The sequence below is a fragment of the Sphingobacterium chuzhouense genome (assembly GCF_014692525.1).
In the GTDB taxonomy this organism is placed as follows: Bacteria; Bacteroidota; Bacteroidia; order Sphingobacteriales; family Sphingobacteriaceae; genus Sphingobacterium; species Sphingobacterium chuzhouense.
The window spans coordinates 173014-230684 of record NZ_JACNYL010000003.1; the positions used below are offsets into that span (position 1 = coordinate 173014).

48 protein-coding genes (2 of these 48 only partly in view) are annotated in these 57671 nt (G+C 40.3%); 24 read left to right on the forward strand and 24 right to left on the reverse strand.

Annotated elements, in window-relative coordinates; translation table 11 throughout:
- The 4 genes from H8B21_RS12790 to H8B21_RS12805 all read left to right on the forward strand — a co-directional run.
- Window positions 1-370: the 3' portion of a YggS family pyridoxal phosphate-dependent enzyme gene (locus tag H8B21_RS12790; protein ID WP_190314172.1), read on the forward strand. It extends 323 nt beyond the left edge of the window; only the last 370 of its 693 coding nucleotides appear in the window; the start codon falls outside the window, past its left edge; the stop codon is at window positions 368-370.
- A 40-nt stretch (window positions 371-410) separates the two neighbouring features.
- Window positions 411-1235: a DUF3298 and DUF4163 domain-containing protein gene (locus tag H8B21_RS12795; RefSeq protein ID WP_190314173.1), complete on the forward strand. Its 825-nt coding sequence runs from the start codon at window positions 411-413 to the stop codon at window positions 1233-1235.
- A gap of 88 nt (window positions 1236-1323) precedes the next feature.
- Entirely contained in the window at window positions 1324-2586 is a 1263-nt protein-coding gene (locus H8B21_RS12800) for an aspartate kinase (protein WP_190314174.1), read from the forward strand.
- A gap of 12 nt (window positions 2587-2598) precedes the next feature.
- Window positions 2599-3783 carry a class I SAM-dependent methyltransferase gene (locus H8B21_RS12805; RefSeq protein ID WP_190314175.1) on the forward strand — a complete coding sequence of 395 codons (1185 nt, stop codon included), beginning with the start codon at window positions 2599-2601 and terminating at the stop codon, window positions 3781-3783.
- Window positions 3784-3794: 11 nt separating this feature from the next.
- Here the strand turns inward: H8B21_RS12805 and H8B21_RS12810 are convergent, their stop codons facing one another.
- The 5 genes from H8B21_RS12810 to H8B21_RS12830 form a co-directional block, all read right to left on the reverse strand.
- Window positions 3795-4838 carry a ferredoxin--NADP reductase gene (locus H8B21_RS12810; RefSeq protein ID WP_190314176.1) on the reverse strand — a complete coding sequence of 348 codons (1044 nt, stop codon included), beginning with the start codon at window positions 4836-4838 and terminating at the stop codon, window positions 3795-3797.
- 115 nt (window positions 4839-4953) lie between these two features.
- Window positions 4954-8016 (reverse strand): translation initiation factor IF-2, encoded by a 3063-nt coding sequence (gene infB, locus H8B21_RS12815; protein WP_190314177.1) that lies wholly within the window; start codon window positions 8014-8016, stop codon window positions 4954-4956.
- 107 nt (window positions 8017-8123) lie between these two features.
- Entirely contained in the window at window positions 8124-9362 is a 1239-nt protein-coding gene (nusA, locus tag H8B21_RS12820; protein WP_190314178.1) for a transcription termination factor NusA, read from the reverse strand.
- A 2-nt stretch (window positions 9363-9364) separates the two neighbouring features.
- Window positions 9365-9829 carry a ribosome assembly cofactor RimP gene (rimP, locus tag H8B21_RS12825; protein ID WP_190314179.1) on the reverse strand — a complete coding sequence of 155 codons (465 nt, stop codon included), beginning with the start codon at window positions 9827-9829 and terminating at the stop codon, window positions 9365-9367.
- A 122-nt stretch (window positions 9830-9951) separates the two neighbouring features.
- The gene (locus H8B21_RS12830) at window positions 9952-10725 is read right to left on the reverse strand and encodes an XRE family transcriptional regulator (protein WP_190314180.1); all 774 of its coding nucleotides are present in this window, start codon (window positions 10723-10725) and stop codon (window positions 9952-9954) included.
- Window positions 10726-10836: 111 nt separating this feature from the next.
- On the opposite strand from H8B21_RS12830, the gene H8B21_RS12835 reads away from it, so the two are divergent.
- Window positions 10837-11166 carry a GIY-YIG nuclease family protein gene (locus tag H8B21_RS12835; protein WP_190314181.1) on the forward strand — a complete coding sequence of 110 codons (330 nt, stop codon included), beginning with the start codon at window positions 10837-10839 and terminating at the stop codon, window positions 11164-11166.
- Between the two features lie 66 nt (window positions 11167-11232).
- On the opposite strand, the gene H8B21_RS12840 is transcribed toward H8B21_RS12835, so the two are convergent.
- Together H8B21_RS12840 and H8B21_RS12845 are read right to left on the reverse strand one after the other, a co-directional pair.
- Entirely contained in the window at window positions 11233-14382 is a 3150-nt protein-coding gene (locus H8B21_RS12840) for a basic secretory protein-like protein (protein WP_223815016.1), read from the reverse strand.
- A gap of 32 nt (window positions 14383-14414) precedes the next feature.
- A complete protein-coding gene (locus H8B21_RS12845) occupies window positions 14415-16754 on the reverse strand; it encodes a transglycosylase domain-containing protein (protein WP_190314182.1) in 2340 nt (779 codons plus the stop codon).
- 226 nt (window positions 16755-16980) lie between these two features.
- On the opposite strand from H8B21_RS12845, the gene rpoN reads away from it, so the two are divergent.
- Both rpoN and H8B21_RS12855 read left to right on the forward strand, forming a co-directional pair.
- Window positions 16981-18444: an RNA polymerase factor sigma-54 gene (gene rpoN, locus H8B21_RS12850; RefSeq protein ID WP_190314183.1), complete on the forward strand. Its 1464-nt coding sequence runs from the start codon at window positions 16981-16983 to the stop codon at window positions 18442-18444.
- Between the two features lie 68 nt (window positions 18445-18512).
- The gene (locus tag H8B21_RS12855) at window positions 18513-19187 is read left to right on the forward strand and encodes a hypothetical protein (RefSeq protein WP_190314184.1); all 675 of its coding nucleotides are present in this window, start codon (window positions 18513-18515) and stop codon (window positions 19185-19187) included.
- A 14-nt stretch (window positions 19188-19201) separates the two neighbouring features.
- Here H8B21_RS12855 and H8B21_RS12860 read toward each other — a convergent pair whose 3' ends face one another.
- The gene (locus H8B21_RS12860; protein ID WP_190314185.1) at window positions 19202-20722 is read right to left on the reverse strand and encodes a GH3 family domain-containing protein; all 1521 of its coding nucleotides are present in this window, start codon (window positions 20720-20722) and stop codon (window positions 19202-19204) included.
- A 141-nt stretch (window positions 20723-20863) separates the two neighbouring features.
- Between H8B21_RS12860 and H8B21_RS12865 the strand changes: the two genes are divergently transcribed.
- A complete protein-coding gene (locus H8B21_RS12865) occupies window positions 20864-22051 on the forward strand; it encodes a YbfB/YjiJ family MFS transporter (protein ID WP_317170395.1) in 1188 nt (395 codons plus the stop codon).
- Between the two features lie 2 nt (window positions 22052-22053).
- Here H8B21_RS12865 and H8B21_RS12870 read toward each other — a convergent pair whose 3' ends face one another.
- The gene (locus H8B21_RS12870; protein WP_223815017.1) at window positions 22054-23172 is read right to left on the reverse strand and encodes a hypothetical protein; all 1119 of its coding nucleotides are present in this window, start codon (window positions 23170-23172) and stop codon (window positions 22054-22056) included.
- A gap of 159 nt (window positions 23173-23331) precedes the next feature.
- Here H8B21_RS12870 and H8B21_RS12875 point away from each other — a divergent pair, with 159 nt between their 5' ends.
- Window positions 23332-24150, forward strand: coding sequence for a siderophore-interacting protein (locus tag H8B21_RS12875; protein ID WP_190314186.1), 819 nt, complete (start codon window positions 23332-23334; stop codon window positions 24148-24150).
- A 56-nt stretch (window positions 24151-24206) separates the two neighbouring features.
- Window positions 24207-24962, forward strand: coding sequence for a non-homologous end joining protein Ku (ku, locus tag H8B21_RS12880; RefSeq protein WP_190314187.1), 756 nt, complete (start codon window positions 24207-24209; stop codon window positions 24960-24962).
- Here ku and ligD read toward each other — a convergent pair.
- From ligD to H8B21_RS12895, 3 genes are read right to left on the reverse strand one after another with little or no spacing between them, the layout of a single operon-like run.
- Entirely contained in the window at window positions 24959-27436 is a 2478-nt protein-coding gene (gene ligD, locus H8B21_RS12885) for a DNA ligase D (protein ID WP_190314188.1), read from the reverse strand. The genes ku and ligD overlap by 4 nt on opposite strands.
- 53 nt (window positions 27437-27489) lie before the next feature.
- Window positions 27490-28194, reverse strand: a complete 705-nt coding sequence (locus H8B21_RS12890; RefSeq protein ID WP_223815018.1) for a type 1 glutamine amidotransferase domain-containing protein — start codon at window positions 28192-28194, stop codon at window positions 27490-27492.
- Between the two features lie 8 nt (window positions 28195-28202).
- Window positions 28203-28409, reverse strand: a complete 207-nt coding sequence (locus tag H8B21_RS12895; protein WP_190314189.1) for a hypothetical protein — start codon at window positions 28407-28409, stop codon at window positions 28203-28205.
- A 250-nt stretch (window positions 28410-28659) separates the two neighbouring features.
- On the opposite strand from H8B21_RS12895, the gene H8B21_RS12900 reads away from it, so the two are divergent.
- Both H8B21_RS12900 and H8B21_RS12905 read left to right on the forward strand, forming a co-directional pair.
- Window positions 28660-29352, forward strand: coding sequence for a DinB family protein (locus tag H8B21_RS12900; protein WP_190314190.1), 693 nt, complete (start codon window positions 28660-28662; stop codon window positions 29350-29352).
- 215 nt (window positions 29353-29567) lie between these two features.
- Window positions 29568-30689 carry a baeRF3 domain-containing protein gene (locus tag H8B21_RS12905; protein ID WP_190314191.1) on the forward strand — a complete coding sequence of 374 codons (1122 nt, stop codon included), beginning with the start codon at window positions 29568-29570 and terminating at the stop codon, window positions 30687-30689.
- 170 nt (window positions 30690-30859) lie between these two features.
- Here H8B21_RS12905 and mnmE read toward each other — a convergent pair whose 3' ends face one another.
- The 5 genes from mnmE to H8B21_RS12930 form a co-directional block, all read right to left on the reverse strand.
- Complete coding sequence (mnmE, locus tag H8B21_RS12910) at window positions 30860-32269, reverse strand: tRNA uridine-5-carboxymethylaminomethyl(34) synthesis GTPase MnmE (RefSeq protein WP_190314192.1); 1410 nt, start codon at window positions 32267-32269, stop codon at window positions 30860-30862.
- A 32-nt stretch (window positions 32270-32301) separates the two neighbouring features.
- Window positions 32302-32694, reverse strand: coding sequence for an SMU1112c/YaeR family gloxylase I-like metalloprotein (gene gloA2, locus H8B21_RS12915; protein WP_190314193.1), 393 nt, complete (start codon window positions 32692-32694; stop codon window positions 32302-32304).
- A gap of 4 nt (window positions 32695-32698) precedes the next feature.
- A complete protein-coding gene (gene bshB1, locus H8B21_RS12920) occupies window positions 32699-33418 on the reverse strand; it encodes a bacillithiol biosynthesis deacetylase BshB1 (RefSeq protein ID WP_190314194.1) in 720 nt (239 codons plus the stop codon).
- A 78-nt stretch (window positions 33419-33496) separates the two neighbouring features.
- Complete coding sequence (locus tag H8B21_RS12925) at window positions 33497-33988, reverse strand: glutathione peroxidase (RefSeq protein WP_190314195.1); 492 nt, start codon at window positions 33986-33988, stop codon at window positions 33497-33499.
- Window positions 33989-34007: 19 nt separating this feature from the next.
- A complete protein-coding gene (locus tag H8B21_RS12930) occupies window positions 34008-34649 on the reverse strand; it encodes a DUF4294 domain-containing protein (protein ID WP_190314196.1) in 642 nt (213 codons plus the stop codon).
- Window positions 34650-34796: 147 nt separating this feature from the next.
- Between H8B21_RS12930 and H8B21_RS12935 the strand changes: the two genes are divergently transcribed.
- From H8B21_RS12935 to H8B21_RS20825, 7 genes are all read left to right on the forward strand, one after another.
- Window positions 34797-37004 carry a RelA/SpoT family protein gene (locus tag H8B21_RS12935; RefSeq protein WP_190314197.1) on the forward strand — a complete coding sequence of 736 codons (2208 nt, stop codon included), beginning with the start codon at window positions 34797-34799 and terminating at the stop codon, window positions 37002-37004.
- An 80-nt stretch (window positions 37005-37084) separates the two neighbouring features.
- Window positions 37085-37591 carry a Fur family transcriptional regulator gene (locus tag H8B21_RS12940; protein WP_190314198.1) on the forward strand — a complete coding sequence of 169 codons (507 nt, stop codon included), beginning with the start codon at window positions 37085-37087 and terminating at the stop codon, window positions 37589-37591.
- Window positions 37592-37696: 105 nt separating this feature from the next.
- Window positions 37697-38968 carry an adenylosuccinate synthase gene (locus tag H8B21_RS12945; protein WP_190314199.1) on the forward strand — a complete coding sequence of 424 codons (1272 nt, stop codon included), beginning with the start codon at window positions 37697-37699 and terminating at the stop codon, window positions 38966-38968.
- A 12-nt stretch (window positions 38969-38980) separates the two neighbouring features.
- A complete protein-coding gene (locus H8B21_RS12950; RefSeq protein WP_190314200.1) occupies window positions 38981-40273 on the forward strand; it encodes an anthranilate synthase component I family protein in 1293 nt (430 codons plus the stop codon).
- 17 nt (window positions 40274-40290) lie between these two features.
- On the forward strand, window positions 40291-40953 hold the full coding sequence (locus tag H8B21_RS12955; RefSeq protein ID WP_190314201.1) for a TatD family hydrolase: 663 nt from the start codon (window positions 40291-40293) through the stop codon (window positions 40951-40953).
- Window positions 40950-41681, forward strand: a complete 732-nt coding sequence (locus tag H8B21_RS12960) for a tRNA threonylcarbamoyladenosine dehydratase (RefSeq protein ID WP_190314202.1) — start codon at window positions 40950-40952, stop codon at window positions 41679-41681. The genes H8B21_RS12955 and H8B21_RS12960 overlap by 4 nt, the downstream gene beginning before the upstream one ends.
- Before the next feature lie 45 nt (window positions 41682-41726).
- The gene (locus H8B21_RS20825; protein ID WP_190314203.1) at window positions 41727-43115 is read left to right on the forward strand and encodes an exonuclease domain-containing protein; all 1389 of its coding nucleotides are present in this window, start codon (window positions 41727-41729) and stop codon (window positions 43113-43115) included.
- Here the strand turns inward: H8B21_RS20825 and fbp are convergent.
- Window positions 43112-44113, reverse strand: a complete 1002-nt coding sequence (gene fbp, locus H8B21_RS12970; protein WP_190314204.1) for a class 1 fructose-bisphosphatase — start codon at window positions 44111-44113, stop codon at window positions 43112-43114. The genes H8B21_RS20825 and fbp overlap by 4 nt on opposite strands.
- A 269-nt stretch (window positions 44114-44382) precedes the next feature.
- On the opposite strand from fbp, the gene ppk1 reads away from it, so the two are divergent.
- Complete coding sequence (ppk1, locus tag H8B21_RS12975; RefSeq protein ID WP_223815019.1) at window positions 44383-46446, forward strand: polyphosphate kinase 1; 2064 nt, start codon at window positions 44383-44385, stop codon at window positions 46444-46446.
- A gap of 3 nt (window positions 46447-46449) precedes the next feature.
- Here the strand turns inward: ppk1 and H8B21_RS12980 are convergent, their stop codons facing one another.
- Together H8B21_RS12980 and H8B21_RS12985 are read right to left on the reverse strand one after the other, a co-directional pair.
- Window positions 46450-47049 carry a DUF502 domain-containing protein gene (locus H8B21_RS12980; RefSeq protein ID WP_380907432.1) on the reverse strand — a complete coding sequence of 200 codons (600 nt, stop codon included), beginning with the start codon at window positions 47047-47049 and terminating at the stop codon, window positions 46450-46452.
- Window positions 47050-47062: 13 nt separating this feature from the next.
- The gene (locus tag H8B21_RS12985; protein WP_190314205.1) at window positions 47063-49492 is read right to left on the reverse strand and encodes a bifunctional UDP-N-acetylmuramoyl-tripeptide:D-alanyl-D-alanine ligase/alanine racemase; all 2430 of its coding nucleotides are present in this window, start codon (window positions 49490-49492) and stop codon (window positions 47063-47065) included.
- A gap of 86 nt (window positions 49493-49578) precedes the next feature.
- On the opposite strand from H8B21_RS12985, the gene H8B21_RS12990 reads away from it, so the two are divergent.
- From H8B21_RS12990 to H8B21_RS13000, 3 genes are all read left to right on the forward strand, one after another.
- A complete protein-coding gene (locus H8B21_RS12990) occupies window positions 49579-50061 on the forward strand; it encodes a regulatory protein RecX (RefSeq protein WP_190314206.1) in 483 nt (160 codons plus the stop codon).
- Window positions 50062-50180: 119 nt separating this feature from the next.
- Entirely contained in the window at window positions 50181-50477 is a 297-nt protein-coding gene (locus tag H8B21_RS12995; RefSeq protein WP_190314207.1) for a hypothetical protein, read from the forward strand.
- A gap of 110 nt (window positions 50478-50587) precedes the next feature.
- On the forward strand, window positions 50588-51019 hold the full coding sequence (locus H8B21_RS13000; protein ID WP_190314208.1) for a tail fiber domain-containing protein: 432 nt from the start codon (window positions 50588-50590) through the stop codon (window positions 51017-51019).
- Window positions 51020-51083: 64 nt separating this feature from the next.
- Here H8B21_RS13000 and H8B21_RS13005 read toward each other — a convergent pair whose 3' ends face one another.
- A complete protein-coding gene (locus tag H8B21_RS13005; RefSeq protein WP_190314209.1) occupies window positions 51084-52121 on the reverse strand; it encodes an outer membrane beta-barrel protein in 1038 nt (345 codons plus the stop codon).
- A gap of 353 nt (window positions 52122-52474) precedes the next feature.
- Here H8B21_RS13005 and H8B21_RS13010 point away from each other — a divergent pair, with 353 nt between their 5' ends.
- Complete coding sequence (locus H8B21_RS13010) at window positions 52475-53779, forward strand: ammonium transporter (RefSeq protein ID WP_190314210.1); 1305 nt, start codon at window positions 52475-52477, stop codon at window positions 53777-53779.
- Between the two features lie 91 nt (window positions 53780-53870).
- Here H8B21_RS13010 and H8B21_RS13015 read toward each other — a convergent pair whose 3' ends face one another.
- The 3 genes in view from H8B21_RS13015 to H8B21_RS13025 are tightly spaced (at most 10 nt apart) and all read right to left on the reverse strand, a layout consistent with a single transcriptional unit that may run on beyond the window.
- Window positions 53871-56258: a GumC family protein gene (locus H8B21_RS13015; protein WP_190314211.1), complete on the reverse strand. Its 2388-nt coding sequence runs from the start codon at window positions 56256-56258 to the stop codon at window positions 53871-53873.
- A gap of 10 nt (window positions 56259-56268) precedes the next feature.
- On the reverse strand, window positions 56269-57069 hold the full coding sequence (locus tag H8B21_RS13020) for a polysaccharide biosynthesis/export family protein (RefSeq protein WP_223815020.1): 801 nt from the start codon (window positions 57067-57069) through the stop codon (window positions 56269-56271).
- Window positions 57056-57671, reverse strand: partial view of a glycosyltransferase gene (locus H8B21_RS13025; RefSeq protein WP_223815021.1) — the 3' portion only. It continues 536 nt past the right edge of the window; only the last 616 of its 1152 coding nucleotides appear in the window; its start codon lies off the right edge, out of view — the gene reads right to left on this strand; it ends in the stop codon at window positions 57056-57058. Before H8B21_RS13025 ends, H8B21_RS13020 begins: the two co-directional genes overlap by 14 nt.

Sequence of the window (57671 nt, forward strand, 5' to 3'; positions counted from 1 at the left end):
CATCGATTGTCTTCTACAAGTGTACATTGCAGATGAAGCAAACAAATTCGGCTTCGATCATGCGGAGCTTATCGAAATGCTGCGTAGTGATGACTTTCAAAGTTTAGAGCATATACGTGTCCGTGGACTCATGGGAATCGCAACGAACACAGAAAACGAAAAGGTTATCAAGGAAGAGTTTTATGAACTAAAAATGTTGTTTGACGGCATAAAGGCAAGCTTCTTTCGTAAGGAAGACACTTTTAGCACACTGTCCATGGGTATGTCATCAGACTATAGTCTGGCTATAGAAAAAGGTGCAAATATGGTTCGTTTGGGAAGTACTATATTCGGCAAACGTGTTATTAAGCATTACAAAAACAAAGATTGAAAAATAAGAGGTATAGGGAACGAACTGCATTTAGCGATTGATGAAAAGAAAGTTAATATATAGCGTTGGATTGGGTATCTTATTGTTTACCTTGAGCTGCGTCAATGGGAATAAACAAACGGGAAATACATCTGTACAAGAAGATACGCATCCATCGTCAAACGATACGTTGGGTTATCACATGGAGGTTTTCAAAGAAATAAGTCCTTATTTCTCCGGAGACGAAACAACCATAGATACGACATTTTATGCAGCACGTTATCCTGTGTTTTCTCCGGAAATTGATTCCTTGGTTCGAGATGCGATCTTTGTCGATGGAGAGTATAATGCAAGCCAAGTAGCAGAAAGCTTTCTAGGTGGGTTTAATGAATATGCAGAAGAGCAAATAGAAAGTGAGAATCAGGCTTTTCATGCTTGGTTTAGAGACCAAGCTTGTGAAGTTGTTTTGAATGTATCCGGTTTTCTTACCTTAAAGAACATCATCAGTGAATATACCGGAGGTGCACATGGAATAGAAATTGAAATCTGGTCCAGCTACGACATACAAAATAAAAGAAAGCTTTACTTGAACGATCTTTTTCAAGATACGCTTGCTTTGCGGCAAATTGCAGAAGACTATTTCAGAAAACAGGAACAATTGAGCGATACCAGTTCTTATGGGAGTGCTTATTTTTTTGAAGACGAAACCTTTAAACTTGCAGACAACTTTGGTATGACACCGACGGGTCTTTTATTTCACTACAACCCGTACGAAATAAAATCATACGCGGAGGGACCTACAACGCTCATTATTCCATATAGCGCATTGGAAGATGTGATGACGACAAAGGGCAAGAGATTGTTGGCAGTAATCAATAAACAGTAATCAATTAACGGCAATCAGTAGGCAGTTAAGAGTAATTTATGACGGGGCACGAATCACGAGTCACGAACTATGAATAAAAAACGTTTTAATGCAAGTATTTAAATTTGGCGGAGCATCGGTAAAAGATGCGGACAGCATACGAAATGTAGCACATATTATTACAAAATATAAGAGGGGGGAATTACTCGTTGTAGTTTCTGCACTTGGCAAAACTACTAATGCGCTAACCGAAGTTACCCAACATTTTATTGACGAAACAGGACAAGCTTTTGGCCTGTTGGAAAAAATAAAAAATGCACACCAACAGATTTTAACGGATCTTTTTGGAACATCGCGTCATCCTATATTTGATGAAATTGCAAATTGCTTCGTAGAAATTGAATGGATATTGGAAGAAGAACCGCAAGATTCATATGACTACCTACATGACCAGATAGTCTCTACCGGCGAAATTGTTTCTTCCAAAATACTTGCGGCCTACTGTGTCCATACGGGGCTACCCATCAAATGGATAGATGCCCGTGACTACATTTTTACGGACAATACCTATCGGGAAGCGGAAGTAGACTGGCAAAAAACGGAAGATAAAATCCGCAGGGAGCTGCCTACGATACTCGATGAGCAAATTATTATCACACAGGGTTTCATCGGTTCCACCTCCGAAAACTTCACAACAACATTGGGTCGCGAAGGTTCCGACTACACTGCGGCTATATTCGCAGCCTGCCTACAGGCGGATAATGTGACTATATGGAAAGATGTACCAGGCGTGCTTAATGCAGATCCCAAATGGTTTAACCCGACGGAACTCATTCCAGAATTATCATACACTGATGCCATTGAGCTTACGTACTACGGCGCGACCGTTATTCACCCAAAGACAATTAAACCTTTACAGAATAAGAAAATTACATTGAATGTGCGTTCTTTTGTTCGTCCTGAAGAGCCGGGAACACTTATCCGCACGACGAATGACGGATTGCCTATACCCTCTTTTATTTTCAAGGTTAATCAGGTTTTCGTGAACATACAGCCTCGAGATTTTTCTTTTATTGTGGAGGATAACTTGAGCCATATATTCAACCTCTTCCATAGCCACCGTATCAAAATCAATATGATGCACAACAGTGCTATAAGCTTCTGTGTCAGCATCGATGATACCGGATCTAATGTGGCAACATTATTGGAAGAACTTGAAAAACGCTATAAGGTGAGTGTTGAAAAGGGCTTGGAACTTATTACTATTCGTTATTTCAATCAAGAGACCATCGACCGCGTATTGGTAAATAAAAAAATTATCCGAGAGCTTAAAGATAGCTATACTTGTCAATTATTAGTTAAGGATTTATAAGAATGATAAGTAATGAACAAAAACATTCTATCACCAGAAGTCCAGTCTTTTATCCGTCAGCATGCACACGAGAACGCAAGCGGTATCGCTTTGAAAAAAAGTCCGTTTGGACAGGTGTCGTCATCTGAGCTTGCCCAGCAGATAAACGGCTGGCAGAAAGTTAGCACTAAAATACCCGAATGGTTGGAACGAAGCAAAGTATTATATTTTCCCGAGAAACTGAATCTCGAGCAATCTTCTTCTGCGAGAACCGGAAAGTTTAAAGCCTCCCTCCTTTCACCGAACAGTAACGTGTTAGACTTAACGGGGGGATTTGGTGTAGACAGTTATTATTTCGCGAAACAGGCCAACAAGGTGTTACATTGTGAAATCAATCGGGAATTATCACAAATCGTAGCATACAACCTCGGCGAATTAGGCTTAAACAACATCCAATTCCACGCCGGAGACGGGATTGCTCTCTTGATCTCATCTCATGAGCGATATGATTACATTTATGCCGATCCCTCCCGAAGAGTGAAAAACCAAAAGGTTTTTCGTTTGGAGGATTGCGAGCCTAATATACTGGCCTCTCAATCGTTATTTTTCCAACACTCGGATATACTCGTTACCAAATTAGCCCCACTGCTCGATATCTCGGGGGCATTACACGTACTGCCAAATGTTAAAGACGTATATGTTATCAGTATAGAAAACGATTGTAAGGAATTGCTGTTCGTCCAAGAGAAATCCTTTCAGGGTATTCCCACTATTCACGCTGTGCGGCTATCGACAGAAGTACCACAGCTCTTCTCTTTTAATTATGTACAGGAAAAGGAAGCAGCTCCTGTATTCGGAGAACCCACAAACTTTTTATACGATCCCGATGTAGCTATTACAAAAGCTGGTGCTTTTAAGTCTATAGCTACCGTCTTCCATCTACAGAAACTACATCAGCACAGCCATCTGTATACTAGCTATGACCTCATTAGAGAATTCCCAGGACGCATCTTTCGTATCCATCGGGTGGTTTCATTTTCGGTTTTTAAAAAGAACGTTGATATTACAAAAGCTAATATCATTAGCAAAAACTTCCCATTAAAAGTAGAAGATCTCCGTAAGAAGTTCAAGATTAAAGAAGGCGGCGAGGACTATCTATATTTCACAACGCTATTTGACGATAGACATGTGGTTGTATATGGGAAGCGAGTTTTCTAATCTTATTTACCTCACATTACCTCAATCACGGTACCTTCTTCTAAAGGATGAGATACGCAAATTAAACAACGGCCATTTTCCACTTCCCTATCCGTCAGCACCTCGTTGTAATCCATACGCACACTGCCCATCGTACACTGTGATATACAAGTACTACACATACCAGATTTGCAGGAATATGGCAGCTTGATTTTATGCTCCAATCCCACATCTAATACTGTCTTATTGTACGGAATGGTTAAATCATATTCCTCTCCCTGAAAACGAAGTTTAATATCATAAGGAGTCATATCTATAGGTTCCTCTTCCTTTTCATCATCATCTTCTTCCTCTTCGGGGAAATGAAATGTTTCTTTCCTTATATGGCTATCCGGAATCCCCATACCCAACAAAGTAAAACGTACTAAGTCCATATAAAAAACGGGGCCACAAGTAAAAAACAATACGTTGCCGTGTTCTGGCATATGTTTCTGTACAATACGAAGAAGATACTCTCTATTTAGTCGTGCATGCAAAAGATTCTTTGAACTGGAAAATATCCATACAATTTCCAAACGGTCAGGATACTGCTTTTGCCAATCCAGCAATTCCTCGTAAAACACCGTGCTTTCCATTGACCTATTGCTATACACCAGAATTACTTTGGTTTTATCTTCTCTAACCAACACCGTTTTCAAAATAGAATAAAGCGGCGTTATTCCAACACCTGCAGCAAAAAGAAATACAGTACGTTCTATATCCTTTTGAGGCTCATAACAGAATAGCCCTTGCGGTTCCAATACGTCAATAATATCACCTATCCTTGTTTGGTGATGGAGCAGACGGGAAATCTCTCCATTGTCTACCCTTTTTACGGTAATGGCTAGCGGCTCATCTACATCAGGTGAGCTACTAAAGGAATAAGATCTCCTTACTTCTCTTTCTCCGAATGTGAAAGAGACAGTCAGAAATTGACCTGCTTTGGGTTTTGGGTAGTTGCCGAATAAGTCTTTAAATATTAACGTAACGGTATCATTGGGTTGATATATAATATTGGAAATCTCAAATTTGTGCATGTTATAAAAATAGCGTAATTCTTGAAACTAGACAAATAGATAGCACCTATAGGATATAAAAAATCCCGACAAAGCTTGCCGGGATTATATTATTAATACGTAATACGTAATACGATTAAAGTTTACGTTTAACTTCTACTTGCTCATAGGCTTCCACAATATCGCCCACTTGTATATCATTGAAGCGATCGATATTCAGTCCACATTCATACCCTTGTGATACTTCCTTGACATCGTCTTTAAAACGTTTCAATGAAGCTAATTTACCTGTATGGATAACAACACCATCCCGGATAACACGGATATCATTGTTACGGTTTATCTTACCTTCGCGAACCATACATCCGGCGATGGTACCCACTTTAGATATTTTGAATGTCTCACGGATTTCAACTTCTGCCACAATTTTCTCTTCAAATTTCGGCGCCAACATACCTTCCATTGCAGATTTCAATTCTTCGATTGCATCGTAAATAATAGAATACAAACGAATATCAATTTGCTCATGTTCTGCTAACTTCTTAGCACCTTGTGTTGGTCGCACCTGGAAACCGATGATAATGGCATCCGAAGCAGACGCCAATAGTACGTCAGACTCAGAAATAGCTCCCACTGATTTGTGTATAATATTTACCTGAATTTCATCAGTCGACAATTTCAATAGGGAGTCGGACAGTGCTTCAATCGAACCATCCACATCACCTTTGACGATAACATTCAGTTCTTTAAAATTACCGATAGCTAAACGACGGCCAATTTCATCCAACGTAATGTGTTTAGTAGCACGCATACCTTGCTCACGTTGCAATTGTAGGCGTTTGTTAGCTACCTGACGCGCTTCAGACTCACTTTCCATTACATAGAGTTTATCTCCCGCGGTCGGTGCGCCAGACATACCTAATATCTGTACAGGTACGGATGGCCCAGCTTCTTTCACACGTTCACCGCGCTCATTCGTAAGCGCTTTTACCTTACCAGAATGCGAACCTGCAAGGATCGGATCTCCAATACGCAGTGTACCGGCTTGTATCAATACTGTCGTAACGATACCCCTACCTTTATCTAAAGCTGATTCAATAACGGAACCAACAGCACGCTTTTTAGGGTCAGCTTTTAACTCCAATAATTCCGCCTCCAAAACAACCTTCTCTAATAATAAGTCGACGTTTTCTCCTGTTTTTGCTGATATTTCCTGTGCTTGATACTTGCCGCCCCAGTCTTCGACTAAGATGTTCATACCGGATAATTGCTCCCGTATTCTATCCGCGTTAGCGCCAGGTTTATCTACTTTTGTAAAAGCGAAAACAATCGGAACTCCAGCCGCTTGTGCATGGTTGATTGCTTCTTTCGTTTGTGGCATGACAGCATCATCCGCAGCAATAACGATAATAACAATATCCGTCACTTTCGCCCCACGTGCACGCATCGCTGTAAAAGCCTCATGACCCGGAGTATCCAAAAACGTAATTTTACGATCATCTTCTAACTTCACTGCATATGCACCGATGTGCTGTGTAATACCTCCGGCTTCACCTTTGGTTACATTCGCCTTACGAATATAATCTAATAAAGAAGTTTTACCATGGTCGACGTGCCCCATTACTGTTACAATCGGCGCACGAGGAATTAAGTTTGCCTCAGTATCCGGTTCTTCTAGTTCTGTAATTTCCTCATCCTCTGGCTTAATAAACTCTACTTGATATCCAAACTCTTCAGCAACGATCGATAAGGTTTCTGCATCTAGACGTTGATTGATCGACACAAACATCCCCAAACTCATACAGGTCGAGATGACTTGTGTTACTTGTACATCCATTAAGTTTGCGAGCTCATTCGCAGTTACAAACTCCGTAACGCGTAGGATTTTGGATTGTGCCGCTTCCTCCATTGCTGCCTCTTCCGCAGAAAGTGCTATATCATCACGCTTTTGTCTCCGTAATTTGGCACGTTGTGCAAATTTACCTGATTTACCAGCACCACTTAAACGGGCAAGCGTTGCCTTAATTTGATCTTGGATTTCTTTTTCTGAAGGTTCCTCTTTCGGCGTTTCCTGATGACGTCCTTTTCCTCTATGGTCATGACGCCCCTTTCCATGTCCTTGTTGTTGGCCTCCTTGTCCTTGCCTATAACCACCGGTTTGCTGTCCTCCAGCTTTATTGAAACCACCGCCGCGATTAGCATTACCTTCCCGGTTGGTATTAACGTTGCCTTCATTCGTGCCTCTTTGTCCGGCTACCGCATTTGGATTAATAGGCGTGTTCTTATTCGAACGTTTGCGTTTACGCTTGTTATCATTGCTATGCGAGGGCCCCGAAGACGAAGCAATGGGTTTACGCTCCACAGGAAGTTGAATTTTACCAACTACTTTAGGTCCGCTTAGTGTCTCCGAACGTGCACGTATCACATCTTTGTGAGATTCTTCGGATACAGCAGGTTTTTGTTCTTCTTTTACCGGAGGTTTAATTTCTTGATTTTCTTTATTCATGTTAGCCGTAGGCTCTGCTTTTATTTCTTGTTTTTGCTCCTCCTTCGGCTGCAGCTCCTCTTTGTCCTCTTGTTTAGGTTTAATTTCCTGTGCAGGTATTTCAGCTTTCGGCTGTTCCACAACAGGTTTAACCTCCTCCTCTTTCTTCACCTCCTGTTCAACAGGTTTGGTTTCTGATTCTACTGTCTTGGGGGATGTTTCTTGTGTTACTTCCTCTTTTTCAGACTCTTTCTTAGGTTTACCACGTTTAAGGCTATCTAAATCAATTTTTCCAACGACTTTTAAAGGACTGGAACTCTCCTCTTTTTCTTTAGCTGTTGGTTTTTCCTCTACGGGCTCTGTAGCTTCAGATGTCGGAGTAGAACCTGTATCCTTAATAAGAACTTCTTTAGAGGTTGTATTGTCTTCGTCTTGAATATCTTCTCTAGATTCCGTAGGATTCGCTCCACCTGTTCCAGCAGCCGACTCGTCACGACGAATTTTACCGATAACAATTTGTTTCGCTTCGTCTTTTACGATTTTGTCTCCTTGAAATTCTTTTAGAAGGACAGTATACATGTCTGGAGACAACTTAGTACTGGGTTTTGATTCTACATCAAACCCTTTTTTCACCAAGAAGTCAACAGCCGTACCTATCCCAATGTTAAGTTCTTTTGCTGCCTTTAGCAAGTTTATGCTTTTTCCTTCTGTCATCTAATATTTACCTTCTATAATTTTAATACTACAAAAATATGTTTTTTTACACTGAAAAAACAATTTCAGCTCAATTGTTTTTTCAGTATACGGATACGGTGAAACCCTTATTCAAACTCGGATTCGAGGATACGAAGAATCTCCTGTATAGTATCCTCCTCCAAGTCAGTACGTCTCACTAGCTCTGCTTCTGTCAATGCTAAAACTGATTTCGCTGTATCAAGTCCAACGCGTTTCAATTCGTCGATGATCCAGCTATCAATCTCATCTGCAAATTCTTCGATGTCCACATCCTCCTCTACTTCATCATTTTCTCTGTATACATCAATTTCATAACCTGTCAATTTACCAGCGAGTTTAATATTATGTCCGCCCCGACCAATAGCCAATGACACTTGATCTGGTTTAAGGTAAACAGCTGCCGTTTTGTTATCATCGTCAATTTTAATGGAAGAGATACGTGCAGGACTTAAAGCACGTGTGATATACAACGTGTTGTTTGATGTATAATTGATCACATCAATATTTTCATTCCGCAATTCCCTCACAATGCCGTGTATACGAGAACCTTTCATACCCACACAAGCTCCTACAGGATCTATACGATCATCATAAGATTCCACAGCAACTTTTGCTCTCTCTCCTGGTTCACGAACAATCTTCTTAATGGTGATGAGTCCATCAAAAATTTCCGGCACCTCCAATTCGAATAAACGTTGCAAAAATTCAGGGGCAGTACGTGAGATGATGATCTTTGGATTACTGTTCATCATATCAACTTTGAGTACTACGGCACGGATGCTATCACCTTTTTTAAAATAGTCTGCCGGGATCTGCTCGGTTTTAGGAAGAATCAGTTCGTTTCCGTCCTCATCCAATACCAAGATTTCTTTCTTCCAGATCTGATAAACCTCACCTATCACCAATTCCCCCTCGCGATCTTTATATTTCTTAAAGACTTCGTCTTTTTCCAATTCTAATATTTTCGAAACCAGTGTCTGACGAGCCGCCAAAATAGCTCTCCTACCAAAGCTTTCCAATGTAATTTGTTCAATATATTCGTCGCCAACTTCCAAATCTGGATCGTATTGATGTACATCAGACAATTCGATTTCCAAATCATCATCTTCGGAAAACCCGTCTTCCATTACCACACGCGTTCTCCAAATTTCCAAGTCCCCATTATCAGGGTTTACAATCACATCCACGTTCTCATCTGTGCCAAAGCGCTTACGTATCATACTACGAAACACCTCTTCCAATACCGTAATCACGGTCGGACGATCGATATTTTTAAATTCCTTGAACTCTTGGAAAGAGTCTATCAAATTGATATTGCTGCTCATTTTTATTTAAATGAAATTAACACCTTTGTTTCTGTTATATTATCTAATGGAATCTCAGCATCCTCTACGATGGCTTTCTTCCCCTTTTCTTTTTTTACTTCTTCTATCACGATGCTTTTATCGTTCACTGCAATCAGTTTCCCTTCTCTTTTTTCTCCCTCGACACCCTTTATCCGAACGCTTCGTCCAATATTCTTTTGATATTGTCTATGCAACAGCAGCGGAGTATCAATACCCGGCGAGGAAACCTCTAAACGATACGCACGATCAATCGCGTCCTCTTCTTCTAAATGAAAACCCACGTGGCGGCTAATTTGAACACAATCCTCAATCGCTATTCCATTATCTCCGTCCATCAATATCTCCAGAAGTCCGTTATTGTGCATTTTAATCCGCACAACAAACAAATCCTCCCGATCAGCTATCTTTTCTTCTATTAGTTCGCGTACTCTTCCTTCTATTTGCATACCCTATTTCGATAGGTAAATTAAACTTTTCGATAAGTGAATTAAAAAAGGGGGCATACCATGCCCCCTCTTATTCAGATTGTACAAAGATACAACTATTATTTTAAATAAACAAATGGGGTTTATTTGTTATCTACTACTGATTTTATCGTCTTCTGCATCTGCGCCATCATCGACGTCAGCGTTTCCATTGTAGGCTCCGGACTTGGTTCAGGAAGTTCCGTACTGATAAACGCTTTTGCTTTCCACACTTCAATAATATCTTCTGTATTTACCCAATACGGTTCATATGTTTTATTATCCGAAACAAGCTTTAATCCTTTTTCCTCTTTAAACTTGTATGCGACACGTTTGTATACTACACCATCCTCTTTGGAAACCACAACATAAGTTTGATTAGGTTTGATATCATGCCAATTTTCGATATACTCTCCAATAATAATACTTCCCGATGGCAGCGGCAACATGGAATCACCCTTGATTTCGAATGCGCGATACGTCCCTTGGTTGAACATGGGAAGTGAAAATTTCGGTAATTCCGCAACATATTCCGGATCTCCATATCCATTTAAATAACCTGCACTGGCTTTTACAGGCACCAATTCAATATTCTCTCTCTCATCTCCGTCTACAGTTATACTCAACACCCGCAAATTAGACGCATTACTTTTGGGCTGAGGCCGCCATTTTTCATCAATAACGTCATTAGCCAGCTCATCCATTGTCAGATCATAGAACTGTGCTATTTTTCTTAGTAGCTCGTACTTCGGTTCGGCTCGATCCTCTTCATAAGCGCCTACAGAAGCCCTTTTTATCTCTAGTGCATCAGCAAATTGCTGTTGCGTTAAACCTTTTTTCTTTCTTAAAAACTTAAGATTTGATGCAATATTTGACATATTTTCTTAAAAAATTTTTATTTACTAATATAATTAGTATTATTGTGCCAATAAAATTAGTAATTAATATTCATACAACCAAATTTATTAGTACACAACATCAATTGACGCATGGAATCACATATTGTATATATTGTTACAGATAGTAACCGCGCATACTTAGAGGTCGGGTATTGCACCGATATACTTAATCGTTTACGGGAGATACATAATACATCGTCGGTCTTATTTGGCGGTTCACCTAAACTAAACAATGTAGTTTATGTAGAGGCCTTCGAAAGCCAAGAAAAAGCACTCTGTTATCACGATACATTGCGAAACTTTACGAGGATGCAACGGGAAAAGCTTATCCGTTTAAAAAACCCAAATTGGCTCAATCTTAATGCCTCTACAACCTATAGAGACAAGATCGATAATAAAAAAGTCGTTGTTTATGCTTAAAGCATAAACAACGACCTTTAACAACCTTCCTTAAACACTAATCTAACTCCACCTCTTTTTATTGGACTACCAGCCCGGCATGAAGTTTAATCCGAATGTACCGAATTTGGTTCTTGACGACACAAATGGTATCGCATAATAAGGTTCTAGAATCATGGCTCCAAATAAATTTACACGCATAGATATACCCGCGCTAAATACCGGCACGCGGTAGTTCCTGTCATAACCATATACGGGAAGTCCGTTTTGATCCACTAAGGGGGTACCGTCTGGATTATATTGCTGTACAAGTGGTTTTTTATCCGGATTGCTTACAATTTTATTACCGTTATTCCATGCTAAACCCGCATCAAAGAAGAGATTAAGGTCAGAAAACAATAAGCCGGATTTTATCGTGGCAAGTTTTTCTGGACCTGTGAACGGTAAGCGCACCTCGAAGTTGCCTACCAATACCCTAGATCCCATTAAGTCATCAAAGGAAATATTTCCTACGCGGTCACGGCTCAGATTATCATAACCTCGTACGAAAAATGGATAACCAATATAGTTGCCACGTAAACGGTTCTCGTCATCACCTGAACGGATATAGGAGTAGGCACGTGCAGCTATTGTCACGGGCCTAAAGCGTAAGTAGCGTCGTAAATCGACGTTATACACTTGCATGTTGATGTCACCGAAATATTGTCCGGCAGACAACCGATAGCGAAACCCTTGTAATGGAGCCGTCAAACCAAATATCGAGTTGTCTCCAACAAATGAGGCGCTAACCTGTTGCATCATCAACGGATCCATACTAAATCCAAGTAATCTAGATGCTTCTTCATTCGATAGCTTTTGACGATCTACAAAACCGCCGAAGAAACTAAGGCTTTGACTCCATTTTTCCGCACTATAGCCATAACGCGCAAGAGCACCACCGATCTCGAAACGATGATACCTATTAAATGGATAAGCTACAAAAGCGTCAAGTTGGGTCTCAAACTGGCGGATAATGTAGTCACTCAGTACCATCTCCTCACCACGTCCTAAATTTTCTCTTTCATACATCCGGAATCCACTGCGATAAGGGATATGTGAAAACGAACCGCCCCAATTCCAGCGGCTTCGCTGGTTTACATAAGCCACCTGTCCACCAAAATCCTGTACTTCCCCATTTATATTCAAGGTAGAGTAAATTTGGTTGTAACCGAGAATATCCGAGAAAATACCAAAAATACCACCTGCCATTCCCGCCCCGTAGCGCGTACCCACGGTCATCCCAACGCCCGAATTGGCTAGATAATCCAACTTGAATTTTGAACGGTAAGGAACCGGTCTTATCAGCGCAGTATCAATCCGCCGATAGGCATTGAAGTTCTGTAAGTTTGTATTGACAACATTGACCCCGCGATCTACATTAGGTGGCAACATCGCCGCCGTAAAATCGACCGCATACGCATCTATCACTTCCGGCTCAAAATCAGATGCGTTTGCTTTATAGATACTGTATTGGTTCCCTTTAAAATAAGAGTACACAATATCATCATTGCTCGATATACTCATTGCGGGCGAATATTCTGTGATACCGCTAATACCCGTAAAATAGTCGGTAAGCCGCTCCACAGTTACCTCCTTCAGTGAATAACGAAACATGTTACGATAGCCGTCACCATTGGATAGGAAGTAAATATAAGTGCCATCACCCGAGAAATGTGGATTTAAATTGTTTGCTCCGGGGAAAATATCGATGGTTCTAACTTCCTTAGTAGCCACGTCGATCATCGCCATTCCCATAGGAATATCAACTGAACGGGAAGCATTTTCCAACGACATCCTGTCCGTGCTGAAAACAATCGTTTTTCCGTCGGGCGAAAAACTTGGCTGGAAATCGGAATACTTATCATTCGTCAATTGCTCCAGTTCTTTTGTTTTGAAGTTATAGATATAAATATCACTCTGCCCTTCTTTCAACCCCGAAAATGCTACACGGTCGCCGTCGGGAGCAAAGTTGATGTTTGTAAATTCCACAATATCCCCCATCGCCTCGAGAGCAACTGTTCTTCCGGTCTGTACATCAATGATCATTAATTTATTCTTCCCTTCGCTAAACACACTGAAAGCAAAATATCGACTATCGGCCGAAAAATCTCCTGCTGATTCAAGATAACTGAACTCATCTATATCCGCATTGGTTGTTCGACTTCCCAACTTCCTTAGAATCTTCCCTGTTTGCGCATCCGCTAAAAAGAGATCAATGCCGAAGAGATCTTTTTCCGACATAAATGCAACTAAGCGTCCGTCAGGCGAAATTGCAGGCGCTACGTTCATACGACCTGCATTCTTTGGTGTAATCAACGCGTGACCAATAGGTCGGGAAGTTGTATCTTTATTTAGCGATTTAAAGGTAGATTCCATTGTGTTTCGCCATAAAGTTGACATGGTTTGTGCATCATACCCAAAAACACGACGTATCCCCATCTCGTAGCCATATTTTGCAGTCTCCATAAACATCGGCATAATAACTGTGTCTCCATATGTAGCCCCAATAAATGCTAAAAATGCTTGGCCATAACGGTAAGGGAAATAATTATAGGATTGTTCTGTCAGTTGCTTTAACGATGGTATATCATTACGAGCATATGCATCCCGCATCCACATCGCAGTAAAAGCATCTTTTTTTCCAATAGATAGATACTCCGCCATTCCTTCCACCATCCATAAAGGAATATTCCCGACATTTTCCAAACGTGTTGTATCCCTTCCTTCCATTAACATGCGGAATTGGAAAGCATGAACCATCTCGTGTCCTAATACGTGTCTCGTTTGATGGTTAATTTGCATGATTGGCATCACCACACGCTGCTTGAACGCTTCCGTCACACCTCCCGTACCAACAGATATTTCACCGGATATGGCAGTCGTTTGTTGAAATTCTGGGTGATTGTTATAAATAATAAGCGGGTTTTTACGCAAAAACGTATCTTGAAAGACTTGTTGATGCATATTATACCATACCTCGGATTCTTTCGCCAGCCAAGTTATCACACTGTCGTTTTTAAGATAGCTGTACATTTCAAAATGAGGGGTTTCTTTCACATTGAAATCTAACTTCTTATAACGCATTTTATTTTGCCCGAAATATTGCGCAGAGGCTATATTAGATGTAGCCAATAGTAATAACATCGCAATGACCAGCTGTTGAACGCTCACTAAACAACGTTTGTCTTTTATGCTCATAATTAAAGATTAGTCTCCTTCAAAAATACAAATTATCTTTCTATTTCATTTATATCCGTCCTGTCTGATGCTTCTGCTTCCGGCAATGTCAACAAACTTTCTACATTTTCGTTTTCTGAATCTAATTCCACCGCTGTACTATCACTTGGCACCTCTATTCGTATTCGTGGGCTTGGACAATTATATTTTTTCTTAATCTCTACTTTGGGATCTGGGAATTTACCTTTTGTAACACCTAATTCCGGATGCTTATATAGCTCCTCCATGAACGTAGCATAAATAGGCAAAGCTGTTTTAGACCCTTCCCCTGTTTGAGAACTTTTAAAGCGGATGCTTTGTTCATCACATCCTACCCAGACCCCCGCAACTAAGTCTTTTGTCACTCCCATATACCATCCGTCAACGTAGTCAGACGACGTACCTGTTTTCCCTCCAATTTCATTTTCATTACCGAAAAGATCCCATTCCCATAATGCCTGCGAAGTTCCCTCCGGCTCTTCTATCGTCCCGCGCAGCATATATGTCATTAACCACGCATTTTCAGGGTCTACGACTTGCTTCTCCTTCGTTTTGAACGATGCTATCAGTTGCCCTTCATTATCATAAATTTGGGATACCAGAATCGGTTCTACCCGTTTGCCCTCATTCATAAACGTCGCATAAGCATTCACCATTTCAAACACCGATACGTCGTTTGAGCCTAGTCCTACTGATGGAACAGATTCCAAATGGCTCTCGATTCCGCAACGGTGTGCTGTTTCTACAATTTTATCCCAACCTACATCCTTTGTTATTTGCGCTGTTATTGTATTTAAAGAACGAGCCATTGCCCAACGAAGCGACATGTTGCGATAAGAAAAACTCCAATCCGCATTTTTGGGCTCCCACACCTCTTTTTCACCCTGTTTATTGACAAAATCCAACCGCACTGGCTTATCTTCATATTTGTCACACGGCTCCATCCCATTTTCGAGTGCTGTCAAATAAACGAAAGGCTTAAAAGTAGAACCTGCTTGTCGTTTTGCCTGATTTACGTGGTCAAATTTATAATAACGGTGGTTAATACCTCCTACCCACACCTTAATTTCCCCATTATACGGATCCATCGCCATAACCCCTGTGTTTAACATACTTACATAATGTTTCAAAGAGTCCATTGTAGACATTTCTACGTCCTTATCACCTTCCCACGTAAAAACTGTCATTTTCCTAGGCTCCCGCATTATTTGGAATACTTTTTCTTCATCATCGTTATATTGCTCCATTAACGACGTAAATATGGGTAACTTTCTAGCCTTATCTTCTAGAAAACCAGGAATTACCGAACCACTTTTATCCCGCCACGGTTCTTCGTTTCTCCAAGTGTTGTCTAAACGTTGTTGCAATCCGTTCATCTGTTTAGATACCGTTTCTTCTGCCAATTGCTGCATACGGGAGTCGATTGTTGTATAGATCTTTAAACCGGCTGTGTAAATATCTATATCATGTTCCTCACTCCATTTTTCAAGCCATTTTTCCACAGCCGTCCGTAGGTACGAATCATTCGTTCCACCTCGCTCCGGATTATTCACATTCAAGTCTAACGGTTCTTTAGAAAAAGAAATATATTGTTCTTCATTAATATATCCCTCCTTTTGCATTTGTCTCAAAACCACATTTCTGCGTTCTTTTGATTTATCTGGATTACGGATAGGATTATAAAGCGTTGTCCCTTTTAACATTCCAATCAGTACAGCTGCCTCCGCAGCAGACAATTGATTAGGTTGCTTATTGAAATATCGTAGTGAAGCGGACTTAATACCGTAAGCGTTATTGCTAAACGAAACGGTATTTAGATACATCGTAATGATTTGTTTTTTTTCGTATTTACTTTCCAGTTTGTAAGCGGTCATCCACTCTTTAAATTTTGTCACGCCCATGCGTACTCCAGGAATGCGACCAAGCAACCCCTGAGACTGGTTATATCTTGTTCGATATAGGTTCTTGGCAAGTTGTTGCGTAATGGTACTCCCTCCCCGCTTGTCTCCCCTCAATGTGGATATCGCGCTGGAAAACAGCCCTATAAAATCTACCCCATTATGTTTGTAGAAACGAACATCTTCTGTGGCAATAAGGGCGTTTAATATATTTTCTGAAATACTATCATAGCCAACTGGATCTCTATCCTCCTCAAAATACCGACCTATCAGGACAGAGTCTGCAGTATATAACTCCGAAGAAATATTAAGTGTTGGCAGAACAATGTCTTTTTTAGTAGGTGAATACCCAAATAGCCACAAGAAGTTTAGCTGAACAGCACATACCAATACAATAAGGCTATAAACCGCTATCAAAACGTAACGGACGACTTTGTTTTTAACCCTTTTAAACATATCGTAAATATGGAAATTGTTTTTCTAAAAACAGCTATGCAAGGCAAAAAAACAGGTTATGGTTTTTGAAATTAACGTATTTTAACATTTGATATATACACGTAAATTTCACATCGATAACAAATCCTCCCTCAATAATTATACCTATTTTAGGCACACGCAACACAGGTCACTTTAGTTTTCTGATTTATTTAAGTATTTTTACCCCTGCAAAAGAAGCTAAAGCATGTTAAAACAAACATTACAGCAAAAATTATTACAGAAACTCTCCCCGCAACAAATTCAATTTATAAAACTGTTGCAGGTACCTACTGTTTCTCTGGATGCGCGCATTAAAGAGGAATTAGAGGAAAACCCTGCTTTAGAGGATGGGAGTTTAACCAATATGAATGATCCAGTTGAGGAATATCCAGACCATGATCCCGACGATAATTTCGAAAGTCAGGATAACGATTTTGATGAGGAATTCAGTGTAGACGAATATATACAGGAAGATGACTATAATGATTATTCAACCAATTACGGAAGTGATGACGACGACGACCGAAAAGAGATCCCGATAGCTGTTCAGGATTCATTCTTCGAATCTTTACAGAACCAACTGGATTTACTTGCTTTATCAGATAAAGATTATCTCATTGGACAACAGATTATCGGTAGTTTAGACGATGATGGCTATTTAAGACGTCCTATCCTCTCGCTGATTGACGACCTCGCTTTTTCACAAAATGTAATTGCAGAAGAAGCAGAAGTAGAGGCTATACTGAAAGTGATCCAAGATTTTGAGCCCGCTGGTATAGGCGCACGAGATTTACAAGAATGCTTACTTATACAATTACGTAAAAAGGATCAAAACAACCCTATTATTAATCAAGCTATTAAAGTTGTTGAAAATTACCTCGATGAGTTTACCAAAAAACATTATGACAAGATAGAAAAGCAATTGGGGGTAAATTCGGAAGAGCTTAAGGATATCATCAACGAGATTCTTAAATTAAATCCAAAACCGGGAGACTCCGGTGCTTCGGCAGGTAAACAACTTCATATTATTCCGGATTTCCATATCACGAACAACGATGGCACGCTCCATCTAACACTCAACGGAAGAAACGCCCCGGAGCTGCGTGTATCTCGCTCTTATCAGGAAATGTTTGAGCACTATGAAAAAGCTGAAAAGACGGATAAAAAAATGAAAGAGGCCGTACAGTTTGTCAAGCAAAAACTGGATTCTGCCAAGTGGTTTATAGACGCTATCAAGCAACGGCAACAGACGCTGTTGAAAACCATGAATGCTATCATGGAATATCAGTATGATTATTTTCTTACGGGGGATGAACGACTCCTTAAACCTATGATACTAAAGGATATAGCAGACAAGATTGAAATGGATATTTCAACAGTATCGCGTGTTGCCAATTCCAAATATGTACAGACTGAATTTGGAACTTTTCTATTAAAATCTTTCTTTTCTGAAGCTATCCAAACGGATTCAGGTGAAGAGGTTTCCAATAAAGAGGTAAAGAAAATATTAGAAGAATGCATTGCCAATGAGGATAAGCGCAAGCCATTAGCAGATGAAAAACTGACAGAAATTCTAAAAGAAAAAGGATACACCATTGCACGACGCACCGTTGCCAAATATCGGGAAGCAATGAACATCCCGGTCGCAAGATTAAGAAAGGAGCTTTAAGCTCCTTTTGTTTTTAAAACCATTCGCAACAATTTCCACTTCACATTGTTAGTATGTAAAAAAAGCTTATGGGCATTTATACCGATAAAGAAATATATCGAAACGGGGGTTTACAGGCGTTTCGTAAAAACAAAGAAGTTCCCAAAGTTATCGAGCAACTGGCATTCAAGGCTTTATCGCACTACCCGGAACTTGAGCATACACATATTCGATTTATATTCAGTCAAAAACTAAAGAAATCTGTAATGGCAGCGCGTCCAGTTGTAAGTACACTCTTACAATCCCGCGATAAACGGGTATATGATATCTTAATTAGTCCGGTATTTAAACTCACTCAAAGTATCGAACCGATCCACCATTTACCAGAAGAGGTATTGATTGGATGGCTTGGCCACGAATTAGGCCATATCATGGACTATGAAGAGCGAACGGTATGGGGAATAGCAAAGTTTGGCCTGATGTATTGGCTATCTAAAAGGTACGTACGAAAAGCAGAACGCGTAGCTGATACCTTTGCGGTTAACAGAGGTATGGCATCCTATATCTTGTCAACTAAGGAGTTTATCCTTGGGCATAGTGAATTATCCACTCGCTATAAAGAAAAAATCGCCCGTCTTTATCTTTCTCCGGATGATATCGTCGAACTCGTGTCCGAAATGGAAAAGAAAACGCAACCGGAAAAAGAGGAACTTTTAGCCGATGAAACTGCTTTAGCTCAAAGCACTCAAGAAGAAGATAACTAAGTCATTATAGGATATCACAATTCCGATATAAATGCCTCAAATACTTCAAAATCTTCCGCATTCATAACACGTGGTATTTTGGTCTGCCCGCCTAACTTCTTATAGTGTTCACTCCACTGATGAAAGTGCGTTACCGGTATGATTTCCACTTCTATACCGTCGAGTGTCTGGCGCCTCGCGACGGTATAGTTTTTATTGTTTTCTTGCAAAGCAGCATCGAATGCTTCCGTAATTTCTGTAGAGGCCGGATGCGCTTGATCTGCTCCAAGATACCATTTATTGATATAGCGCTCACCCCGGCGAATAGAGGCAACCGTAAACTCTCGGATTTCTAGGCCAAACTGCTTTTGCAATTTTTGAATCGCCTGGTTCATTTGATGCACAGACAGCTGTTCACCGACTACATTGAGAAAATGCTTTGTACGTCCGCTGATAATGATCTCAGCACGCTCTTTATCCGTGACAATAACTGTATCTCCTATCATATAGCGCCAAGCGCCCGCCACCGTAGAAATTAACAATACGTATTCCACACCTTCTTCCACCTCTTGGATCGTTAACGTGGGTATATGTTGTTTTACACATCCCTCCTCATCCATATTCTCGGACGTGAAAGGAACGAACTCAAAGAAGATACCATTATCAGTAATGAGTGCCATTGCCTCCGTATCTGGTCGTTTCTGCGTTGCCAGATAGCCCTCTGATGCTAAATAGGTATCAATATAAATCATAGGCTTCGCAAAGAGCTTCTCAAAGCTTTTACGGTATGGGCCAAACGCCACCCCGCCCGTACTATACACCTGTAGATTGGGCCAAATGTCATGAATGGTACCCGCCTTATTTTGGCGAATAATTTCTTTAATCAGGATTTCTGACCAGGAGGGAATACCAGTCATGCTTCCTATATCCCATTTCTTTGCCGCACGGGCTATCTTACGCACGCGCTCCTCCCAATCTCTGCTATCTGCTATTTTCTTACCAGGTTTATAGAATCTTCGGAACCATAGTGGTAGGTTAGCAGCCGATATACCGCTTATTTCGCCTTCGAGGAATCCATTATGCTCCACAAGCTTCGTGCTACTACCCAACATCATGATATCCTTTTCAAAAAAATCTCCCGGAAGATCAAAGTTCTTCAAACTTAATATCTGTTGTATACCTGCCTTTTTAATAGAATTCAACATATCATCCGTTACCGGAATGGCTTTACTATTGCTAGTTGTCCCACTACTCATGGCGAAATAACGTTGCCCCCCAGGCCACGTCACGTTCTCATGCCCCTCATGCAGATAATGCCACCATTCCGTATGGAGCTTATCATAGTCGAAAATGGGAACTACGCGTTGGAAATGTTTTACAGGGTCTATATCCGCAAGGATATTACTGAAATCATACGTTCTGCCAAAAGCGGTGTATTTTGCTACATCCAGCATATCCAGCAAGACTTGCTTCTGGGCCTCCCAAGGTGTAGAGTCCTTATTGATCAAGCCGTTCACATCAATTACCCGTTTAATAATTTCTCCAATAATTGCCATAATATGTCTACTCTTCTTTATCGTATAATAAGAGAATAAATGTCCATGAAAATTGTTTTTGAAATCATAGAATATTCTTCCCCTTCAATCTATTTATTATCTTGCGGCGGCAAATAAAATGATAGTCATTAGTATACATCCGTGGCACATATAACAGAAGATTCAATTAAACAAAAAGCTATCCGCTATTTGTTAGCGGGCATTGCTGCTCTCGCTGTAGTGCATGCATTAGGTAGATTTTCATTCACGCCCTTATTGCCATATTTTATCAGCGATAATATGTTGACCATCACACAAGGTGCTGATTTGGCAACTATAAACTATTTTGGCTATCTAATTGGGGCACTACTTGCAGTACGATACTCCAAACCAAAGCTTATCAAGAAGTACTTATTGATTGGTTTAGTGGGAAATGTACTGATCACCATGGCCCAATGTTTCACCCCACAATTTGATGTATTGCTGCTATTACGATTTCTAAATGGTGTTACTAACGGGATTGTATTTGTTTTAGCACCAGCTTTACTGTTGGAGTGGTTCATCATGAACAACAAACCTCAATTAAGTGGCTTAGTATATTTTGGTGTGGCTGGCGGGTTATTGGCAGGCGGGTTATTAGTGGATTCGACCGCAACTTTTTTTCAAACGGAACATCGTTGGATTCCAGTAGCTATTGTATCCTTGTTATTAGCAACTTACAGCATCAAACAGTTTGTAAAGGTTCAAGTGGACAGACCCGACTATAAAGACAAGGGCCAACGACTGACACACAGTAGTACACTTTTCGACCGACGGAGTACACCGCTATTTCTTTCTTATATCGGCGCAGGTCTAGGCTATATATTACCTATGACTTTTCTTCCTACGCTCGCCCACGACACGATGTCAGAGGATAGTATATGGATAAAAAATGTCTGGGCTATCACGTCCCTTTCATGCTTGATTTCTATCCCTGTATGGAACTGGATCGGGCATCGATTCGGAGACCGGTTCGCTCTGATCTATACATATATATTGCAAGCGCTGGGAGTAGCCGCCGTATTGTTAATCCCAGCGGGAATCGGCGTAATCGCGTGCGCAATTTTAGTGGGTAGTGGATTTTTAGGATCGGTTATGTGTACACAACGATTAGCGAGATATTTTCAACCACATCAGGGGCCGAGATTGTCAGCTGCGCTTATCGCCATTTATGCGGGGTCACAACTAATAGGCCCATGGCTTGCTAAGTTGTGGATTGAGCATGGAGGTACTTTACTGCAAAGCTTTGCCGTAGGACTGGGAGCTTTCATCTGGGGGTTATTCTGGACATGGCGGACACCCAAAACATAATATCATTGCATGATTTCTGCATTTCTAATTGTAACAGAAATTAACCTATAGCCATTCTCCGTCCGTAAAAAATCAAAATGATTTTGTGATATATCCTTTGTTCCATAATTGTATGAAATAACCACACTTAATACCGGATACTGCCATTCCCTTGCTTCCCCACAATTGTTGAAGTATTCATCAAAATCCTCTCCATCATACATAAAGGGGTTCAATCCATTTAGAAAAATAGCGTAGTTGGTTTCCGGTTCGTTGATTTCCAATAAGATTCGCTTTAACAATTGAAAGTTATTATCCATAAATTCTTGCTTTCCAGTCTTTGCCCATCCTTCTTTGGATTCCCATGTAACGGTATCATGAGTCGATTGCAATACTTGCTCCTTCCCCAAATCGGACAGCAGTTCATCTATTAGCCAAGCTTTGAATTCTTTCTCAAAATCAATAAAGGTTATATATTTCCCATCGCTAGACGGAAAGCTCTTTTTCGATTTATCTTTCGATGGCTTCGATGTCCTTTCAACGGAATAAAAATCAAGCTTATTGTCGTTGGGAAAATTTTCTGCTAATACATTATTTAAGGTATCGAGTAACACCTCTACCCCTCCTACCCACGAATAATAATTATCTGCAGGAGGGTCGTTCGGACGGACGTATTGCTTTTTGCCGCCTTTTAATCCAACCAGCATGCCATTTCTGACCTTGGTTAAATCATTGTAAATAGCGGGTATGGCGATATCCCCATTCTTATCAAACAAGCCTACTTTGTCCGATTCTCTATCCCTAAACCGTATAAATCCTTCATTTTCACAGTCTGCTGCATTATCAAAGATGTAGATACTATCCGTTCCAAATACTTTGTTTTTTTTATTCAAATAATAACTTGTCCACTTCTCTCCGTTTCGTTCTGTGCCCGATATGATATCATTAAATTGGACGGCCGTGACAAAACCAGCAAATCTTGGTTCTATCCTCACGACACCCGATTTATCTTTGTAACCTGCCAATGTAGAATCCTGATTATAAAAAACAGTCCATGTATCGGTTATTTGTCCCCGTTCGGAACGGCACCCTAACATGATTAGAAACAATGCTGCTATTATTTTAAAATATTTAATTGTCATTGCATTTATATCTTATTCCGATCTAAAATACGAAAGTTCAATCTTTATTTTATATCCCAGAACAACTTATTATCTTTGCCAAACTTAGTTATTTAGAATTATTCTCAATAATATTATATGAAGAAGTATCTTCTGATAGCTTACCAAACAATATATAAAATGAGCAGACAAAATTTCAAACCCATACAAGCATTATTAAAAGTAAGCCGTAAAGAATTTATTACACCACATTATATCAGGATATATCTCACGGGGGATGATGTACAAAAAATTGCCAACACGACTATTGGTGTCAACAACAAGATCCTTATCCCGCCGGCGGCTTGTTCAGCGGTTTATCTCCCGGAATTTGACGATGATAAAAAGCAGTGGAAACCGCAACCGGATGAAATACGCCCCTTTATCCGGACATATACCCACCGCGGAATTGATTTGGAAAAAAACGAGATTTGGATCGACTTCGTCGCGCATGGTGATGAAGGCCCCGCTTCCGCCTGGGCTATCGCTGCCAAAGTAGGTGACCCATTAGGTGTATTGATGAAAGATGGCAAAACCAAATTATATGGCGACGCAGAAAACTATCTTCTCGTAGGCGACGCTACCGCTATCCCTGTTCTAGGCGCTATTCTGGAAGATTTACCTTCTACAGCTAAAGGAACTTGTATCATCGAGGTTCATGGCAAAGCGGACGAACAGCACCTGAAAACCGCCGCTAATGTGCAATTTATCTGGCTACACAATGAAGCTCCCCAACAGGGAAGCTCGCTCGCAGAAACAGTAAAAACACTTGACCTCCCTACGCATAACCGTTTCGCGTATGTAGCGGCAGAATTTTCATCTGTAAAGGAAATCCGCCATTATCTGCGGAAAGAAAAGGATTGGAAGCAAGAGGAGTTATATGCCTATTCTTATTGGAAAGCCGGCGTAGCGGAAGATAAATCGGCTACCGATCGACGCCACGAAAGCGTACAGGAATAAAAAGAACCTTTTTAGCAGAGTATTGTTCTTACTAATAGAAATAAAACAAAAATGTTATGAGAGCTATTTGGACTGGAGCAATTGGATTCGGATTGGTTAATATCCCTGTTAAAATATATAGCGCTGTACAAAGCAGTTCCTTGGATTTAGATATGTTGGATAGAAAAGATAAATCGAACATCAAATACAAACGCGTGAATGAAAACACCGGCAAGGAAGTGAAATGGGAAAATATCGTCAAAGGTTATTTGCTCAAGGATAAATATGTCATCCTGGAAGATTCAGACTTCGAAGAGGCCAGTCCCGAAAAGAACAAAATGATCAATTTACATTCTTTCGTTAAGATGGATGAAATAGATAGTATTTATTTTGATACCCCCTATTATCTGGAGCCTCAAAAAGGAGGAACAAAAGCTTACCAACTTCTTCTGAAAGCGCTCGAAAAAAGTAAGACTGCCGGATTGGGTTCTTTTGTCATGCGCAACGTAGAACACCTTGCCATCGTGAAACCATATGAGAATATGCTCTTACTGAACAAGATTAGATTTGAGGAAGAAATCCGGGCAACAGATGAATTAAGCTTACCGGGCAATGCCCGATTAAAAAAAGAGGAGATGGATATGGCTCTTCAACTGATCAAACAGCATAGCCAACCTTTTGATATATCAAAATATAAAAATGAGTATACCAGCGAATTATTGAAAATTATTAAACAGAAAGCTAAAGGAAAACATACCTCTATTCGGAAGATGAAAGTGGAGAATACGAAATCGACAGACTTGTTAAATAAATTGAAGGCAAGTTTAGCCTAAAGTTTAGCAAGAATCTGCTTTATATTGACGGCGTTGTCCCATAACGTAGCCCAAGGATCGTCTACCTCCTTTACCCGTTTTAATATGGTCTTGATATTGTAATCGGCAATACGCAACTTGGGTGTTAATTCGTCCCATCGCAGCGGTGTACTGACAGTAGCTCCCTCTTTCGGTCTTAAGGAGTAAGGAGCCGCTATGGTCTGCCCCCTTCTGTTCTGCAAAAAATCCAGGTATATCATCCCCTTTCTCTTTTTAGGATCCCGTACCAAGCTGGTCGTATCTGAATGTCTTTCTTGAACCATCTGGGCAACCAATTCGATGAAATCCCGGGCAACATCATACGTATATTTCTTTTTTAAGTAAACATAGATATGTAAACCCGTAGATCCGGAGGTCTTTAGAAATGCGGGGACTTTCATTTCTTCAAAGATTTCATGTGCCGTCTTTGCTACCTGTATCAGTTCTTGAAAATCAGCCCCGTTTGGATCCAGATCCAGCACAGCAAAGTCCGGATACTCCGGCTTTTGATAAGTAGAAAGCCAGGGATTAACCTCAATAGAACCTAGATTCGCGATATAAAGAAGGGTGGCTTTGTCGTTACAAACGATATAGTCTGTTTCTTTTCCCGTGCTTTCCGAATGTACCGGAACTGTTTTTACCCAACCGGGAATATTATCCGTATCCACATCCTTCTGGAAAAAACCTGCTGCTGCAATGCCATTTGGAAAGCGATGCATCGATATCGGTTTATTTTTAACAAATGGAAGTATATAATCGGCCATTTGTTCATAATACGCGATCATCTGTCCTTTGACATAACGCTCCTTTGGCCAGTATACCTTATTTAAATTGGTCAATTGCACCTTTTTGCGACCTATTGTTATTAAATCTTCATTCTTTTCGTCTTTCATAGGACTCTCTTTTTCAATTTCTTCCGAATCTTTATCCTGCCGCAATCCTTTAAATACCGGATGGCGTAGATGACGGTCTGTCGTCCACTCGCTATAATACACTTCACACACCAGTGCTGGCCGTAACCAGGTTACTTCTTTTTCCTTCGCCACTACCACCTCCTTATCGAATGGCTTTTGTCCGCTTTCGTACTCCTTCATAAGGGTGTATATATCTTTAAGGCTCTTTGTATTGAATCCCGTGCCGCAGTTACCGATATATACGAGTTCTCCATCCTGATAATACCCAAGTACCAAAGCCCCGAAATAGGAACGGCTCCCTTGTGGCGGCGTATAACCACAAATGATGGCTTCCTGACTATTTCGTAACTTGAATTTTGTCCAAGAACTGCTACGTTTACCTTGTAAGTATGTGCTTTCTGCTTCTTTCGCTATGATTCCTTCCCACTGTTGCTTTTCGGCTTTCGCTTTAACATGTTGAGCTGTGCCTTGCAAGACCTGTGTTAACTGAACAATTTTAGGTTTTTTTATACGGCGAAACAGTAGTGCAAGTAACTCTTCCCGATCTTTAAGCGCATAATCCGTCACATATTCGTCTTCCAAACGGAGTATATCAAAAATATAATAGTGCAATGTAAGATTACTCGGAATAGGTTCGCCACTGGCTATCAATTGGAAGTGCGCTTTCTTTTGTTCATCCTCAATAACAAGTTCTCCGTCAATCCACGCATGCCTATCCAAGGAAGATAGTTCTGTCACCAGTGATGGAAACAATGTATTCATATCTTTCCCGTTTCGCGAATAAAGTTGAACACCCATTTCGTTCCTTATGGCCAAAATACGAAACCCATCGTATTTTTTTTCGTACCGCCATTCCGTTCCTTCAGGAAGATGTTCTGCCAATTTTGCGAACATAGGTTTCGGAAATTCTTCCGTATTAGTTTTTTGGTTAGTTTTAGAAAGTTTTTTAGAGGGATCGGTTTTCTTCTCTTTTTTAAAATCTACACCAGCTTGCTTAACCACTTGTTTTACACTATCCTCGCTATCGTAAGGTTCATCCCATGCATATCGGTCTTTATGTTTTATGAGCAGCCAAGCATTATCCTCCTGCCCTTTCATCCGTACCAATGCAAATTCACCACGGAGAATATGGCCTTGTAATTTGAATTTTAAGGAACCTTTCTCTAAGTCCAGTAAAAATTCTTTTTCATTCTTTGCTTCCGTAAATTCGTAGTATCCTGAGTCAAAAATAGTGACCACGCCAGCGCCATAATTACCTTTTGGAATAATCCCTTCAAAAGAGGCATAATCTATCGGATGATCTTCGACTTGCATGGCCAACCGCTTATCTTTCGGGTATAACGACGGCCCTTTGGGAATAGCCCAGCTCTTCAACACGCCATCCAGTTCCAATCGAAAATCATAGTGTAAGCGAGAGGCATGATGCCGTTGTACGACAAACCGCAATTTTCTTGCCTTATCACTATTTCGCTTATTACTACCTTTTGGTTCTTGCGTTTGTTTAAAATCCCTTTTCTTTTTATAATCTGCGAGCTTTGCCATACCTGTCTTTTATTGAAATAAACACGCTCGTCTTCATAAGGTTTTCAATGATATTATAGACTACCCGGATATGTCAGCAATTCAATCATGGTTTGAGCCGTGGAAGCCGCAGACAAAGGATTTTGTCCAGTAATGAGTTGTCCGTCCAGCACAACATGTGGGCCAAAAGAAAGCTTAGCCGAGCTAAAATCTGCGCCATATTCCTTTAGGCGCGTTTCCAATTCGAAGGGAATGTTATCGTGACGCATGACCAATGTTTCCTCTATATTGGAAAATGCCGTAAGTTGTTTTCCAACTAAATACCCTGGATGAAGATCCGCTAATGGCAATAATGCAGCCGGCCCATGACAAACCGCTGCAATCGGTTTATCTTCTTTTACAAACTCCAACAACAGTCGACCTAACTCAGGATGGCGAGCCAAATCCCATAAAGGACCATGTCCGCCGGAAATAAACACGCCATCGAAAGCGCTGGCGTGCATATTTTCCAGTTTTAATGTATTTGCAAATTGCTGTTGCACGACCTCATCATCTAAAAAACGTCTATTGGAGGCGGTAATATGCTCCGTTAGTTTACTCATGGGGTCGACTGGTGGCTCTCCTCCTAAAGGACTAGCCATTGTCACTTTAAACCCAGCATCGACAAATTCGTAATAGGGATCCGTCATTTCTCCTAACCAAACCCCTGTCATAGAATCTGTCCCATCCATTCGGGCATGGGAAGTGAGCACCATCAATATATTAAATGTCAATATCATGTATTTAGTTAAGGAGTCGTTGGAGGAGGTGTAGGAGGCAGTACAGAATCTACGCTATCTCTCATCGTGGTATCCGTAGTCGACCTTCCATTTCTGTAGTTTTGGTCTCCAATAGTATCTCTACTATCCATCGTGTCGGAATTTTCAGTTCTATTACCACCACATCCGGTACCTAATAGACCAAGCATAAATGTAAAAAAAATGATCCTTTTCATAACGAAATTATTTATTTGTAATCTAATATTGTGTTGTTTAAACCACTTGTTGAACAATAAAAAGTCTCCTATAGTTGTTTTTAATGTTAATTTAGGTATTTATACATCGTTATGAAGTTCAATACAGGTATTTCACGTGGCTACGGTGAATATCTTGCCTTATGTCAAGTATCCTATTGAAAAAAGTATCTAATATTGTATTCTAAGGTAGAAGGAAATCAAAATTAATGTTTACATAAAAGGTTCTATTATGAAAAGACACGTATCACATTTCATCAGGATGACTCCGCTTTTGGCCGTCCTGTTGGTAAATACACCCGATGCAAGCGCAGATAATAAACAGCAAAATGTTATAGCTTTTGAACAGGCCACTCCTGTCTTTGAATACATTATCAAGCAAGATAGCAGTCGTGATATTCAAAAACTACTTAAACATTACGAACAGACGGCGGTACATTTAAAAAAAAGCGTGGCGGGACTTACAGAAGAACAGCTAAACTTTATTCCAGGCAAAGGACAATGGTCAATTAGCCAATGTCTAGAACATATCATCTTATCAGAACCCATGATTTTTGGGATGTTCAAACAAGAAATTTCAAAACCTGACACGTCCAAAATTTCCCAAAAACCAAGCTATACTGACGAAGAAATTATTAAAAGCATTACCAACAGGAGTGAAAAATATCAAGCTCCCGAAATGCTTCAACCTACTGGAAAATACCACAATATAAACGAGGCTTTAATAGCATTTGAAAACGGGAGAAAAGAGATCATTGATTATATAAAAAATGCCGATATAAAGGCTTTGCGAAATCACATTAGCCAGGGGCCGGCGGGTCCTGTAGACGGCTATCAAAATCTGTTATTCATAACAACACACTCCGATAGACACATTTTGCAAATAGAAGAGATTAAGGTACTTCCTAATTTTCCAAAAAAATAAGATTTATAATTGGTTGATTAGTAAAAAAATACTGGAGTTCCCCACTCCAGTATTTTTTGTTTATAGCTATCATAAACTTTTCTAAACATCTCCTTAATTAGACTGTTTTATATATAGGGCTACTTTAATAACGGAACGGATTTTTTCTGATTTAGAACCGTTCTACTAAAAAGTGTTTAAAACGAAAATCAATGCATTCATTAAAAACATCTATTATGCAAACAATCGATTTGAAATTACTAAAAGAACTTACGGCAATCCAAGGTGAACCTTGTATCTCGATTTACATGCCTACCCATCGAGTACATCCGGCAAATGCGACGGATCCTATCACTTTTAAAAATCTTTATAAAAAGACATTGCAGTATATCAAAGACAACAAACTTAATGAACATGAAAAACTAATCCAACCATTGGAAAAACTCATAGACGATAAAACTTTTTGGGATCACAATGATGAGGGGCTTGCAATCTTCGTATCTTCACAAGATACCCAAATATTACGTTTACCTCAAAAAGTCCAAGAAATAACCTGCGTGGCCGATTCATTTTGCGTAAAACCTTTGTTTAAGTTGTATCATGAAAACCAACCCTACTATCTCCTTGCGCTGGCTTTAGATGATGTACAGCTTTATCAGGGCGACAAATACCAGCTTCAAAAGTTGGATATAAAGGACAACGTACCTACCACCATGAAAGAGGCTTTAGGTGACGAGCTAACAGACAATCATTTGCATGCCTCTGTTGTGCAAGGTACTGGACTGCACGGGTATATGGAAAAAAGTCAAGAGGAAGATATTGATATGGATAGATTTTTCAGGAAAATAGACCAAGCTATTCTCGAACATTATCCAATCCCCCAAGACATACCACTACTGTTAGCTGCTTTGCCCGAGCATCATAATCATTTTTTACGCATCAGTAAACATAGCAATTTTGCCCCAATTCATATACAGATAAACCCCCAATCACTAAGCAAGGCAGCTTTATTGGAAAAGATACAAGAGGTATTCGACAAAATACTAGAAAAGCGGAAAAAGGAGCTTTTAGAACGTTATCACCTTGCCATACCTGAAAACCTAAGTAGTTTAGATATAGGCGATGTGGTAAGAGATGTCATTGATGGTAAGGTAGAAGTGCTTTGTATAGAAAATGGTAAATCTATTGATGGTCATATTGATATCGAGGAACGTGAAATAGTACAAGATGATGGACAATATACCGATGTAATCAATGAATTGGCATGTTTGGCGTTTAACTACGGAGGTAGCGTGATTGTACTTGACAAAGAGGAAATGCCTTCTGAAACAGGTGTTTTCACAATTAATCGATATTAAGAACAAAAAACGCGACTACACATCAATTTTGGCACGGAAATTGTCAATTATTTAGTATTCATAATTTAGGTTAATAATTGGTTAGTTTAAATCCTGGAGCTCCCCGCTTCAGGATTTTTTTATTTCTTATTTCATTCCGTACCCTTATCTAACTCTGAGCTAAATGAGAGCTACTTCCCGATACAAAACTTGCCGAATATCGTACCTAATATGTCCCTATCAACATCGATATCTCCCGTGATACTAGAAATATGTCTCAATGCGTCGCGCACATGGTGGGCTAATAAATCGCCAGGCAACTGAATACTTAGCCCCTGCTTCACTTGCTCGAGTGCGTTTAAAGCCAGCTGTAAAGCTTCCACATGTCGCGTGTTGGTAATGATCTGTTGATCCTCAATAGCCATTTCCCGGATTTTGTCCAACAAAATATTTTTTAACCCTTCCACACTATCTCCGTCCTTCGCTGATATAGCGACTAGCGAATCACTGTAATCGCTAAATAAAGCTCCTGTAATGGCCATATCCATTTCGTTCGGGTAATATCCTCCCTGCAAATCAATTTTATTACGAACTAAAATGACAATAAGACCGTCGTAATAGAGTTCCTTCACTTGTGCGATGACCTCATTTGCCGTACTATCTTTATCATCGTATAAATAGAGTAGCACCTTCGCCTGCCGAACTTTCTCTTTAGCTTTGGTCACACCGATAGCTTCGATAGTGTCCATCGTTTCCCGCAACCCCGCCGTATCGATAAAACGGAAGGTAATCCCATCCAAATTGATAGTCTCTTCGATGGTGTCCCGGGTAGTTCCGGCGATATCACTAACAATAGCACGTTCTTCGTCGAGTAAGGTATTAAGCAACGTCGACTTACCAACATTAGGTTTTCCTATAATGGCAACTGGAACCCCATGCTTTATCGCATTTCCGTAAGCAAACGACTGAATAAGTTTGTGGATATGCACCTTAATTTCCTGAACCAAAGCTTCAAATTGTGCCCTATCAGCAAACTCGACATCCTCTTCTCCAAAATCCAGTTCGAGTTCCAAGAGCGCCGTAAAATTAATCAGCTGTTCGCGCATCTGCTGTAACTTATTGCTGATTCCTCCACGCATTTGGTTCATGGCGATTTCGTGGGAAGCTTTGTTTTCCGAAGCGATTAGATCCGCAACAGCCTCCGCCTGCGACAAATCCATACCACCGTTTAAAAATGCCCGCAACGTAAACTCTCCAGCCTGTGCTGCTCTAGCTCCCTTCTTAATCAGTAAACCTATCAGACGTTCGACAATGTATTTTGAGTTATGGGTAGAAATTTCGACCACATCCTCCTTCGTGTAGGAATGCGGACCTTTAAAAAGCGAAACCAATACTTCATCGATTATTTCATCCTTATCCCGTATCGTACCGAAATGGATCGTATGAGAAGGTTGGTTTAGAAGATCTTTTCCTTTGAACACCGCGTTGGTAATCGTGATTGCTTGCGAACCAGATAAACGAATAACCGCAATGGCACCATTCGCTCCCGGAGATGTCGCTAAAGCCACAATCGTATCTTGCGAAACTAATCCTGTTGACATGGGGCAAAGGTACGGTTTTTATATGTACGTCTCTACTTCTCATAAAACTCAATCGGCAACCCATCCGGGTCAGCGATAAAAGTAAATTTCTTCCCGGTAATTTCATCCGTTCGGATAGGTTCATACGCTACATCACTTTCTTCCAATGCACGGACAGTTTCTTCTATATCCGATACCTCAAAAGCTAAATGTCGCAGTCCGTTTGCTTCAGGATACGATGGACGCATCGGAGGGGAAGGGAAAGAGAATAGCTCTATAATATAATGACCGTTTAGCATTAAATCTGCTTTATAGGAATTGCGTTCAGTTCGATAGGTCTCTGCCCGTACCTCCAAGCCCAAAATGTCTCTATAAAAAGATAGACTACGTAAATAGTCGCTACAGATAATAGCAACGTGATGGATTTGATTCAACTTAAGCGCCATTCCCTTACAAAAGTTGAAAGAGATCGTTCACACCCAATAGTTTACGGGCTGTAAACCCTTCCGCATATTTGACCTGGATATTTCGTCCCAATTCTGCCGCTCTACCCCTCGTAGACTCCATAAAATCAGGGTTCGAAATATAAGTCTGGGGCTCATTGTCGTCTACAGACACATTAAATTGTGTAGCATAAGCTAGAATAGATTGCTCTTTCTTTTCCCAAAAGTCGGTAATATCCAATATAATATTCGGCTGGATATATTTGTCTTGGATCACTTGCAATTGAAGCCTAGGTCGAAAAGCTTCTTGTACTTGTCCTTCATCAACTGTTTCGATACGGCGTAACCCACTTAGAAAAAGTGCGTCATTCACCAATTTACTCGCCCTTCCATGGTCTGGATGACGATCGTCCAACGCATTGGTGATCACAATTTCGGGTTGATATTTGCGGACTGCACGGATAATAACGAATTGGTTTTCTTCATCATTAGCAAAAAAACCATCGCGCAATCTCAGGTTTTCCCGAACGCGTACACCGAGGATTTCGGCTGCTTTCGCTGCTTCTCTCTTCCGAGTTTCCGGAGTGCCGCGTGTTCCCAATTCTCCCTGTGTCAAATCCACAATACCTACCTTTTTACCTGCCGCCACATATTTCGCAATCGTTCCCCCCGCCCCTAATTCGGCATCATCGGGATGAACGGTCATCACCATTAAATCCAACTTCATAGTACATTTCTGTTTGTTCCAAAAGTAGACATTTAAGTAAAAAATGGCAAATAGAACACAAAGGACATCAAGAATGCTCTACGCTGTTATCAGTTTTTCGATTTTGGCGGTCACCCTCTTCGCTTGCGGGCTTGTGACGCTATAGAAGTAATCCACTACTTCTCCTTGTTTGTTAATAAGATATTTGTGAAAATTCCATAAAGGTTTAACGTTTACACGTCCATTTAGGTTCTTGTCGGACAAAAATCTGAATAATGGATCACAATAATCTCCAACAACATGTATGCGTTTAAATATTGGAAAAGTAACCTGTTGCTGGATACGGCAAAATGTTTCCAGCTGCAAACCTGTCATCGGCTCCTGTTCATGAAAATCATTGGATGGAAAAGCTAAAATTTCAAACCCTTGATCCCTGTATTTCTGATATAATTGCTCTAGTGATTTAAATTGCTTAGTAAAGAAGCATTTACTGGCAGTATTTACAATCAATAGCACTTTGCCGGAATAATCTTGCAACGATTTCTTTTCTCCGTTAAACTGTAGGCCGTGGAAATCATAAACCGTCTGCATAGCTTCCTTTTTATTAGGTCTAATAATTATATAAATTCTTTATGGGACGCACACGTTCGTAACCCCGAATAATATTCTCGATTTCATAATCTTCTTCTGGATCATAAACCGATTTCAAGTTGTGGCCGAATACCTTTGCTACCGACTGGTAAAAGAAAGCTGAAAGTCCTCCTTTCATTTCTCTTACAAGTTCATAGCTGCTATTCCCCGTTTGGCGCTGCACCAATTTAATTAAGATTGCCCCTTGAGAGATGCTCAGATTTTTTATTTCTGTTCTGAATTTCTCCTTAATTTCATCTTCACACGCTTTTATCAAACGTTTTTCTTCTCTCTTGGAGGAAGCTAGGGCAATTTCACGATCCAATTGTTCGTACCGTTTTTGTGCATAAATTGCATAAGGCAATACACGCAGAACATTTCGTTCCAAACGCAGGTAGTTCAATCTATCTTCTTCTGTCTTAAACGTACGTCTGGCAGTGACGATGACATCTTTTATTGGAAACCAAGGCAATACTTCCCCCGTTTCCAAACGGGTAGTCGTATAATACTGCAATGTTTCACCCTCTCCTTTTCCGTAGTGAGGAACCTGCAAGGCTTGTCCTTTACCCACATATGGCAATAGGAAAACCAAAAATAAACCCCATACAAAAGACCGCGTCATCTCCTCCTAAAAAATGTTAATGTATTTCCAAATATGTAAAAAATTCGCTATATTTATGTGTTGTTTTTTGCCTGTTTCCACATAAGCGGAAAAACAATAATAAAATTACAAACAAAAAAATATAAAAGCAACTTTTTCAGTGTGTATATGGAAGAATTTGAGATTGACATTGAGGCAGAAAATAAGGAGATTAGGAAAAGGTACCGCGCTTTACTCCGAGCTTGCAAACCGACTTTGCAACGAGGCGATAAACAAGAAATCCGAAGAGCATTTGACCTTGCGTTGGAGAGCCACAAAGATATGCGTCGTAAATCAGGCGAGCCATATATATACCATCCCATAGCTGTCGCACAGATAGCAGCGGAAGAAATAGGTTTAGGAACAACCTCCATCGTATGTGCTTTATTGCACGACGTCGTGGAAGATACGTCCATTACTCTACAGGATATAGAAGCACAGTTTGGAAAAAAGGTAGCGCGCATTATTGATGGACTTACTAAAATATCGGGAATTTTTGACCCGAACAGTTCCATGCAAGCAGAAAACTTCCGTAAGATGTTACTTACGTTGGCAGATGACGTGCGCGTTATTTTGATTAAACTTGCGGATCGCCTTCATAATATGCGCACAATGGAGTTTATGGCACGACATAAGCAGCTGAAGATTGCATCGGAAACGAGTTATCTCTACGCTCCCCTCGCGCACCGTCTAGGTCTTTACGCTATAAAATCCGAATTGGAGGACCTCTCTATGAAGTATACCGATCCGGACACCTATAAATTTATCGCACGAAAGCTAAACGAGAAAAAAGCGGAACGTGAAAAATTTGTAGCTGACTTCATCGAGCCAGTCAAAAAAATACTCGAGGAACAAGGCATCAAGGCAGAAGTATTCGGCCGTCCAAAATCGATTTATTCCATTTGGAATAAAATGCGAAAAAAATCCATTCCGTTTGAAGAGGTCTATGATCTCTTCGCTATCCGGATTATCATAGACACTCCTACCGAAAGAGAAAAAACAGAGTGTTGGAAAGTATATTCGATCGTTACGGATTTATACCGCCCTAATCCGGACCGCCTACGTGATTGGGTGTCTTCACCCAAGGGGAATGGTTATGAGTCCCTACATACCACCGTAATGGGACCACGAGGCCAATGGGTCGAAGTACAGATTCGGACAAAGCGTATGAACGAAATTGCCGAGAAAGGATTTGCCGCGCATTGGAAATACAAAGAATCTAACTCTGACAGTGGGTTAGACCAGTGGATACAGAAAGTCCGAAACTTATTAAGTAGTCCGGAGCAAAACGCAATGGATTTCGTGGACGACTTTAAGATGAATTTGTTCTCGGACGAGATATTTATTTTCACGCCCAAAGGCACGTTGGTCCAGCTACCGAATGGGGCCACAGCATTGGATTTTGCATTTGAAATCCATTCGGATATTGGTGCAACCTGTATCGGTGCCAAAGTTAACCACAAGTTAGTTCCACTCAGCCATCCGTTGCAAAATGGAGATCAGGTCGAAATTATCACCTCCAGTAAGCAGACGCCAAAAGAGGATTGGCTCAATTTCGTCGTTACGGCGAAAGCAAAATCAAAAATACGTTCTTCGCTAAAAGAAGAAAAAAGACGGGTAGCAGAAGACGGCAAAGAGATTTTAGAACGCAAATTAAAATCTTTAAAAATCACTTATAACACAGATAATATCAATAAAATTGCCAACTATTTCAAGTATCCTAGTTCCCAAGAACTTTTCTATAATGTCGCAAAAGGCAATATTGATATCAAAAACCTTCGCGAATACGCGGAAAGTGAGAAAACAAATACACCTGGTCAAAGCCATTTCAGTTCACACGTTTCTGGCTTGGTGGAAAAAATCAACAAAAAAGAAATCGATACAATTCTTATCGGTGACGATTACCAGCAAGTTGATTACACACTGGCACCTTGTTGTAATCCGATTCCAGGTGACGACATCTTCGGTTTTCTAACCGTGAATGACGGTATCAAAATACACCGTACTAGCTGCCCCAACGCATCCAAACTTATGGCGAGTTATGGATATCGGATATTGAAGGCAAAGTGGGCGTCTTCTCAACCAAACGTAGCTTTCCTTACGGGTTTACGCATTGTTGGGATTGACGACGTAGGGCTCATAAACAAGATAACAAACGTCATCTCGCAGGAATACAATGTCAATATACGTTCGTTGTCCATTACTAGTAATGAGGGGATATTTGAAGGAAACATTATGGTGTTCGTAAATCACATTGAGCAATTGGAAGATCTCATGAAAACCCTGAAGCAAATCAGCGGGATAACAGGCATAACACGCTATGAGGCAGATAATTAATCAGATGCATATACTTCACGATTAAACCATCGTTTTTTACAGATGAAATTGGTAAATTTGTAGAAGAAATAACTATTAATATGAATAAAGGCGAAAACTATCAAACAGTAAAAAAAATCTTCGAAGCTTACTTAGAAAATAAGAATCTGAGAAAAACGCCTGAGCGCTATGCTATTTTAGAAGAAATTTACTCACGTTCCGACCACTTTGATGTGGAATCACTGTATATCCACATGAAGAATAAGAAGTATCGCGTAAGCCGTGCTACCGTATATAATACGTTGGAATTGTTAGTGTCCTGCGATCTAGTGACCAAACATCAGTTCGGCCGTAACATGGCTCAGTTCGAAAAATCTTACGGTTTTAAACAACATGACCACGTTATCTGCATTGAATGTAATAAGGTCGTCGAGTTTTGCGATCCGCGCATCAACCAAATCCAAAGTTTGATGGGTGATTTGTTGAAATTTGACATCAAGCACCATTCCCTTAACCTCTATGGTATATGTGAAGATTGCCAAAAGAAAGATGCTGAAAATACCGCAAGTACACCCAAAAAAGGTAGGAGTCCGGTAATTTCAAATTAATGTGGTAATCGCCAATTATTGTATTACCTTTGTTCAGAAAAGACCGGTTTGTCGTGTCTTTTCTAAACGTATCATTTAAATTTTAATATCGATATTTCAAATATTATGCAAGTTGATGTGCTTTTGGGCCTGCAGTGGGGCGATGAAGGAAAAGGAAAAATCGTGGACGTATTCTGTCCAAAGTATGATTTAATCGCACGCTTTCAAGGTGGTCCTAACGCCGGACATACATTAGAGTTTGATAACAAGAAATTTGTCCTGAATACTATTCCGTCCGGTATTTTTAATGAAGGTACACTTAACCTTATCGGTGGCGGTGTTGTTATCGACCCTATTATTTTAAAACGCGAGTTAGATAATCTGCGCACATCCGGATTTGACCCAGTGGGCAACGGGACTTTGGTTCTTGCGCGTAAAGCACATTTAATCCTTCCCACACACCAATTGTTGGACGCAGCCTCCGAATCCAAAATGGGCGCTGGGAAAATCGGCTCTACCCTTAAAGGAATCGGTCCGACATATATGGACAAAACCGGACGAAATGGTTTACGCGTAGGCGATACAACCCTCCCAGATTTTCAAGAACGCTATGAAAAATTAAAAGCCAAGCACTTAGAAATTCTTTCTCACTATGGGGAGATTCCTGATTTTTCTGAAAAAGAAGCAGCTTTCATGGACGCGATTGATTTTATCAAAACGATTCCACACGTAGACGCCGAACATTTAGTCAACAATTATCTAAAAGAAGGTAGAAGGGTACTTGCCGAAGGTGCGCAAGGCACATTACTGGATGTAGATTTCGGTTCTTATCCGTTCGTTACCTCATCTAATACCACTACCGCAGGAGCATGCACGGGGCTCGGCATTGCACCAAATAAAATTGGTGCAGTATATGGTATCTTCAAAGCTTATGCTACCCGTGTAGGTGGCGGACCATTTCCAACGGAACTGGATGATGAAACTGGCGAGAAATTACGCCAGATAGGACATGAATTTGGTGCAACTACCGGGCGCTCGCGTCGTACGGGATGGATTGATATTCCGGCATTGAAATATGCCATTATGCTGAATGGTGTAACTGAATTGATCATGATGAAAGCCGATGTATTGGATACATTTGAAAAAATCAATGTGTGTACGCATTACAAACACAACGGCGAGACCATCGATTATATGCCTTATGAAATTATCACCAACCAGGCGGAACCTGTCTTGGAAGAAATAGAGGGGTGGAATCAAGATATTACGGGCATCCGTTCAAAAGACGAGATTCCTACTGCATTAAAAAATTACATCGCTTATTTGGAAAAAGCATTGGAAGTGCCTATTAAATATCTATCTGTAGGACCCGATCGCATTCAGACAATCGAACTGTAATATAACATATACATGGCTACAGCCGTATTTCAGGTTGACACGCAGCAATTCGAAAGACAGGCGCTTCAATGGGCGCAACAATTTGATGAGGTTTGTTTCTTCCAATCCAATGGCTATAGCGACGAATATACCCAGATAGATAGTTTACTTGCTGTAAACGCCTTAGATTGCTTTATTGGCGAGCACATAGATACATTCCATGCGTTGGAAAAATTTAGAGCCAAGCATCCCAATAAGTGGATGCCTGGCTTTTTTAGTTACGACCTTAAAAATGAAACCGAGGATTTAACTACCTCCTTTCCCAATCGATTGGAGTTTCCGGAAGCTTACTTTTTTATCCCGTCTATCGTTTTGCATTTCAAGGATAAGGAGGTAAAAATTGATGCCCTTCATCCGGAAACTGTATATCATGACATTTTAGCTAACGACAATATCACAAACGATGAGGCGATAGAGACGGAAAACATCCGTTTTCAAAAGCGCATGTCGAAATCAGCTTATGTAGATGCATTTCAGCAACTATTGAGGCATATCCAACAGGGAGATATATATGAGGTTAACCTTTGTCAAGAATTTTATGCAGAAGAGATTACATTGTCACCGTTGGCTGTATACCAAAAATTGAACGAGACTTCCCCTACTCCATTCTCTTGCTTTTTCAAAATCAACGATAATTATATTTTATCTGCTTCACCTGAACGTTTCTTAGCGAAGCGGGGGAATACCTTGATTTCTCAACCTATTAAAGGTACTGCACCTCGTGGAAAAACGGCGGAGGAAGACTTTTACATTATAGATACGTTGAAAAACAGTCCGAAGGAAATCTCCGAGAACGTGATGATCGTGGATCTGGTTCGGAACGATTTAACGCGTAGCGCACAGGAAGGCACCGTAAGAGCCGAACGACAACTGGAGGTACAAACATTCGAGCAAGTACATCAATTGGTATCTACCATCACGTGCAAAAAAAACACCGAAATATCGGATATAGAAGCTATCCGCAATATCTTCCCTGCCGGTTCGATGACTGGAGCACCTAAAATCAGTGCAATGAGATTATGCGATCGCTACGAAAACAGCAAACGGGGCATATACGCAGGCGCTGTAGGCTATTTCGACCCAAAAGGTGATTTTGATTTCAACGTCGTTATACGTTCTCTACTTTATAATAGCAAAAAAAAGTATTTGTCTTTCCATACGGGCGGAGCAATAACCATTGATGCTAATCCCGAAAACGAGTACGAAGAATGCCTACTGAAAGCTTCCGCTATCCTTAAAACATTGGAGGCGAGGTTAGTAACGTAAATTCTGTATATTTGGATATGTCATCGCCTTACATCAACATACATACCCATTGCACCCTTGCGCCGACAGCACAAATCTTTTCGCTTCCCAACGTCATTATATCCAAAAACTATCTATTCCCCCATCCCTGTTCACTTGGCATACATCCTTGGTATATCGAACGGAATGCCACTGCGCAACTGGATGCTCTTCACCAATATGGAAAAAAGAAGCAGGTTCTAGCCATCGGCGAGTGTGGACTGGATAAGCTTTGTGATACAACATGGACGTTACAAGAAATAGTCTTTCGAAAACAAATTGCTTATGCAAACAGTATTCAAAAGCCCTTAATTATACATTGTGTCCGTGCTTACCAAGAATGCCTCCAGATACTTCGCGAAGAAAAAGTGCGTGTCCCCGTTATCTTCCATGGTTTCGAGAAAAAAACTGAATTGGCGGCACAAATCCTCCGCTATGGCTATTTCCTCAGCCTAGGGAACGCACTCCTTTCAGGAAAAAAAGACGAACTTATTCGACAAATACCACTTGAGAGAATTTTATTGGAAACGGATGATAAATCTGTCAATATCATTGATATTTATGCTTATTTTTGCCGCGTTCGAAAAATAGAGATACAGCTCTTAAAAGAACAATTGTATCAAAATTTCATGCATATATTTAACTATCCGATAGGAAAATGAAAGATTTATCTTGGTTGTCCAGAACAGAAGCTTTAACAGGACGCAAGGCATTAGAAAAATTAGCAAGTTCACATGTAATGGTACTCGGCTTGGGTGGTGTAGGTTCATTTGCTGCAGAATTCATCTGCCGCGCAGGAGTAGGTAAAATGACTATTATTGATGGCGACACCGTAGATCCATCAAACCGGAATCGGCAATTGCCTGCGCTTGCTACCAATCACGGTGAATCCAAAGCACAAATCATGAAAGATCGTTTACTGGCTATCAACCCAGAGCTAGAGCTTCACGTTATTCAAGATTTTATTATACCAGAAAAAATATCGGATCTTTTAGCGTCAAATCCCGATTATTGTGTGGAGGCGATTGACAGCATTACGCCCAAACTATTTTTCATCAGGCAGGCTCTGGAAGCAAAAATTCCTTTTGTCAGTTCGATGGGTGCCGGAGGAAAAATAGATCCTACCAAAATCCGTATTGCCGACATCAGTAAATCGTATAACTGTAAACTTGCACATCACATCCGCAAGAAACTTCGCAAACATGGTATTCGTGATGGTGTTAAGGTAGCTTTTTCTACGGAACTTCCCGACAAGAAATCCCTACTATATACCGATGGCAGCAATTTCAAGAAATCCGCTTACGGAACCATGTCCTATCTACCGGCTGCATTTGGTGGCGCCATTGCTTCTGTAGCTATTCGGGATTTGATCGGCAAGGAAGTTAATTAATATCATTATCTTCGATATTACTAATTAAATTAGTAATATTGCAACGTGAATAAACAAAAACACTTTGCTATCGTCGATATTGAAACAACGGGTAGTCATGCCGGTGGAAGTCGTATTACGGAAGTCGCCATTTTGATACACAACGGGAAAAAGATTATCGAACGGTATCAAAGCCTTGTCAATCCGCAATGCCCTATTCCTTTCGCCATTCAAATGCTGACAGGTATCACACCGGATATGGTAGAAGATGCACCTACTTTCGGCGAAATCGCAGAAGATGTATACCATCTTTTACAAGGTAAAGTTTTTGTAGCGCATAACGTCAACTTCGATTATTCGTTCTTAGTAAAAGAATTGAAGCAAGCAGGTTATGATTGGCAAGCACCAAAACTCTGCACTGTTCGGCTGTCCAGAAAAATCTTTCCTGGACACCGTTCCTACAGTCTAGGAGATATCTGTAAAGTACGCGAAATCAACATTACAGCACGACACCGTGCCATGGGTGACGTCGAAGCTACTGCGGAGCTCTTTTCCCAACTGCTTGTACACGATGAAAATCAATATTTGCAAGAGAGTTTGCAAAAGAATACCGAACATCGATTACCTACACATCTTTCTTTAGCACAATTTCGAAGGCTTCCTGAAACTGCGGGAATTTATATTTTCAGGAACAAAAAAGGGAAAATCATCTATGTAGGAAAAGCAGTTAATATACGAAAACGTGTTTTAAGCCATTTCGGAGGTATAAACACAAGTTTAAGACGACAGCAATTTATAAACGATATCGCAACGATAGATTTTGAAGAATCCGGCACCGAGCTTATGGCGCTTCTTATGGAGTGTCAAATGATCAAGAAACATTGGCCTATTCACAACCGGGCATTGAAACGCTATGAACCAAAATTTGTACTTATCCATTACGAGGATATACGGGGCTATAGTAGATTGGCCATAAGCAAAGCAGCTGGTCATACAAATAACATTCGCTATTTCGAAACGGCACAGGAGGCTAATTTATTTTTAGCCAATCTGTTGGAAGAATTTAACTTAGCTCCTATGCTTTGTACATTCTATTCCCCCTCTACAGAAACACGCGAAGACAGAAAAATTCAAGTAGAAACACTCCCTTCACTAGAGGAGCACAACCAAATTGTCGATAATATATTTCAACAGCTGAGTCATCGAAAAAGATCATTCCTGCTTATCGATCGAGGACGGAACGAAGAAGAAAGCAGTTATATTTATTTTAAAGAAGATAAGCTCTATGCTTTTGGATTCGTAGAATTTGTCCAACAATGGTCTAATGTAGAAGATATCGTTTCCTACAGGGATAAGTGCATCAGCAATTTTTATATGCAGCAGATCGTGCTACAATATGCAGAGCGCCATCCCGAAAAAATAAATATCTTACCTTCGATATCCGAAATTTCCTAAACTTTATCCATAAAGCTCAGTACTTTATCGACCATATTTTTGCTACCGATAACAATTGGTGTCCGTTGGTGCAAATGTGTTGGCTTCATCTCCAATACCCTTTCTTTGTCGGATACTGCTTTTCCTCCCGCTTGTTCGATAATAAATGCCATGGGGTTACATTCATAAAGCAAGCGCAGTTTTCCATGCGGATAACTCGAAGTTTCTGGGTAGAGAAACACGCCTCCCGTAATCAGCGTTCGGTGAATATCAGCCACCATCGAACCGATATAACGGGATGTATAAGGTCTAGATGTGTTACTATCCTCTTCCTGACAATATTTGATATAACTTTTGATATATTGTGGAAATTTCAAATAATTTCCCTCGTTCACTGAATAAGACTTACCATCTTCCGGAATTTTCATATCGGGATGAGATAAACAAAATTCTCCAATAGATGGATCTAACGTAAAACCGTTCACCCCCTTCCCTGTCGTATAAACCAGCATAGTGGAAGAACCATAAATAACATATCCCGCTGCAATTTGTTCGTGGCCGTACTGCAGTATTTCTTCTTCAGACACCGGCACATCAAGCATTTTTCTTCTGTAAATAGAGAAGATGGATCCAACAGATACATTTAAATCAATATTAGCAGATCCATCCAACGGATCCATGCACACCATATATTTACCTTTGCTCGTTAAATTTTTTAACGACAATTCGATACACTCTTCGTGTTCTTCCGAAGCGATATAACAACATTCACCACCTCTGGTCAACGCTTCAATAAACTGCTCATCCGCATATACATCAAGTTTTTTCTGCGCTTCACCTTGCACATTGTGATGACCATTTTCTCCCAATATATCAACCAATCCAGCTTTGTTGACTTCCCGGTTAATAATCTTAGCTGCGATACCAATGTCACGTAACAATCGCGAAAGTTCTCCTTTTGCATAAGGAAAATCAGCTTGCTTTTCAATGATAAATTGACCCAATGTTTTGAATGCCATAAGTATAGTTGTTCCGTTTGGTGACTAATTTCACGGCACAAAGCTACACAAGCAAATCAAATTAAAAAACTGATTTTCAGCTTATTGTATAATATACACATATTTACTCCATTGATATTCAAGCGATTATTTTTGATATTTTTTTTGTTTTTTTGTAAATGTATCGTTCACTCCTTTTCCATCTTTTAACATCTTCTTCATATTTTCGTTATATTTAAGACACATTAGGAAAGTATATTTAAAGCGATCAAGCAGTGGCAAAGAAAAAGATGATAAATAGGTTTATTCCGCGTGATATCAGTTGGTTGAGTTTTAATGGCCGCGTATTGCAAGAAGCTGCTGATGAGAACGTGCCACTTTCCGAACGCATTAAATTTTTGGCTATCTTCTCGAATAATTTAGATGAATTTTTCCGTGTAAGAGTAGCTGGGCTAAAAAGAGCGCTGATATTTAGCGACAAAGAAGCAAAAGAAATTTTCTTCGAAAAACCTCAGGTTATCCTGGATCGGTTAAATGACTTGGTTATCCAACAGCAGCAAAACTTCGATCACATTTGGTCGGAAGTGCAGGCTGAGATGGTGAAGAAAAAAGTTTTTATTAAAACCGATGAAGAACTGAACAAGAAACAACAGGAATTTGTCAAACTATATTATGAAGAAGTAGTAGAATCTAACGTTATTCCCTTGATGTTAGATGATGCACGCCATATATCTTATTTGCGGGACAAAAGTCTTTATTTAGGTATTGCGATGCACAAAACGGATTGGGAATACGAAACCCGTTTTGCGATTATCGAAATTCCAACACACGATAATGGTCGTTTTATATTATTGCCTTCCCCCAAAGGAGAGAAACACGTCATGCTTTTGGAAGACGTTATCAAATACAATTTACCGCATATCTTTTCTTACTTCGGATTTGATACTTTCAAGGCACACGCTTTTAAAATTACGAGAGATGCGGAATTTGACATCGATAATGATATCAATACCACGTTGGTCGAGAAAATTGAAAAGGGAATTAAAAATCGTAGAAAGGGGAAGCCTACACGATTCGTCTTTGATAAAGATATGGATTCCACGCTTGTAGCTTTTCTGATCAAAAAGCTGAACCTTTCGAAAAAAGACAGTATCATTCCTGGACAAAGAATCCATAATTTCAAAAACTTCATGGATTTTCCTAATATTTTCAAGTCCGAAAAACTGCCATTAGAACGTCGTTCGTTCGATCACCCGGACTTCGCAGGACGACAACGTATCAGCGACGTGTTGGTCAAAAAAGATGTGTTACTCTCGTTCCCTTATCACACATTTCATCCGATCATTGATTTACTCCGTGAAGCGGCAATTGATCCCGACGTGCGTTCCATACAGATCACTATTTACCGCATGGCGGAAAATTCCAAAGTAGCCAATGCACTCATTAACGCAGCGAGGAATGGAAAAGAAGTAACCGTCATGCTCGAACTACGTGCCCGTTTCGATGAGAAACATAACTTGACTTGGAAAGAACGGTTTGAGACGGAAGGTGTAAAAGTACTACTCGGTATCCCAGATAAAAAAGTACATGCGAAACTCTGCATTATCAAAAAAAGGGTTACCAATAAAACTATCCAATATGGGTTTGTGAGTACTGGAAATTTCAATGAAAAAACAGCCAAGATTTATGGTGATTATTGTTTAATGACCAGTAACCGGAATATTATGGCTGATATAAACAAAATTTTTACAGCCTTAAAAAAATCCAAAGGAGACTTGTCGCAAGGATTAAAGTCCTGTAAAAACCTACTGATAAGTCCGAATAATATGCGAACGACATTTCTTTCGCTCATAGACAATGAGATTGCGGAAGCTCGTGCTGGAAACAATGCACGTATAATCATTAAGATCAATTCATTGAGTGATAAACTGCTTATCAGACACTTGTATCAAGCTGCCGCAGCGGGCGTTAAAATTGAAATGATTGTTCGCGGAATTTATTGTGCTGTTAATCAAAAGAAATTCAAAATTCCACTTCATTCCATCAGCATTGTCGATGAATATTTGGAACACGCCCGAGTAATGTATTTTTATGCAACAGGCAAAGAATTGGTCTATATTTCGTCCGCCGACTGGATGCCGAGAAATCTCGACTTCCGCGTAGAAGCTGCAGCACAGATTACGAATAAAAAAATTAAACAAGAACTCATCGACATGTTAGAAATACAGTTAAAAGACAATGTAAAGGCTCGGATTTTAAATAATAAACTGGACAATACTTATGTTCAAAACACCAAACCGCCACACCGTTCACAAGTGGAGTTGTATAAGTATCTGCGAAAGAAAACGAAATAATCGTTAATCTATTCCACTAACACCACCCGAGACCACTAATTTCATGGCATCCGTTGCTGTCATATCCAGACGTTGCACATTTGACGCCTTCACTACAACAACCTGTCCAGCAACAGAATAAGAGTAAGGAAAGTAAACTATAACTTCATCTGGCAATCCGATCTTATTTAAATCACGCTGTGTTAGAAAACCAATTTTTTTCAATCCGGTTTCATTGACTAGCACCAATACGGGCTCATTAAACTTCTTCGCATCACCCACAAAGGCTTCCGTAAAATCCTTTATAGAAGAATATAAGGTATTAAATAACGGAATCTTATCAATGGTTCGTTTTAACCATGCACGTATTGGCTCTGTAACAAATGTCGTAAAAACCACTCCTACCAAAATAAGAATAACCAGCACCGTAAGTATGCCGATGCCTGGAATATATAGTGGGTGTCCATGCTCATCTTCTAAAAAGTGTGTTGTAAGATTTAAAGCATTATCTAAAGACGCAAACACCCAAACAATTAAAAACACAGCCCCCGCTACCGGCACGGTAACCAGTGTACCTTTTATAAGATAATACAACAACCTTTTTTGTGTAAACTTTTTCATCATCATCTATTTACGTCTATCCATAGAAATATACTCTCTTCACCCTGTCAGAGATATTTACCAACAACTCATAAGGAATCGTATCAATGTGCTTTGCCGCCTCCATCAAGTCTGGAAATACTACAACCTCATCCAATTCATGTGCCACAATATCTGTGACGTCAAGCATGCACATGTCCATACAAATCGATCCCACTGTCCTTATCTTTTGGCCGTTAATAGACATCTCTCCTACACCACCGCCAAAACGTCTACTGTAGCCATCTGCATATCCGATTTTTACAGTAGCTATACGGCTCGGTCGGTGCAATAGCCCTTTTCTGTCATAACCAACCGTTGCTCCTTCAGGCAGTTCTTTAATTTGCGTAATGGTGGTTTTTAGTTCGCTTACCTTTTCCAGTGTCATTTTTCCATCCATATCCACCCCATATAGCCCTATCCCCAAACGTACCATATCCATATAGGCAGACGGCCAATTTGCAATACCTGAGGTATTTGCTATGTGGCGAATCACTCTATAGCCCAATCTCGCTTCTAATTTATCTACACTCGATGAGAACATCGCAATCTGTTGCATTGTAAAATCATCATGTTGCCTGTTTCCTGAAGCAACCAAATGGGAGAATACCGTCTTAACGTTAATCTCCGATGCAGCGGATAATAGTGCGGTCAATTCTTCCATCTCATCGGGCAAGAAACCTAAACGATGCATGCCTGTATCTATTTTAATATGAATAGGAAAATCTTTTTGTTTGCGAATTCGTAGAAAATCTATAAAAGCTTTTAAAATGCGAAAGCTATATATTTCTGGCTCCAGATGAGCAGACAACAAACTTTCAAACACTTGCTCATCTGGACTCAACACCATAATAGGTAAGTCGATTCCATGCTGCCGCAGTTCCACACCCTCGTCTGCAAACGCAACCGTTAGGTAATCTACCTTATTAAATTGCAGAAGGTTTGCCACCTCATAGCTACCGCTTCCGTAAGAAAATGCCTTGACCATGACCATCAATTTAACATTTGGCGGTAACATCGAACGATACGCCTGTAAATTATGTTCCAATGCACTAAGGTTAATTTCCAAAACGGTCTCATGTGATTTAGCGACCAATAATTTGCTTACGTCTTCCAAGTGATATCTTCTGCTTCCCTTGATAAGGATAGATTCATTTTCCAACGTGATATTCCCCAGATTTCGCACCAGCTCTTCCGTTGAATCAAAAAACAACAGTGTTGTATGCAGTTTATCCTGTAAATGACGTAAAGATTTCCCCACAATGATTATGCGGTTCAGATTTTGCTGCCGCAATATAGAAAGAAGCTTTGCCTCGAGATGGTCGTTCAAACCATCTATATCAGACAAAATAAGTGTCTTTTTTTTATGTTGTTGCTGTTGGTGTAAAAAGTCCAGAGCAATTTGTAAGGACGCCAGATCGTTTGAATAGGTATCATCAATAATAGAGCAATTATTCCGTCCCGTCTTGAGCTGCAAACGCATCTCTAGCGGACGTAACCGGCCTAATTTATGTGGAATCGCATCCAGCGGATAACCTAAAAACAAAAGTGTAGTCAAACAAATAAGTACATTTTCTATCGAAGCTTTATCCACAAAAGGTACAGCAAAGGTCACAATCTCTTGTCTATAACTCACCTGAATAGATGAACTCTCTGCATGCATTTCTTCTATACGCAAGACCTTCACCTCATCCATATCACGCTCTCCAAAAGTAAATACTCTTGTTTCAGCAGCCAGGTATTCCTCAAAACCATAGCGCGAAGGAAAGATGACATCTTTGGTATGCTTAAAGAGTTTTAATTTCTCTTTGATTTTCAATGTCTTGCTAGCAAAACCGTCGGCATGCGCTACTCCAATATTGGTCATGATACCTATATCTGGACAAATCATTGCCTCCAACTGATCCATCTCACCCGGCAAGCTAATACCTGCCTCAATAATGGCACAGTCATAATCATCCGCAAGATTCCATAGCGATAACGCTACCCCCAATTGCGAGTTATAGCTTTTAGGGCTTTGGTAAACTTTCTTATCTTCCTGCAATAGTTGAGCGAGCCATTCTTTTACTATCGTTTTACCATTACTACCCGTGATCCCGATAACTGGTTTTTTGAATTTTTTACGATGATGTCGTGCAAGATCTTGTAAAGCGCCCAAAACGTCATCTACCCATAAAAAGCTCGCTTCGGGGTATAACGAAGTATCTATATCATCACGCGACACAACAAAGGCACGAATGCCCTTCTGATAGGCATCAGGAATAAACGTATGTCCATCACGCACATTCTTCAACGCAAAAAAAAGACTATGCTCGGCGTTTCTTATTTTGCGGCTGTCATAGGCCAAATCATAGATTGGCTTTTCCGCATCGTGAACCACGTGTCGTTTGCTATGGATATGGGAAAGAATAGATGCAAGTGTGTACATGATAAATTGTAAAGGACAAATTTCATCAATATTTTCAACAATACTATTATTTAGTATATAAAAACAAAATTATTTAGGTTTGCAGGATGGACGAATACAGGAAACAGAAAAAAACGCTGACACCGCTACAAGCTAAGGCAAAAGCTGAAAACTACTGTGCTTACCAAGAACGTGCCCAGCAGGAAGTACGAAACAAATTATATGAATGGGGACTTCATCAAAAAGAAGTAGAAAATATCATCGTCCAACTCATTGAAGACAACTTTCTTAACGAAGAACGATTTGCAAAAGTATACGCTTTAGGTAAGTTTCGTATGAAAGGTTGGGGGAAAATCAAGATAAAGCAGCATCTTAAGGCAAAAAATGTTTCCGAACCACTCATTCGTATCGCCCTAAGAGAGATAAATCCGGACGAATACGACAAAAAAATAAAAGAAACGATCGAGAAAAGATTAAATAAACCCATAAAAAAACTTTCTTTTACCGAAAAATCTAAATTGGCCGTTTATTTACAATCGAAAGGATTTGAAAATGATATTATTTTTGAAAAAATAAACCAAACAATGTGATTTTTCATGTTGATGAACAGCACCCAATAATATTCTAAGCAAATATTATAAACGTAAAAAAAATTAGGTTTAAATGCTCAAAAACCGTATTTTTGTACTAGGTCAACTAAATATCGTGGATGAAAAAGACTTGGACAATATATCTATTTCTCCTTCTAGGAAGTATAATTTGTTTGCAAGCTACTTCGACAGATATCACAAAAGATTTTGATGTAAATGTCGACCAAATCTTTGACCAAAACAACGATGCGGAAGAAAGTGAAACAAGACTTAACTTGGACGATGAAATTATCGTGGAGACGGCTTTCTCTCCTTATCTTTTAGCACAACCCAAAGATTGCTTTTATCTTTTACCGGGCAGGCCACTTCCTCATGTTAGTATCGGTTTGCATTTCCCTCCTCCCAACGTCGTTTAGCTCCTTCCATTCATATTAGGAAATAACATTTGAGTAAGAGAATATACTTTTTGTATTCGCGTACCGCGGATGCAAGTTTTTCATATACATTTAATAAAATATATAACACAATGAAGACAAATATCATTATTAAAGGAATCTGTACATTGAGTATTGCTTTCGGCTCCATTTCAATCGCGTTTAGCCAACAATATCAAGAAGATCAAATAAAAATCAATGTGGCACAGATTACCAATTCTACCGAAAAGCTAAAAAACTTAAATCCAATTACGTTCAACTATAACAGAGATGAATTCAAGGCTCTTAATTTACCAACGGGTAATCGTTATGGATTTTTAGCCCGCGATATAGAAAACGTATTTCCAGATATGTTACAAACCTCATCAAAGGTATATACAACGGGAAAAAACACAACGAAAACGGCTAAATACGATGACGTGGATAATGAAAGTCTGATACCTGTTCTCGTTGCCGCGATAAAAGAACAGCAGGAACAGATTGAAGCGTTGAGAAAAGAAGTAGAACAATTGAAATCCAAATAAACCTGTCGCTACGAAGCAAATAACCATGAGCCAAAAGGTATGGCTCATGGTTATTTAATATCTATTAAAACGCGTAAACAAGAGCAATTGAAACTTGCGATGCATTCTTCGTAGCAGTAAGCCCGTCTTTCTTCAAGAAACCAGATTGGTTATTGTTATCCAGACGAACTTCTGGAATAACAATCAGCCCACCGTGTTTCAGCTGTGCCGACAGCGTGAATGATGTAAATTGCTGCCCCTCCAATTCCTCCACATCCTTTTCTTTGAAGTATTCCGCACGGACGCCCATACCAATATTTTCATTGATATTATAACGAGGATATATTGCCACACCACTATAACCACCATCGGATTGAAATGTATAATCTGCTGCATTCAGTCCGAGACTAACTTTTGGAGAAAAATCATAGCTAGCTACAAGGTCAACTAATGTTCCGGAACTATAATTGGCCTCTCCTCCTTCCGACGAACCCGTCAGGAAGTTTAAGTATGCGCTGAACTCATCGACAGGGGTTAAGGCCAATTGTGCACCTACATGCGATATTCCATTAAAATCCTGATAGACATTCCAGTCATTGAATAAGCCCGCCATCAGTGACACCTTATCCGAGAAAGCATAAGTTGCTTTAATTCCGGCATTTTGAAATGGTCCGGCACCAAATAGGTAGGAAGTGGAATAATGAAAGTTTGAGACTGGTGAGATTACTTCATAACCAATAAATGTTCCCATATAACCAGCCGTCATGTTGAATTTATCCGTAAAATCGTAAGAAGCATACAAGTTTTGGATATGGAACGAATTGCCGGCATTGGCTTCACTATCATCGCCGTTTGGTATACTGAGGTATTGTCCGCGCGGTCCGAATGCAAGCTCGCCGACAAAGGTCGCTTTACCAGTTGACTTTTGCAACCCTAGGCCAAGCATGCCCAACGAAATAGAATTATGATTGTTTGCGAAATACGTACCGATATTTTCTTGTTCAGCAAAGTCATATTTCCAATAAATATCTGCGTAACCAGTTATTTCCAAAGGTGTGCCTTCCTGTGCACATAAAAAAGCTGAAATAAGTACAAAAATGAATATAGATAATGATTTTTTCATGATTTTCATTTGTTTTATTATGTTTTAAAATAAAATAATTAACACAAAACAATAAAAAATCAATAAACAAAACCAAAAACAAGACATTAACTAATTTTTATAAAGAACGTATATGAAAAACAAAAAATAAATGACAAAAAATCAGTTTGTAATACGATTTTTATTATTTACAAAAACAAATTAAAGTAAAAAATCACAATATTTTCAAATATTTTATATAAAAAATAAAAAATTACTAGATTTTATCATTTTTTGTTTCGATATTTGAAATGAAAAACAATTTTAAATATCAAATAATCAAAAAGACAAGACAAAAACCACTAATTAATCAAAAAACTTAATCAAAACCAGAGATGAAAAAAATTCTCCCATTTGGACTCCTTGCATTGGCGGCAATCCTCGCATTGCTCTCCCCATCTACCGAAGTTACTACCGTCGCAGAAAGCAATATAGATACAGGCGACACTGCATGGCTATTAATGTCTGCGGCATTGGTACTATTAATGACACCGGGTTTGGCTTTTTTCTATGGTGGCATGGTTCGCAAAAAAAATGTAATATCTACCATGCTACAAAGTTTCGTATGTATGGGCCTTATCACCATTATATGGGTCGTATTTGGCTTCAGCCTTGCATTTGGCGAAGATATCGGCGGTATTATCGGCAACCCTTCCACTTTCTATATGATGAAGGGCATGTTAGGGAACGATGCCTGGTCAGCATTACCGACCATCCCTATAGCATTATTCGCTATGTTCCAGTTAAAATTTGCGGTAATTACCCCTGCGCTCATCACAGGCGCTTTTGCCGAGCGTATTAAATTTAATTCCTACCTTATTTTTATTACGTTATTCGTCATTTTCATCTACGCACCATTAGCACATGCCACGTGGCATCCCGATGGGTTGTTAGCAAACATGGGCGTGCTCGACTTTGCCGGGGGAACCGTTGTACACATGTCGGCAGGATGGGCCGCTTTGGCTTCCGCATTATACTTAGGCAAACGTAAAGAACAAGTGCATACGCCAGCCCGTATCAGCTATGTTATCTTAGGAACAGGTTTACTATGGTTTGGCTGGTTCGGATTCAATGCGGGCTCAGCAGGTGGCGCCAATGAGTTAGCCGCTTCCGCATTTGCAACCACAACTACCGCATCAGCTGCAGCTGCCATAGCGTGGATTTTCTTTGATATCCTCAGAGGTAAAAAGCCTTCCGCAATGGGTGCCTGTATAGGCGCAGTTGTCGGATTGGTAGCTATTACGCCCGCTGCTGGTTTTGTGACAATCCCACATTCACTAGTCATTGGCCTGGTCGCCGCGGTTATCAGTAATCTCGTGGTTATCTGGAGAACCAAGAGAGGTATAGACGACACCTTAGACGTATTTCCCTGCCACGGTGTAGGAGGCATGGTCGGTATGCTACTAACAGGTGTGTTCGCACATAGCAGCGTCAACGGCGCTGTTACAACCAACGGGCTATTCTTCGGTGAAACCGGGCTTTTTCTTGCTCACCTGGTTGCTCTTGTTGGTGCTTCAGCGTTCGCTTTCTTCGGATCATTGGTTCTCTTAAAAGTTACCGATCTCTTAGCATCACTACGTGTTAGTGAAGAGGCGGAAATTGTTGGACTGGACATGAGTCAACATAACGAAGAACTTTAGTTCTTTAAAGGTGTTCAAGAACTGACAACAACGGAAAAGAAGCGGTCACTTTTATTGTAGTGACCACTTCTTCTAAACAAAAAATGTCGTATTATCTTTTAAAACCGAATATACCACGTTTCTTCTCCTCTCCGTAGCCATAACCGTAACCATATCCTCCATAGCCATCGCTTCCGTAACCATAACTATAGCCTCCCAGTTTTAAGCCATTTAGCACAATAGCAATGTTGTTTATCTTTTTCTCCTTATATATGCGATCGATATCGGGTAGTTGACGGCGATCCATCTTGCCCGCCCGTATCATAAATAAGGTCAAGTCAGAAATACGATCCACGATAGCCGCATCAGCAACAACTCCTATGGGCACACCGTCAACGATAATATAATCATATTGATTACGTAATATTTGAAACAGATCATCCAATCTTTTGCTTAACAACAATTCCACCGGGTTGGGGGCTATCGCACCGATTGGAAAAAAATGCAGATTGGGAATTTCCTCCGAAATATGCCGGATTTGTTCCATCTGTACATTAGGATTTGATAAATAATGACTTACACCTTTTAAGCTGTTCAATCCAGCCCTTGTACTTAACGAACCTTTACGCAAATCTAAATCAACAACCGCAACCCTCTTACCCAAGTACGACATCGTGGTAGCAAGGTTTAACGAAGTGAATGTTTTCCCAACACCGATACCGAAAGAAGTCAGCATAATGACCTTGGCTTCTATCCCGTCACTCGACATAAAACTAATATTCGTCCGCAAAATCCGGAAAGCTTCCGTCAGCGGGTCCCGTCCTGTTTCCGACACCAAAATATTTGTTTTGCTATTTGTTTTCCTATCAGATAATGGTATTTCTCCTAAAAATGGTACAGACACAGCCTCTTCGATATCCCGTCGAGTACGAACCTTCGTATCCAACATCATTGTCAATAACAAAATCACTGCAGGAAGAACTAAGCCGATAGCCACACCTGTGCCTACTTTGCGAAATTTACTAGGATGAATAGGTGCGGTAGAACGGGATGCTGCATCTACAATTCGGATGCTTTCGTCCGTCATCGCCTGGTTGATCGCATTTTCTTCCCTTTTGTTAAGCAAATATAAATACAACTCTTCCTTTACTTTCTGTTGCCGCTCGACGGAAAGCATCATCCGTTGCTTTCGAGGCACCTGCATCACTTTTCCTCTGGCAGATTGCTCCTCTTTCAATATATTGTTCATCTTGATATCCAAACCTCTCAAGGTATTGTTCACCGCTTCATAAATATTGTCTCGCATGGATGCCAAGTTTCTATCGAGATCAACTACTACCGGATTTGCCGTACTACTTCCTTCTACCAGACGATTTCGGCGCAACAGCATGGTATTGTATTCCCCGATCTGACTTTCCACACTCGCATCCACCAGTCCAGTATTATTCGGCATCAGCTCATATTGTCCCCCATTCGCGGTGAGGTATTCCCGCATCATGTTCGCCAGATTGATGTCTGTTTCTATTTTGGTTCGCTCCGACTGGAACTGGCGGGTATCCGATAAATACATCTGTCCTGCTGTCTGCACGTCCACGCCCTGATTGGCCGTCCGCAAACGTTCAATATCAGATTCCACCGATCCCAATTCACTCTCTATAATCGCCAAGCGATCGCGTATAAACTCCTCGGTATTGACCGCTATTTGATTTTTGTCTGATAATGTGACTTCATTGTAGACCGTAATTAATTCCGTAATCAGCGCCGCTGCCCGTTGCGGATTCGTATCTTCAAGAGCAATCTGCAACAAGGAAGCGTCATCATCCATTTGACTGATATTCAGATTGGATAAAAAATAACTCACAACAGCAGTTATAGGTCGCTTAACCACACGAATAACCCTGCCGTATGATGCTTCATTGTAAAATGGGGTTGGTTTTATCATGAGCACACCAAACGGTGTCTTGGTCTCGTTATTGAGAGGAATTTTAACTTCTTCGTCTTCAGTTTTATCATTCCTTTTTCTTACGCGTACATGGTTTGCATCCAATGGTATTACTAGAAGATCGTATCCGATGCTTTCCGATTTTCCCCCAAGGGCAACACTCACCGGGCTGGTCTTGTACAATTCGTTGTAGCGTAGTCCCACACGTTCCAAATAGTTCGTTTCCGCACCGATGCGCTCTATCGTAGTTCGCATCAACTCCTTGGAGCGAAGTTGCAGAATCTCACTTTTCACACTCACCGTGTTGATAGAATTTGTCCGCGTAAGGCGTGCCGTGACAGGTGTATTAACCGGTGTCTTTATCATCACGGTTTCCACACTACGGTAAATAAAGGGAGATTTACTATATTGATAATAATAATATGCGCCAAACACTAAGACAGATAAAGCAAACCATTTCCACTGATAAAGCAGGTATTTTAGAATATCAAGTACATTGATCGATTGCTCTTTTTTGCCATCAGCGGCTATACTGGAATTATATTGATTAACACGCATTTTCTTTCGATTATTTAAATAAAGTATACATTGATACGATAAAACCTGTTATCGCAATGGATAGACTCAGAAATTGCCTATTGCGCTGCTCGCGAGGTGTTGTCGGTGCTACCCGAGGTTCCACATAAACAATGTCGTTTTGTTGCAAGTAATAAGTCGGCGAATCAAAAATAGATTTTGATTCTATGTCGTTTACGTATTTTTTTCGCACTCCATCTTGTTCCCGAATAACGAATACCGCTTGGGGATCAGCAAGAATAGACAAACCTCCCGCTTGGGTAATTGCCTCCAACAAGGTTATCTGAGCTTCCGGCACCTGCAAAACAGATTGACTCCCAACAGCGCCCATTACACTAATTTTCAGATTTAACAGTTCCACTTTCACGGTAGGGTTGTTAATATATTCTTTAGCAATCAAAGCACCACGGACCATTTCCCGAACCTCTTCCAACGTTAATCCTTCCACACGCATTTTACCAAGAATCGGAAAACCGATGGTTCCTTCTTGATCAACGGTATAGCCCGATGTCGAACTGGAACGATCTACTACAGTCGATACATTGCCATCATCTCCCACCCTATAACTACCTACGCCACTATTGAACGGCGCGGCGAGCTCCGGTGCACTCGCACTCACTACAATCTGAATGCGATCGTTTTTCTGTAATCGCAATAATGGCGCTTCCAAAGCAAGATATGCCGTATCGGGCGCCATATCTTGTACGTATACCACTTTTCTAGGTACTATACAACCGTTTAACAGTACCAGGCCTAACAGCCATGTCAATAAAGTAATCTTATTCATATTCATAATTTTGTTGTTTTCTTAATTCCTCATAAAGTTCCAGACTCTTCTCCACCATCTTGTCCCTTGTAAAATATTCTTCGTATCGCTTTTGGCTACCTTCTGACAATTGTTGTTTTAATATAAGGTCGGTTGCTATTTTTTTACAGGCATACGCTAATGCTTCCGGGTTCTCCCGTTCTACCACTAATCCGGAGACACCATCTTCATTTACCCAACTCACGCCGGAACCGGGGATGTGTGTCGATACGAGCGGTTTTCCGCAGGACATTGCTTCTATCTGCACAATCGCAAAAGCTTCCGTCTTCCAAATAGAGCTTAAGCAGAATATATCAGCCGAGGCATAGTAGGCCGATGCATCTTCGTCCGGCAAAAAACCCAATAACGTCACTCTATCCTCCACTTCCAGCTCTTGAATCAATGCAGTCAATGATTCTCGTAAAGGACCTTTTCCTCCAATGACAATCTGGAAACTATTGTCGAGATATTGTGCCGCCCGAATTAAATATTCATAACCTTTATAATCTACCAAACGTCCTAACGAAAAAATCACATGCTTATCTTTGTATCGCTCCTTAATAGCTACAATCTTTTCCGTAACTGCCTGC

Coding starts and splice junctions, on each gene's coding strand:
- H8B21_RS12845 (WP_190314182.1), bottom strand. CDS start 16,754: ATGTTTAAAAGGGTTAAAAACAAAGTCGTCCGTTACGTTTTGATAGCG.
- H8B21_RS12810 (WP_190314176.1), bottom strand. CDS start 4,838: ATGCACAAATTTGAGATTTCCAATATTATATATCAACCCAATGATACC.
- H8B21_RS12925 (WP_190314195.1), bottom strand. CDS start 33,988: ATGCAGACGGTTTATGATTTCCACGGCCTACAGTTTAACGGAGAAAAG.
- H8B21_RS12890 (WP_223815018.1), bottom strand. CDS start 28,194: ATGATATTGACATTTAATATATTGATGGTGCTCACTTCCCATGCCCGA.
- H8B21_RS13005 (WP_190314209.1), bottom strand. CDS start 52,121: ATGAAAAAATCATTATCTATATTCATTTTTGTACTTATTTCAGCTTTT.
- H8B21_RS12875 (WP_190314186.1), top strand. CDS start 23,332: ATGAGCAGACAAAATTTCAAACCCATACAAGCATTATTAAAAGTAAGC.
- H8B21_RS12795 (WP_190314173.1), top strand. CDS start 411: ATGAAAAGAAAGTTAATATATAGCGTTGGATTGGGTATCTTATTGTTT.
- H8B21_RS12800 (WP_190314174.1), top strand. CDS start 1,324: ATGCAAGTATTTAAATTTGGCGGAGCATCGGTAAAAGATGCGGACAGC.
- H8B21_RS12860 (WP_190314185.1), bottom strand. CDS start 20,722: ATGGCAATTATTGGAGAAATTATTAAACGGGTAATTGATGTGAACGGC.
- H8B21_RS12900 (WP_190314190.1), top strand. CDS start 28,660: ATGAAAAGACACGTATCACATTTCATCAGGATGACTCCGCTTTTGGCC.
- H8B21_RS12930 (WP_190314196.1), bottom strand. CDS start 34,649: ATGACGCGGTCTTTTGTATGGGGTTTATTTTTGGTTTTCCTATTGCCA.
- infB (WP_190314177.1), bottom strand. CDS start 8,016: ATGACAGAAGGAAAAAGCATAAACTTGCTAAAGGCAGCAAAAGAACTT.
- H8B21_RS12990 (WP_190314206.1), top strand. CDS start 49,579: ATGGACGAATACAGGAAACAGAAAAAAACGCTGACACCGCTACAAGCT.
- H8B21_RS12995 (WP_190314207.1), top strand. CDS start 50,181: ATGAAAAAGACTTGGACAATATATCTATTTCTCCTTCTAGGAAGTATA.
- H8B21_RS12945 (WP_190314199.1), top strand. CDS start 37,697: ATGCAAGTTGATGTGCTTTTGGGCCTGCAGTGGGGCGATGAAGGAAAA.
- gloA2 (WP_190314193.1), bottom strand. CDS start 32,694: ATGGCGCTTAAGTTGAATCAAATCCATCACGTTGCTATTATCTGTAGC.
- rpoN (WP_190314183.1), top strand. CDS start 16,981: ATGTTAAAACAAACATTACAGCAAAAATTATTACAGAAACTCTCCCCG.
- mnmE (WP_190314192.1), bottom strand. CDS start 32,269: ATGTCAACAGGATTAGTTTCGCAAGATACGATTGTGGCTTTAGCGACA.
- H8B21_RS12955 (WP_190314201.1), top strand. CDS start 40,291: ATGTCATCGCCTTACATCAACATACATACCCATTGCACCCTTGCGCCG.
- ku (WP_190314187.1), top strand. CDS start 24,207: ATGAGAGCTATTTGGACTGGAGCAATTGGATTCGGATTGGTTAATATC.
- H8B21_RS12870 (WP_223815017.1), bottom strand. CDS start 23,172: ATGACAATTAAATATTTTAAAATAATAGCAGCATTGTTTCTAATCATG.
- H8B21_RS12950 (WP_190314200.1), top strand. CDS start 38,981: ATGGCTACAGCCGTATTTCAGGTTGACACGCAGCAATTCGAAAGACAG.
- H8B21_RS12840 (WP_223815016.1), bottom strand. CDS start 14,382: ATGAGCATAAAAGACAAACGTTGTTTAGTGAGCGTTCAACAGCTGGTC.
- H8B21_RS12895 (WP_190314189.1), bottom strand. CDS start 28,409: ATGAAAAGGATCATTTTTTTTACATTTATGCTTGGTCTATTAGGTACC.
- H8B21_RS13015 (WP_190314211.1), bottom strand. CDS start 56,258: ATGCGTGTTAATCAATATAATTCCAGTATAGCCGCTGATGGCAAAAAA.
- H8B21_RS12980 (WP_380907432.1), bottom strand. CDS start 47,049: ATGATGAAAAAGTTTACACAAAAAAGGTTGTTGTATTATCTTATAAAA.
- H8B21_RS12985 (WP_190314205.1), bottom strand. CDS start 49,492: ATGTACACACTTGCATCTATTCTTTCCCATATCCATAGCAAACGACAC.
- H8B21_RS13020 (WP_223815020.1), bottom strand. CDS start 57,069: ATGAATATGAATAAGATTACTTTATTGACATGGCTGTTAGGCCTGGTA.
- H8B21_RS13010 (WP_190314210.1), top strand. CDS start 52,475: ATGAAAAAAATTCTCCCATTTGGACTCCTTGCATTGGCGGCAATCCTC.
- H8B21_RS13000 (WP_190314208.1), top strand. CDS start 50,588: ATGAAGACAAATATCATTATTAAAGGAATCTGTACATTGAGTATTGCT.
- H8B21_RS12940 (WP_190314198.1), top strand. CDS start 37,085: ATGAATAAAGGCGAAAACTATCAAACAGTAAAAAAAATCTTCGAAGCT.
- nusA (WP_190314178.1), bottom strand. CDS start 9,362: ATGAGCAGCAATATCAATTTGATAGACTCTTTCCAAGAGTTCAAGGAA.
- H8B21_RS12830 (WP_190314180.1), bottom strand. CDS start 10,725: ATGTCAAATATTGCATCAAATCTTAAGTTTTTAAGAAAGAAAAAAGGT.
- rimP (WP_190314179.1), bottom strand. CDS start 9,829: ATGCAAATAGAAGGAAGAGTACGCGAACTAATAGAAGAAAAGATAGCT.
- H8B21_RS12835 (WP_190314181.1), top strand. CDS start 10,837: ATGGAATCACATATTGTATATATTGTTACAGATAGTAACCGCGCATAC.
- H8B21_RS12960 (WP_190314202.1), top strand. CDS start 40,950: ATGAAAGATTTATCTTGGTTGTCCAGAACAGAAGCTTTAACAGGACGC.
- fbp (WP_190314204.1), bottom strand. CDS start 44,113: ATGGCATTCAAAACATTGGGTCAATTTATCATTGAAAAGCAAGCTGAT.
- ppk1 (WP_223815019.1), top strand. CDS start 44,383: ATGATAAATAGGTTTATTCCGCGTGATATCAGTTGGTTGAGTTTTAAT.
- H8B21_RS12935 (WP_190314197.1), top strand. CDS start 34,797: ATGGAAGAATTTGAGATTGACATTGAGGCAGAAAATAAGGAGATTAGG.
- H8B21_RS12855 (WP_190314184.1), top strand. CDS start 18,513: ATGGGCATTTATACCGATAAAGAAATATATCGAAACGGGGGTTTACAG.
- bshB1 (WP_190314194.1), bottom strand. CDS start 33,418: ATGAAGTTGGATTTAATGGTGATGACCGTTCATCCCGATGATGCCGAA.
- ligD (WP_190314188.1), bottom strand. CDS start 27,436: ATGGCAAAGCTCGCAGATTATAAAAAGAAAAGGGATTTTAAACAAACG.
- H8B21_RS12805 (WP_190314175.1), top strand. CDS start 2,599: ATGAACAAAAACATTCTATCACCAGAAGTCCAGTCTTTTATCCGTCAG.
- H8B21_RS12905 (WP_190314191.1), top strand. CDS start 29,568: ATGCAAACAATCGATTTGAAATTACTAAAAGAACTTACGGCAATCCAA.